60 protein-coding genes, 1 tRNA gene and 2 riboswitches (1 of these 63 only partly in view) are annotated in these 56,150 nt (G+C 56.5%); of the genes, 12 read left to right on the top strand and 49 right to left on the bottom strand.

Annotated elements, in window-relative coordinates; genetic code table 11:
* Nucleotides 1-140 precede the first annotated feature (140 nt).
* The 12 genes from trsS to ML541_RS10260 all read right to left on the bottom strand — a co-directional run bounded on the left by trsS (nt 141) and on the right by ML541_RS10260 (nt 9,980).
* Nucleotides 141-1,535 carry a radical SAM (seleno)protein TrsS gene (gene trsS / locus ML541_RS10205; protein ID WP_347710799.1) on the bottom strand — a complete coding sequence of 465 codons (1,395 nt, stop codon included), beginning with the start codon at nt 1,533-1,535 and terminating at the stop codon, nt 141-143.
* Nucleotides 1,536-1,540: 5 nt separating this feature from the next.
* Nucleotides 1,541-1,984, bottom strand: coding sequence for a DVU_1555 family C-GCAxxG-C-C protein (locus ML541_RS10210; RefSeq protein WP_243372717.1), 444 nt, complete (start codon nt 1,982-1,984; stop codon nt 1,541-1,543).
* Nucleotides 1,965-2,663 carry a DVU_1556 family methyltransferase gene (trsM, locus tag ML541_RS10215; protein WP_243372718.1) on the bottom strand — a complete coding sequence of 233 codons (699 nt, stop codon included), beginning with the start codon at nt 2,661-2,663 and terminating at the stop codon, nt 1,965-1,967. The genes ML541_RS10210 and trsM overlap by 20 nt, the downstream gene beginning before the upstream one ends.
* Nucleotides 2,664-2,676: 13 nt before the next feature.
* On the bottom strand, nt 2,677-3,162 hold the full coding sequence (locus ML541_RS10220; RefSeq protein WP_243372719.1) for a DVU_1557 family redox protein: 486 nt from the start codon (nt 3,160-3,162) through the stop codon (nt 2,677-2,679).
* 1 nt (nt 3,163) lies between these two features.
* On the bottom strand, nt 3,164-3,703 hold the full coding sequence (locus ML541_RS10225; protein ID WP_243372720.1) for a (4Fe-4S)-binding protein: 540 nt from the start codon (nt 3,701-3,703) through the stop codon (nt 3,164-3,166).
* A complete protein-coding gene (locus ML541_RS10230; protein ID WP_243372721.1) occupies nt 3,690-5,660 on the bottom strand; it encodes an aldehyde ferredoxin oxidoreductase C-terminal domain-containing protein in 1,971 nt (656 codons plus the stop codon). Before ML541_RS10230 ends, ML541_RS10225 begins: the two co-directional genes overlap by 14 nt.
* A gap of 32 nt (nt 5,661-5,692) precedes the next feature.
* Entirely contained in the window at nt 5,693-5,875 is a 183-nt protein-coding gene (locus tag ML541_RS10235; protein ID WP_243372722.1) for a ferredoxin, read from the bottom strand.
* A 137-nt stretch (nt 5,876-6,012) separates the two neighbouring features.
* Nucleotides 6,013-6,131, bottom strand: a riboswitch (molybdenum cofactor riboswitch).
* A 99-nt stretch (nt 6,132-6,230) separates the two neighbouring features.
* Nucleotides 6,231-6,350, bottom strand: a riboswitch (molybdenum cofactor riboswitch).
* A 331-nt stretch (nt 6,351-6,681) separates the two neighbouring features.
* Nucleotides 6,682-7,224, bottom strand: coding sequence for an NADH peroxidase (locus tag ML541_RS10240; protein ID WP_243372724.1), 543 nt, complete (start codon nt 7,222-7,224; stop codon nt 6,682-6,684).
* A gap of 59 nt (nt 7,225-7,283) precedes the next feature.
* On the bottom strand, nt 7,284-7,736 hold the full coding sequence (locus ML541_RS10245) for a ferritin family protein (protein ID WP_243372726.1): 453 nt from the start codon (nt 7,734-7,736) through the stop codon (nt 7,284-7,286).
* A gap of 70 nt (nt 7,737-7,806) precedes the next feature.
* Nucleotides 7,807-8,280 carry a transcriptional repressor gene (locus ML541_RS10250; protein WP_243372727.1) on the bottom strand — a complete coding sequence of 158 codons (474 nt, stop codon included), beginning with the start codon at nt 8,278-8,280 and terminating at the stop codon, nt 7,807-7,809.
* A gap of 239 nt (nt 8,281-8,519) precedes the next feature.
* Nucleotides 8,520-9,452 carry a sterol desaturase family protein gene (locus ML541_RS10255; RefSeq protein ID WP_243372729.1) on the bottom strand — a complete coding sequence of 311 codons (933 nt, stop codon included), beginning with the start codon at nt 9,450-9,452 and terminating at the stop codon, nt 8,520-8,522.
* A gap of 21 nt (nt 9,453-9,473) precedes the next feature.
* The gene (locus ML541_RS10260; protein WP_243372730.1) at nt 9,474-9,980 is read right to left on the bottom strand and encodes a DUF1440 domain-containing protein; all 507 of its coding nucleotides are present in this window, start codon (nt 9,978-9,980) and stop codon (nt 9,474-9,476) included.
* A gap of 230 nt (nt 9,981-10,210) precedes the next feature.
* Between ML541_RS10260 and ML541_RS10265 the strand changes: the two genes are divergently transcribed.
* The 3 genes from ML541_RS10265 (at nt 10,211) to ML541_RS10275 (ending at nt 12,546) form a co-directional block, all read left to right on the top strand.
* Entirely contained in the window at nt 10,211-10,771 is a 561-nt protein-coding gene (locus ML541_RS10265) for a TlpA disulfide reductase family protein (protein ID WP_243372731.1), read from the top strand.
* A gap of 90 nt (nt 10,772-10,861) precedes the next feature.
* Nucleotides 10,862-11,038 carry a hypothetical protein gene (locus tag ML541_RS10270; protein ID WP_243372732.1) on the top strand — a complete coding sequence of 59 codons (177 nt, stop codon included), beginning with the start codon at nt 10,862-10,864 and terminating at the stop codon, nt 11,036-11,038.
* Nucleotides 11,039-11,277: 239 nt separating this feature from the next.
* A complete protein-coding gene (locus ML541_RS10275) occupies nt 11,278-12,546 on the top strand; it encodes a site-specific integrase (protein ID WP_243372733.1) in 1,269 nt (422 codons plus the stop codon).
* 192 nt (nt 12,547-12,738) lie between these two features.
* On the opposite strand, the gene ML541_RS10280 is transcribed toward ML541_RS10275, so the two are convergent.
* A complete protein-coding gene (locus tag ML541_RS10280) occupies nt 12,739-13,266 on the bottom strand; it encodes a helix-turn-helix transcriptional regulator (RefSeq protein ID WP_243372734.1) in 528 nt (175 codons plus the stop codon).
* A gap of 136 nt (nt 13,267-13,402) precedes the next feature.
* Here ML541_RS10280 and ML541_RS18975 point away from each other — a divergent pair, with 136 nt between their 5' ends.
* Nucleotides 13,403-13,585: an AlpA family phage regulatory protein gene (locus tag ML541_RS18975; protein ID WP_347710801.1), complete on the top strand. Its 183-nt coding sequence runs from the start codon at nt 13,403-13,405 to the stop codon at nt 13,583-13,585.
* A gap of 72 nt (nt 13,586-13,657) precedes the next feature.
* Nucleotides 13,658-14,095, top strand: a complete 438-nt coding sequence (locus tag ML541_RS10285; protein ID WP_243372735.1) for a hypothetical protein — start codon at nt 13,658-13,660, stop codon at nt 14,093-14,095.
* Nucleotides 14,096-14,599: 504 nt separating this feature from the next.
* Here the strand turns inward: ML541_RS10285 and ML541_RS10290 are convergent.
* The gene (locus tag ML541_RS10290) at nt 14,600-15,556 is read right to left on the bottom strand and encodes a hypothetical protein (RefSeq protein WP_243372736.1); all 957 of its coding nucleotides are present in this window, start codon (nt 15,554-15,556) and stop codon (nt 14,600-14,602) included.
* Between the two features lie 194 nt (nt 15,557-15,750).
* Here ML541_RS10290 and ML541_RS10295 point away from each other — a divergent pair, with 194 nt between their 5' ends.
* Nucleotides 15,751-16,635 (top strand): DNA adenine methylase, encoded by an 885-nt coding sequence (locus tag ML541_RS10295; protein WP_243372737.1) that lies wholly within the window; start codon nt 15,751-15,753, stop codon nt 16,633-16,635.
* Between the two features lie 55 nt (nt 16,636-16,690).
* On the opposite strand, the gene ML541_RS10300 is transcribed toward ML541_RS10295, so the two are convergent.
* The 13 genes from ML541_RS10300 to ML541_RS10360 form a co-directional block, all read right to left on the bottom strand.
* Nucleotides 16,691-17,152 carry a hypothetical protein gene (locus ML541_RS10300; protein WP_243372739.1) on the bottom strand — a complete coding sequence of 154 codons (462 nt, stop codon included), beginning with the start codon at nt 17,150-17,152 and terminating at the stop codon, nt 16,691-16,693.
* Between the two features lie 161 nt (nt 17,153-17,313).
* Nucleotides 17,314-17,877, bottom strand: coding sequence for a hypothetical protein (locus tag ML541_RS10305; protein ID WP_243372741.1), 564 nt, complete (start codon nt 17,875-17,877; stop codon nt 17,314-17,316).
* A gap of 430 nt (nt 17,878-18,307) precedes the next feature.
* Nucleotides 18,308-18,395 (bottom strand) — tRNA-Ser (locus ML541_RS10310).
* Nucleotides 18,396-18,417: 22 nt separating this feature from the next.
* Nucleotides 18,418-18,891 (bottom strand): tRNA adenosine(34) deaminase TadA, encoded by a 474-nt coding sequence (gene tadA / locus ML541_RS10315; RefSeq protein WP_243372743.1) that lies wholly within the window; start codon nt 18,889-18,891, stop codon nt 18,418-18,420.
* Between the two features lie 92 nt (nt 18,892-18,983).
* The gene (locus ML541_RS10320; RefSeq protein ID WP_243372744.1) at nt 18,984-20,324 is read right to left on the bottom strand and encodes a diguanylate cyclase; all 1,341 of its coding nucleotides are present in this window, start codon (nt 20,322-20,324) and stop codon (nt 18,984-18,986) included.
* A gap of 23 nt (nt 20,325-20,347) precedes the next feature.
* Nucleotides 20,348-21,667, bottom strand: coding sequence for an ATP-binding protein (locus tag ML541_RS10325; RefSeq protein WP_243372746.1), 1,320 nt, complete (start codon nt 21,665-21,667; stop codon nt 20,348-20,350).
* 11 nt (nt 21,668-21,678) lie between these two features.
* A complete protein-coding gene (locus ML541_RS10330) occupies nt 21,679-22,503 on the bottom strand; it encodes a substrate-binding domain-containing protein (RefSeq protein ID WP_243372747.1) in 825 nt (274 codons plus the stop codon).
* Nucleotides 22,500-23,810: a diguanylate cyclase gene (locus ML541_RS10335; RefSeq protein WP_243372748.1), complete on the bottom strand. Its 1,311-nt coding sequence runs from the start codon at nt 23,808-23,810 to the stop codon at nt 22,500-22,502. The genes ML541_RS10330 and ML541_RS10335 overlap by 4 nt, the downstream gene beginning before the upstream one ends.
* A gap of 39 nt (nt 23,811-23,849) precedes the next feature.
* On the bottom strand, nt 23,850-24,293 hold the full coding sequence (locus ML541_RS10340) for a response regulator (protein ID WP_243372749.1): 444 nt from the start codon (nt 24,291-24,293) through the stop codon (nt 23,850-23,852).
* Between the two features lie 157 nt (nt 24,294-24,450).
* Nucleotides 24,451-25,272, bottom strand: coding sequence for a metal ABC transporter permease (locus tag ML541_RS10345; RefSeq protein ID WP_243372750.1), 822 nt, complete (start codon nt 25,270-25,272; stop codon nt 24,451-24,453).
* A gap of 19 nt (nt 25,273-25,291) precedes the next feature.
* Complete coding sequence (locus ML541_RS10350; RefSeq protein WP_243372751.1) at nt 25,292-26,044, bottom strand: metal ABC transporter ATP-binding protein; 753 nt, start codon at nt 26,042-26,044, stop codon at nt 25,292-25,294.
* Nucleotides 26,035-26,970, bottom strand: a complete 936-nt coding sequence (locus ML541_RS10355; RefSeq protein WP_243372752.1) for a metal ABC transporter substrate-binding protein — start codon at nt 26,968-26,970, stop codon at nt 26,035-26,037. The genes ML541_RS10350 and ML541_RS10355 overlap by 10 nt, the downstream gene beginning before the upstream one ends.
* A complete protein-coding gene (locus ML541_RS10360) occupies nt 26,967-27,392 on the bottom strand; it encodes a transcriptional repressor (RefSeq protein WP_243372753.1) in 426 nt (141 codons plus the stop codon). Before ML541_RS10360 ends, ML541_RS10355 begins: the two co-directional genes overlap by 4 nt.
* Nucleotides 27,393-27,718: 326 nt before the next feature.
* Between ML541_RS10360 and ML541_RS10365 the strand changes: the two genes are divergently transcribed.
* The gene (locus tag ML541_RS10365; protein ID WP_243372754.1) at nt 27,719-28,519 is read left to right on the top strand and encodes a PilZ-like domain-containing protein; all 801 of its coding nucleotides are present in this window, start codon (nt 27,719-27,721) and stop codon (nt 28,517-28,519) included.
* Between the two features lie 5 nt (nt 28,520-28,524).
* On the opposite strand, the gene cobD is transcribed toward ML541_RS10365, so the two are convergent.
* The 14 genes from cobD to ML541_RS10435 form a co-directional block, all read right to left on the bottom strand.
* Nucleotides 28,525-29,607, bottom strand: a complete 1,083-nt coding sequence (gene cobD / locus ML541_RS10370; protein ID WP_243372755.1) for a threonine-phosphate decarboxylase CobD — start codon at nt 29,605-29,607, stop codon at nt 28,525-28,527.
* Nucleotides 29,608-29,616: 9 nt separating this feature from the next.
* On the bottom strand, nt 29,617-30,567 hold the full coding sequence (gene cbiB, locus ML541_RS10375) for an adenosylcobinamide-phosphate synthase CbiB (RefSeq protein ID WP_243372898.1): 951 nt from the start codon (nt 30,565-30,567) through the stop codon (nt 29,617-29,619).
* A 17-nt stretch (nt 30,568-30,584) separates the two neighbouring features.
* Nucleotides 30,585-32,945 carry a cobyric acid synthase gene (locus ML541_RS10380; RefSeq protein ID WP_243372756.1) on the bottom strand — a complete coding sequence of 787 codons (2,361 nt, stop codon included), beginning with the start codon at nt 32,943-32,945 and terminating at the stop codon, nt 30,585-30,587.
* 6 nt (nt 32,946-32,951) lie between these two features.
* Nucleotides 32,952-33,479 carry a hypothetical protein gene (locus ML541_RS10385; protein ID WP_243372757.1) on the bottom strand — a complete coding sequence of 176 codons (528 nt, stop codon included), beginning with the start codon at nt 33,477-33,479 and terminating at the stop codon, nt 32,952-32,954.
* A gap of 15 nt (nt 33,480-33,494) precedes the next feature.
* Nucleotides 33,495-34,556 carry a cobalt-precorrin 5A hydrolase gene (locus ML541_RS10390; RefSeq protein WP_243372758.1) on the bottom strand — a complete coding sequence of 354 codons (1,062 nt, stop codon included), beginning with the start codon at nt 34,554-34,556 and terminating at the stop codon, nt 33,495-33,497.
* 31 nt (nt 34,557-34,587) lie between these two features.
* Entirely contained in the window at nt 34,588-35,385 is a 798-nt protein-coding gene (gene cobM / locus ML541_RS10395; RefSeq protein ID WP_243372759.1) for a precorrin-4 C(11)-methyltransferase, read from the bottom strand.
* Between the two features lie 10 nt (nt 35,386-35,395).
* Complete coding sequence (cobI, locus tag ML541_RS10400) at nt 35,396-36,121, bottom strand: precorrin-2 C(20)-methyltransferase (RefSeq protein ID WP_243372760.1); 726 nt, start codon at nt 36,119-36,121, stop codon at nt 35,396-35,398.
* A 222-nt stretch (nt 36,122-36,343) separates the two neighbouring features.
* Nucleotides 36,344-37,561, bottom strand: coding sequence for a precorrin-6y C5,15-methyltransferase (decarboxylating) subunit CbiE (cbiE, locus tag ML541_RS10405; RefSeq protein ID WP_243372761.1), 1,218 nt, complete (start codon nt 37,559-37,561; stop codon nt 36,344-36,346).
* A gap of 35 nt (nt 37,562-37,596) precedes the next feature.
* Entirely contained in the window at nt 37,597-38,685 is a 1,089-nt protein-coding gene (locus ML541_RS10410; RefSeq protein ID WP_243372900.1) for a cobalt-precorrin-5B (C(1))-methyltransferase, read from the bottom strand.
* Between the two features lie 10 nt (nt 38,686-38,695).
* On the bottom strand, nt 38,696-39,337 hold the full coding sequence (locus tag ML541_RS10415; protein ID WP_243372762.1) for a precorrin-8X methylmutase: 642 nt from the start codon (nt 39,335-39,337) through the stop codon (nt 38,696-38,698).
* Entirely contained in the window at nt 39,337-39,720 is a 384-nt protein-coding gene (locus tag ML541_RS10420) for a CbiX/SirB N-terminal domain-containing protein (RefSeq protein WP_243372764.1), read from the bottom strand. The genes ML541_RS10415 and ML541_RS10420 overlap by 1 nt, the downstream gene beginning before the upstream one ends.
* A 113-nt stretch (nt 39,721-39,833) precedes the next feature.
* The gene (locus ML541_RS10425) at nt 39,834-41,129 is read right to left on the bottom strand and encodes a pitrilysin family protein (protein ID WP_243372766.1); all 1,296 of its coding nucleotides are present in this window, start codon (nt 41,127-41,129) and stop codon (nt 39,834-39,836) included.
* A 33-nt stretch (nt 41,130-41,162) separates the two neighbouring features.
* The gene (locus ML541_RS10430; protein ID WP_243372768.1) at nt 41,163-41,618 is read right to left on the bottom strand and encodes a YqaA family protein; all 456 of its coding nucleotides are present in this window, start codon (nt 41,616-41,618) and stop codon (nt 41,163-41,165) included.
* A gap of 166 nt (nt 41,619-41,784) precedes the next feature.
* The gene (locus ML541_RS10435; RefSeq protein ID WP_243372770.1) at nt 41,785-42,564 is read right to left on the bottom strand and encodes a DNA-binding protein; all 780 of its coding nucleotides are present in this window, start codon (nt 42,562-42,564) and stop codon (nt 41,785-41,787) included.
* 411 nt (nt 42,565-42,975) lie between these two features.
* On the opposite strand from ML541_RS10435, the gene aroF reads away from it, so the two are divergent.
* On the top strand, nt 42,976-43,995 hold the full coding sequence (aroF, locus tag ML541_RS10440) for a 3-deoxy-7-phosphoheptulonate synthase (RefSeq protein WP_243372772.1): 1,020 nt from the start codon (nt 42,976-42,978) through the stop codon (nt 43,993-43,995).
* Nucleotides 43,996-44,128: 133 nt separating this feature from the next.
* Nucleotides 44,129-44,608, top strand: coding sequence for a hypothetical protein (locus tag ML541_RS10445; RefSeq protein ID WP_243372773.1), 480 nt, complete (start codon nt 44,129-44,131; stop codon nt 44,606-44,608).
* Between the two features lie 6 nt (nt 44,609-44,614).
* Here the strand turns inward: ML541_RS10445 and ML541_RS10450 are convergent, their stop codons facing one another.
* Complete coding sequence (locus ML541_RS10450) at nt 44,615-46,051, bottom strand: hybrid sensor histidine kinase/response regulator (protein WP_243372774.1); 1,437 nt, start codon at nt 46,049-46,051, stop codon at nt 44,615-44,617.
* Nucleotides 46,052-46,188: 137 nt separating this feature from the next.
* Here ML541_RS10450 and ML541_RS10455 point away from each other — a divergent pair, with 137 nt between their 5' ends.
* From ML541_RS10455 to hslO, 3 genes are read left to right on the top strand one after another with little or no spacing between them, the layout of a single operon-like run.
* Nucleotides 46,189-48,561: a U32 family peptidase gene (locus tag ML541_RS10455; protein WP_243372775.1), complete on the top strand. Its 2,373-nt coding sequence runs from the start codon at nt 46,189-46,191 to the stop codon at nt 48,559-48,561.
* 33 nt (nt 48,562-48,594) lie between these two features.
* A complete protein-coding gene (locus ML541_RS10460; RefSeq protein WP_243372776.1) occupies nt 48,595-49,128 on the top strand; it encodes a hypothetical protein in 534 nt (177 codons plus the stop codon).
* Nucleotides 49,125-50,000, top strand: coding sequence for an Hsp33 family molecular chaperone HslO (gene hslO, locus ML541_RS10465; protein ID WP_243372778.1), 876 nt, complete (start codon nt 49,125-49,127; stop codon nt 49,998-50,000). The genes ML541_RS10460 and hslO overlap by 4 nt, the downstream gene beginning before the upstream one ends.
* A 53-nt stretch (nt 50,001-50,053) precedes the next feature.
* Here the strand turns inward: hslO and ML541_RS10470 are convergent, their stop codons facing one another.
* The 7 genes from ML541_RS10470 to ML541_RS10500 form a co-directional block, all read right to left on the bottom strand.
* Nucleotides 50,054-50,275, bottom strand: a complete 222-nt coding sequence (locus ML541_RS10470) for a hypothetical protein (protein ID WP_243372779.1) — start codon at nt 50,273-50,275, stop codon at nt 50,054-50,056.
* Nucleotides 50,276-50,347: 72 nt separating this feature from the next.
* Nucleotides 50,348-52,681, bottom strand: coding sequence for a nitric-oxide reductase large subunit (locus ML541_RS10475; protein ID WP_243372780.1), 2,334 nt, complete (start codon nt 52,679-52,681; stop codon nt 50,348-50,350).
* 56 nt (nt 52,682-52,737) lie between these two features.
* Nucleotides 52,738-53,238 carry a DUF2127 domain-containing protein gene (locus tag ML541_RS10480; RefSeq protein ID WP_243372782.1) on the bottom strand — a complete coding sequence of 167 codons (501 nt, stop codon included), beginning with the start codon at nt 53,236-53,238 and terminating at the stop codon, nt 52,738-52,740.
* 89 nt (nt 53,239-53,327) lie between these two features.
* A complete protein-coding gene (locus ML541_RS10485; protein ID WP_243372785.1) occupies nt 53,328-53,564 on the bottom strand; it encodes a hypothetical protein in 237 nt (78 codons plus the stop codon).
* A gap of 52 nt (nt 53,565-53,616) precedes the next feature.
* Nucleotides 53,617-54,636: a uroporphyrinogen decarboxylase gene (gene hemE / locus ML541_RS10490; RefSeq protein WP_243372787.1), complete on the bottom strand. Its 1,020-nt coding sequence runs from the start codon at nt 54,634-54,636 to the stop codon at nt 53,617-53,619.
* A 166-nt stretch (nt 54,637-54,802) separates the two neighbouring features.
* On the bottom strand, nt 54,803-55,870 hold the full coding sequence (locus tag ML541_RS10495; protein ID WP_243372789.1) for a radical SAM protein: 1,068 nt from the start codon (nt 55,868-55,870) through the stop codon (nt 54,803-54,805).
* Between the two features lie 99 nt (nt 55,871-55,969).
* Nucleotides 55,970-56,150, bottom strand: the end of a protein-coding gene (locus ML541_RS10500) for an ABC transporter permease (RefSeq protein WP_243372791.1). The gene runs 575 nt beyond the window's last position; 181 of the gene's 756 nt are visible here — the last part of the coding sequence; the start codon falls outside the window, past its right edge; the stop codon is at nt 55,970-55,972.

Below are 56,150 nucleotides of genomic sequence, written 5' to 3' on the forward strand. Positions count from 1 at the left end.
AAATTCGCTAATTATGTATATTGGTACCATAATACCTTTTATTGTGCAAGCAAAAAATCAAACGTTGTTAGAGATATTTTTTGGGACTCTGTTTTGTGAGAGAGGAAGGGGGGTTCAGACGCAGAGTGACGGGGTGGAGCTTATTCGCGGGGACGGTACAAGCTTTTTCCTTCCCTGCTGGTGAGGTTGTAGGCGCAAAATGGCACCAGTTTCCCATCTGTGGATATCACGGAGATACAGCATCCCCGGAGCCGCTCCAGGTCCAGGTTCTCCCCATCCTGAAAGGCCATGGCCGAAATGGTGAAGGTCCCGCTCTTGACCGCACTGAGAAAGGCATCCAGATCGAGAGAGCCTTCGGCCCGGGTCGCCTCGACACCATTCCCGCAACAGCAGGAAGCGGATTGGCCCGAAGCAGCGGGTGATCCCTTCGGCAATCGCCAGCGGCGGGAGACGGTATCCACGGTCTTGCGTATGCCGCCACTGCCGCAATCGGGGGTGCAGCAGCTCTCCGCGGACGTCGACCCCAGCGGGCGCAGAGAGCCGTCGCCGGCATAGAGGTAAGTGCCGTGGAAGGAACAGTGGGCATGCTCGCCGCCAGGGGGGGAGAAGTCGGCTACCTTTAACAGGCCGTCGGTCTGTTCCTCCAGGGAGCGCATCAGTTCGGGGAGAGTAAAACGTCCGTCGTCGCCACCTTTGCCCGGGAACCGGCCGAAATAGCTGACCGGCTGAAAATGGATACCTCGTACCACCGGGGCCAGCTTCAGGGCCTGGCGCACGATGGCGCCGGTGGCATCGGTGTTGACCCCTTTGACGATCGTCGGCACCAGGACCACGCCAATCCCCGCTTCGCCGGCATTCCTGATCGCCTGGAGCTTCTGTTCCAGCAGGTCTGCTCCTCGCAATGAGCGGTAAATCCGGTCATCAACCCCGTCGAACTGGAGAAAAACCGCCGAAAGCCCGGCGTCGGCCAGTTGCCGCACATAGGCCGGATCGGCAGCGAGGCGGATGCCGTTGGAATTGAGCTGGATAAAGGTATAGCCGGTCCGGCGTGCCGTCGCGACAATCTGCGGCAGGTCATCCCGAAGGGTCGGCTCCCCCCCCGACAGCTGCAGGTTACAGGGACCGGCCGCCGCCATGGCGCGGTTGAGCAGCCAGCCGATGTGATCCAGCGATGGATCCTCGCTGCCGCAGTGGCCGGCATCGGCGAAACAGACGGCGCAGGAAAGATTGCAGCGCTGGGTAACCTCCATCAGCACCGAGCAGGGCATCTGCCGGTGGTCGGCGCAGAGGCCGCAATCAAAGGGACAGCCCTTTTCGACGGAGCCGTAGCAGAGTTCCGGATGAACCGGTTCCTTGGGCCGTCGCCACTGGGACATTGCAGGAGCCCCCCGCCAGATCACTGTCCTAAAGCAACCGTGTTCCGGGCATTCCTTGATGAGGTAGACCTCGTCCCCCTCTCTTTGCCGCGTCGCCGAGATTCTTTTCAAACAGACGGGACAGACGCTTTCCGTTTTCATGCCATCACCTATTTCCATGCTGCTCACCCTTTCCTGCCGAGGGCAGGATCGAAGCCGCTGCGCATGAGGATTTCCCGGCATTTTCCGTAGATGTCGACAACAATCCTGGCGCACATGCTGTGGTCGGGGCTTTTTTCGAGTATTTCGCTGCAGCGCCTGCCGCCGTATGCCATATCGGCTGTTTCCCCGAACCAGTCAACGAGCTCCGTCATCATCAGCGGGTAATCGGAATCAGGGACCTCTTCGTCCCGCCCCTTTCCCCCGTAAAGGCCCAGAATGGCCGCACCCCCCAAGAGAGCGCCGCACGTCTCACCACTCCAATTGATGCCAAAACAGAGCCCCCCCATTGATCGCACCAGATCGGGATTGCTTTTCCCCTGTGCCTCCAAGGCCAGCACCACCATGATCTGGGAGCAGCAGTATCCCCTTGTCTTGAGGCGCAACAGATCAAGAAAAATTTCGTTCATGCCGTCCCCCCCTTTCCCTCTCCTTGCGAGCAACCAACAGAAAATAACCCATGGCCGGAAGGTCCCCCTTGCTGCAGCCATATCCCCATGGCGCGGGCAGGCACCGGCCGGAGAAGATCATCCGTACGACGAATTCTTTGAGGAGTCGATCATGGTTTTCCCACAAAAGCAGGGAAAACCCATGGGTTGCCAATAGCTGCAGGAGGTCCTCCCGGCCGGGCACGGTGCTTGGGCTTGCGGCCATTTCCAGGCTCGATTTCCTGAACAGGTCGCTGATAACAAGGTATCCCCCTTCCTTTACCACCCGGGCAAATTCGGCGAGCGACGCTCCCTTGTTTTCGACGATGGAGAGGACGCATTCGCAGAGGAGGAGATCGGCGGATTCAGTGGAGAGCGGGATTTTTTCCGCATCCCCCGGCATGAGCCGAGCCGTGTGCAGGTGTTTCGCCGCTTCGGCGAGGAGCGCATCGGACCGGTCCACTCCAACGAGGCGGTACCGGCCGCTCTGTTCCAGGTGGTGCAAAGTTCCCCCGGCACCGCAGCCGATATCGACGATACGGGCGCCGACAGGGAGGGTGCAGAGCTGCAGCGCCCTGTCGATCAGCTCGATCCCACCCGGCCGCAGGCACGGCCCCACCTGGTGGCACATCTCCAGCCAGTTGTATGTCACTCCGTTCACGATATCTCCGTGACTACTTATCTTCCAGCGCCTGTTCCGCTTCTGCCACCTTGGTGATCGCCAGTTCCTCGTCGATAAGGATGAAACCACATCCGGAACAGGCGGGGAGCTTGATGGGAAAGATCGACTGCATGTACTGCAGCCGCACCGTCTGCTCTTCCACAGGAATCCGGCACTGGTTGCAGAGCCAGTTGCCGGCGACTTTGCCGGTCTTCTCCCATTCGGCGGTGCTGCCGCTGGACTTCATGACCATGCGGTGGGAATAGGCGCTATGCACCCGATACCCTTCCCTCTCCTGGCTGTATTCCACCCAAAAGGTGACCGCCTTCGGCCGCAGGCTTGCCAGATACCTGCCGGTAACCTGGCCGATCAGCTTTCGACCGCTCATCTCCGCCTGGCGGATGACCCTCTCCACATCTTCCGGAAGGATCATCCGCTCCTGCAAGCGTCGCCGGACATCATCGGCCATCTCCAGCTGCAGCTGTTCCGCTTCGTCCATGTCATCCCTTCAGCGAAAGGCGCGCCACCGTGTCCATCACCTTGTCGAAACCATGTTTCTTCACCAGCGATTCAAGACCGATTTCCATTTCGCTCGTGTTCTGCTTGACCTCGTTTTCTTCCACTTCCTCCTCCCGCTCTTCGTAGACCAATGCATCCACCAGGCACCATTTGACGCAGACCGGCACGTCTTCTCCGTCGCACATGTCGCACTTGAGCGGCAGGCCGGAGTCGGGCTCCTTGAACAGGTCCCTTGCCGGGCAGGAGGCACGGCAGGAATCGCACTCGCTGTACTCCTTGCCGTCGATGATGTACTTGTTCCTTCCCATGCATTCCGACTCGGTGTACTCCCCGGCGAAAACCGGCATCCAGATGTCTTCGAGGCGGTTGGTGATGATCTGGATGCGGGAGCGGGCCGGGTTGTTGCTGCTGTACGGCGGCACGGCATGGAAGGCGGAGCACATGATCTCGCAGGTCCGGCAACCATTGCACTTGTCCGCATTGACGGTAATGGTCCTGACTTTCTTTTTAATTTTTGCCATCGTTCAATATCCCCCTCTTTTCCAAGTCGTCTGCCACGTAGCCCAGATCCAGTTCTTCCAGCCTCTCCCGCGTCGGAATGCCATCCTGGTTCCACCCTTTATAGGTGTAATAGGTGGAGAGGAGTTCATCCTCCAGTTCGGGAAAGCGCCGCTTCCAGTGGTCGGCGGGGGTTTTTTCGTCCTTCCTGGTGATTCCCTTGCGGTTGTTGTAGGCCCGGTGCAGGTTTCGGCTCCGGTTGGCGATCTGCTTCAGCCCCGTCTCGTCCAGATCCATGCCCGTTGCCGCCGAGATGAGCCTCGGGTAGTTATGGATGTGATAGGGGGGCTTGAGGCAGAAGGAGGACATCCCGCAGCACATGCCGACGGCATCGTCGATGTTGTGCATCATCTCCATCCAGTCGACGATCTCGCAGCACATGGGTGGGGTCGGATAGTAGGGGATCGCCTTTTCTCCCCGCAGCTCCCAGTCCAGCACGTACTGCTTGAACTTTTCATCGGGGATCTGGGGCCAGTCGCGGACGAATTCCTCCCGCTGCTCCATGGTGGGGAAGGCCGACTGGGGCCACTGTCCCTCCATCTGGGTGATGCTGATCTTCTCGTTGGTGGCATACATGAGGAAGTAGAGCGGATCCAGGGTCCCCAGCTTGACGGGGAGCTGCTCGTGCTTCTTGATGGTGTTGTGGTCGAATTCCTCGGCACCGTTGCCGATCTTGCGGGCGGCGAAGTAGACCCCGTCGGCGAGGATGTCGCCGATCCCCTCCCGGTGCGCCACCCGGTCGAGGAGCCAGAAGAACCGCCCCTCCTTGTCCTTGGGACACCCCTCGAAATCCTTGTCGGTGAGAATGCCCGCATCGTAGAGTTCCACGGCAAAGGCCAGGATCTGCGGCGTCGAGAAGGAATCGACCCCGTACTCGGTGGCGCGCTGGAGGATCTTCCAGGAAAAATCCAGGTCGTCCACGTAGGCCGCCATGGCATAGGTGAGCTTGCCGAAGCATTTGGCCATGTAGCGAGGGGTGTCCTTGTGGGAGATCAGGGCGCCGCAATGGGTCGGGCAGTTGTAGCAACTGATGAGCCGTTTCACAGCCGCATTTTGGGACTTGGACCAGGAGGCATCGATCTCTTCCGTCCAGAAATCCCGGCGTCGGGTGCGGGCGTTGCCCCAGGCAAAGTTTTCCGTATGCCATTTTTCGTCCGTATGGAGCATCTCCTGGGGTGATCCGATGCCGGAAAGTATTGTCATGACATCCTTGATCGGGTTATCCCAGCGGTACTTGATGTAATCGGTAACCCCCTGCAGTTCTTTCATAAACTCCTCGGGGCGGGCGAGGAAGACATCCTTGGTGCCGCGGATGGCGACTGCCTTGATCTTCTTATCCCCCATGACCGCGCCCCCCCCGAGCCGGCTTGCGCTGGAACGGGCCTGCTCGATGGAAGCGGTGAAAACGCGATTTTCCCCCGCCGGGCCGATGGCCGCCACCTGTGCCTTGGGCTGGCGCAGCTCCTTGCGGATCAGTTCCTGGGTCTCCACCGCCCCTTTGCCTTTCAGGTGGGAGGCGTCGCGGAGCTCCACCTTGTCGTTGTTCACGTAGAGGTAGACCCAGTCGGGCGACTTGTTCTTGAAAACGATCTTGTCGTAGCCCGCATACTTCATCTCGGCGGCGAAAAATCCACCCATCATGGGATAGGCCAGGGTGTCCGACTGGGGCGAGATGAACGAAACGACGGTGCGGTTGGCGCTGAAGACCGGCGTGCCGTTTAACAGGCCTGTACTGAAGACGAGCAGATTCTCCCGGTCGAAGGCCTTCGTTTCCGGCGGCACCCGGTCCCAGTGCAGCTTGACACTGGTACCCAACCCCCCAAGATGGAGCTCCATCAGTTTGGGATCGGTGGCCACCCGCTCGACATTGCCGGTGGCCAGATCCACTTCCAGATAATATCCTGCTTCTGCGTATCTCATGTTTCCCCCTCTTTAAAGATTACGGTTGATTCCTATTTTTCTATGCGGAGACACGTCTGCATCGAATGCTGACAGAACCCGCCGCATGCTTCCCTGATGCCGATATCGGAACGTCCGAGATGCTCCCTCATTACCTCAGGATCCAGGGCCACGCGCTCGATATTCCCCGTCGCCACATTGATTTCCAGATAACAGCCGACCTCTTCGTATTTCATTCCTGCCCCCTTTCTGTTACATGAGTTGCTCAGCGTCATTCTTCAGCTTTTTGTTTTGAGCCATCCGGCGCACTTTTCAGCCTTGACGAAAAAAGGGGCTCTCTGGATAGAAAGGCCCCTTGACGTAGCGGATACACCTCCGCGCCGTTGGGTCCCCTTTGCATAAGGAAGGCAAGGCCGTTTCCAGCGATACCCATAGGCCGGACCGCCATGGGGATTTCCCTTTAGGCGCCGCGGCTCGGAGACTGTTTCAAATTTTCATGCTGCACTTCCCACGTTCTCGGCTTGAGAGCGTAGCGGCAAAACAAAAGGGGCATCTCTGGATAGAAAGGCCCCTTGACGACGTGGACATAGCTCCACGCCGCTCAGGTCCCCTTTGCATAAGGAAGGCACCGCCGTTTCCCGCGATACCCGTAGGCCGGACCGCCGTGGGGAATTTCCCTTTAGGCGCCGCGGCTCGGAGACTGTTTTAAATTTTCATGCAGCTTCGGTACATGCTTCTGCCGCATTTGGTAAAGTAGTACTATATTACCATAATATCGTCAAGCTAATTTTCTGTTTTTTATAAAAGTGTTTTACAACACCTAGCCCTTGACCTCAGTCGAGGAGTAACGCTAAATTGCAAAGGTGCCGCAGTTCTTCGAGCGCTTGCTGATCCTGCCGGAGAACGCCAGGAGAAGGTGCTCTTCTGAGAAAACAAAAAGCCCTCGGGGTTGCCGAGGGCCTTTAATTTTGTGCTGGATTGGATACGGAAACGCAATGCTGCAGGCCGTACCTAAATTCTATTTGCAGTATACCGGTCCCGCCTAGAAGTACCGCTTCAACAGCCCGGCAAAGACCTGCCCATGGCGGGCTTCATCCTTGCACATCTCGTGGACCGTGTCATGGACGGCATCGTAGTTCAGCTGCTTCGCCTTGGTCGCCAGATCTTTCTTACCTTGGCAGGCGCCGTGCTCCGCATCGACCCGCATGGTCAGGTTGGTTTTCGTATCGGACTTGACCACTTCGCCCAATAGTTCGGCGAATTTTGCGGCATGTTCCGCCTCCTCGAAGGCAATCCGCTTGTAGGCCTCAGCCACTTCGGGATAGCCTTCCCGGTCTGCCTGGCGGCTCATGGCGAGATACATGCCGACCTCGGTGCATTCCCCGACGAAGTTTCTTTTGAGCCCTTCCACGATCTCTGCATCGATGCCCTGGGCAACGCCGATTTTATGCTCATCGGCCCAGGTCAGGACCCCTTCCTCCTTGACGACGAACTTCTCCGCCGGTGCCTTGCAGACCGGGCATTCGGCGGGCGGTGCATCCCCCTCATGGATATAACCACAAACACTGCAGACATATTTCTTCATGTTTTCCTCCCTCTTAAGTTTACAGGCCGCTTTTAGCAAGGCCTTTGGTGGTCTGACTTTTAGTTCTCGGTCAAGACATGGGCTTCGTAAATATCCTCGATTCTCTTTTTGTGCCCCAGTTCTACGTCGGCAAAGACCAGCAGCGTCTTCTTCAGCTGGGGGTCATCAGTTGCATCGGCAGCGATCTTGTACAGGTGATAGGCATTTTCTTCCGTCTTGACAGCATATTGCAAAATTTCCGTATAGGTCATGTTCGGGCGCAGGGGGATCGACACAAGATATTTGCTGATCCCCATGTCCGGCATTTTCTGGGCGCGCAACTGTTCCGCCTGGGCAAAATCGATGTTGCTGAATACCGTTTTGTGCCCCTTCTCCTCGGCAACGAATGACTCAAACATCTTCCGCGAGGCGATGTCCGTGGAGAGCCTTGCCGCTTCCGAATAAAGCTGCACCGCCTCCTCTTCACGCTGCACGGCGAATTTGACTATGTCCTCCAGCGATACGAATTCCATGGGTACCTCCTCCTGGTTCAGTTTGCCGTTTTCGCAAACGGATCTGTGGCTATTGCTGCAACAAAAGAGATTAAGCGGATTCTTCCGGGGGGTCCTGCCCAGCGAATCGGCACCGGGCACAGACCCCCCTGAAATGAATGGCGTAGTCCAATACCTGGTGCCGGTTCCCCTCAGATGAGGGTAAGGGTATGTCATAAGCCTCGCAATGGGGGATGTCGCTGATCGCCCCGCAACGGATGCACTCCAGGTGGTGATGCCTGGCGACATCGGCGTCGAAGTGGGCCTTGGCTGCGCTGCTGCCAATCTTCTGTACCAGGCCGTGGGCGACGAAGGCTTCCAGCACCCGGTACACCGTCGTCCTGGAAACCCCGGTCAACAGCGGTTTTACTTCCTCATAGATCTCATCGGCAGTGGGATGATCGGTTCTGGCAGCCAGAGCGTCCATGATGACCGTGCGCTGCACCGTCAAGGGAAGCCCCTTGGCCCGGCAAAGGGCGTGCAACTGGTCTAGTTTGGTTTTTTTGAATTCATTGGCGTCGCGCATGCTTGGTACATTATTGCATTTGGTAACTTATGTCAACAAAAAATTTACATTGGCATTGCCTCTGTCATCAGCCGAGCATTTGCGCCGGAAAAAGAAACGGACCTGCAGCTTGCAAGCCGTAGGTCCTTGGTTAATGGAGGGTACGAATTGGGAAAGTCGGAAGAGTCGGGCTCTCACCCGCTCCCAGGTCAGGGATAATGCGCGACCAGGCTAATTCACGCTCTGGCTATCGTTGGCCGTCATTGGCCCCGCTTGGTGGACGGCATCATTTCCGCCTGCACCCCATCGGGGGCCAGTGACGTTGCCGGGGCAGGAACATCCTGCCGCTGCAATTCTTCCCCCTGGGGCGTGCGCCAGCTTGGCCGGTCAACCTTGAATGGCAGCTTCAGTATCTTGCCGACCGTCAACTCTTTGGGATTCTGATAACTGGTGACCCCGATGGTTATCTTGTCCTGGGGCACGTTCAGCAGGATTGTGCCGTGAACGTAATCGGGCCAGCTGAAGATCGTCGACCAATTGGAATCGGTTTCCGCCCGAACTATGGAGTGGTGGATGCCGTGCATGCGCGGCGTGACGATCAGGCGACAGAGCCGCTTTTCCAGGTCGAATGGAAGACGAACGTTGGAGTGATGGAACATGATCTCCATCAGGGTCAGGGTCTGCCAGAGCGCCAGGGAAAATGGGGAAATGCCCAAGACAACCACCTGCGTCGCCCGCCACGGCACCGACAGCAGCATTTCGCCGGCATGGAACCGCAGGGCGGTTGAGGCATCCAGATCCAGGTCCACGTGGTGGGCCAGGTGGAACCGCCAGAGGAACGGCACCTTGTGGGTGAGGTAGTGCCATATGTAGAGAGTGTAGTCCAGGAGCACCACCGACAGCAGCACGTCGGCCCAGACCGGCAGGCGACGGTGCTTGAGGAGCCCGAAACCGTACTTTTCCACCGCCCGGGAGAGGGGTGCGGTAACCGGCTTTTCCGTCAGGGAAATGGTTGCGGCTGTCGTCAGGGACATGAAGACATTGCGCCCATTGCGGATTAACTTGTCCTGGCGCATCTTGCGCAGCGGACGCTTGATCTCGAAATAGACGACCGTGGCCAATGTGCCGAAAACGAGGACAGTATTGAGCCAGGGTGGTAATTCCCGGTACAGGAACTCTCTTGACCGTGCCATGCTGTTGCTCCTTTCCGGCCCTTACCTGCCCACAGCCCGGTGGACCATCTCGGCTCCGGCCGTCCATGCAATGTGATTCGCCATCTCTTTTGCATTTGGCTGCCACGGCACCTTGTTCAATTTTGGCGAAACGCCGAGAAGGGGCGCCATCAGTCCATCACAGGCAAAGAAGAACGGAATGGCAAAGGGGAGCCCGGCCGCACGGGAAAGTCCCGGATATTTCCTCCTCAACGCGGCATAGATGGTTCCCCAAACCAGCGAGTAGGTGAGACCGAAAGCCCTCCTTGCCCTCTTCTTACCCTTCTCGCCCAACTCTTTCTTAAGTATCTTCTCGGCGAAGTACGGACCCGCCACTTCATGGGCAGTCCCTTTCCGCACCATTTTGTCGCGCTTTTTCTGTTCGTCGCTTACCAGCTTCTCAAGCAGCCTGTCCGCAACTCCCGTGACGGCCATGCCGGCAAGGCCGGCAGCGACTGCCGCCACAAAATCCTTTCCACCGTACTGATGTGTTGGTGCTTTCGTAGCCATGGGCACACCTCCCTTAAAATGGCGTTGGATTAGTTTCTTTTCCCATAATTGTAACACCACTTACAGGAGGGACACATTGCAACAGTCGGTGAGGTCAAAGGCTACAGGGTTGACACCTGCAACGGAAATATATATTAAATTTATTGAATATTGCATTCCTTGAAGCCACGGCCATTATCGACGGGGCACTGGGTAGACACTGGAAATTTTCGTTGCGGAAGGAGATTGTAGTGAAAAAATTTTCGAGTATTCCTCGCTTGAAGCTCCTGATATTGATCTGGGCTTGGGGCAGCCTTCTCTTTTCCTCCGGCTGTGAACAGCAGCATCAAGGGGTGAAAATTGGTGAAGTCGCGCCGCAATTTTCAGGAAAAGACATCTACGGCAAGGCCATCAGCCTTGGCGACTTAAAGGGGAAGATTGTCGTCATCTATTTTTGGGCAAACACATGCTGCGGCAACAATCTGAAACACCTAGAACCCTTTTATGACAACAACAGAGACAAAGGGCTCGCGATTCTGGCCATCAACGAAAGAGACTCAGGAAAGGAGGTCGAGTCCTACGCAAAAAACAATGGAGTGACCTTTACGATGCTGTCCGATGATAATTCTGCCATCTTCAAGCGGTATCACGGCTTGGGGTTCCCCACCATCTTCATCCTGGATCGGAACGGGATCATTCGGGAGAAGATCCTCGGCAGCATCCAGGTGCCCAAACTGGAAAAGCTGATCCAGCGCCAGTTACAAGCCCAGAAAGAGGCGGAGGCATCCTATGAAAAGCTTCATCGTCATTAGTATCTTTATTCGGGCCTACAGGCCTACAGCCCCTTGATTGGGGTCGAGCCGCGCTAGCTCGTTAGATTAATGGGGCACGGCAGCAAACAAATGGTTTTCGAGGTATACGGGAATTACCTTGAAGGGATCGAAGAGGACTATCTGGACATTCTGGAGTATTTTGGAAGGGATTTTGTCGAGGTAAAGAGAACCCCCCTGTCCTCCTACAAAAACCTTCATTGTGAAAGTCTTGTGAAAGCCAGGGGGGCAAAAAGTGTAACCGCCTGATTACACTGGGTTTTAATGGCGGAGAGGTAGGGATTCGAACCCTAGGTACGTTGCCGTACACCTGATTTCGAGTCATTTATTCTTATGTTTCTGTTTGTTTCATACATGATCTTAGCAATCCTTAAAAGCCTTGACTGACCTTGTTTTCGATCCTATTATTGTTTCATGTGGTTCATGTTTTTTCACCTCTTGCAGACCACACGGAAACCACACCATAAACCACATAATAGGGGTTATCCATGGGCAAGGACAAGTTCACCAATAAATACATCATGAATCTCAAGCCTACTGGCAAAATACAGGATATCCGAGAAGGAGATGGTTTTGGTGTCCGTGTTCTTCCATCAGGCATCAAGACCTTTTTCTACCTCTATACCTTCGACGGCAAGCGTCGGTTTCTTAACCTTGGCCATTATGACACGGGGACTAATGGCGGCATTTCCCTTGCCGAAGCAAGAAGGCGGTACACGATTGCTAAAAAACAGTACGGCGAAGGGAAGGACCCATTGGGAGAAAGAGAACGCGCCGTTACTGAACGGAGGCATACCCCTTTTGTTGCTGATTTTATCGATGAATATATCAACCAGCACGCCAAGGAACATAACCGCGGGTGGAAGGAAATCGAGCGAGCCCTAAAGGCAGAGATCGCTCCTAGGTGGGGAAAGCGAAAGATCACCGACATACGTCGCCGTGATTTAGTGCTCGTATTGGACGAGATCAAACGGCGGGCACCAGTCATGGCCAACCGCGTCTTGGCTTATACCCGCAAACTTTTTTCCTATGCTGTTGATCGCGCCATCTTCGAGGCGAACCCTTTCATGGGAATGGACCGCCCTTCAAAGGAAAAACCCCGCGAACGTGCCTTAACAGCCGACGAAATCAAAACCCTTTGGCCAAATCTCGATAAGGCGAAGATGAGTGACAGCGTCCGCCGCGCCCTGAAGCTGCTTCTTATCACAGGACAACGGCCCGGTGAAGTCATCAGTATGCATTCTTCTCAGATCAATGGCCGGTGGTGGACAATTCCTCCTGATGTATCTAAAAATGGACAGGCACACCGGGTATATCTGACTGACATGGCACTGGACGTTATTGGCTGTAAAACTGGTTACATCTTCGAATCACCTGCCACCCCTCGGAAGGGAAAGACGCGGAATACAGAGCCTAGCCCCTATAAAACCCGCACCATGAATAAGGCCATAAAAGACAATCTGCCACATAAGCCTGAAAGCAAGGTTGTGGACCGGCTACAGATCGCCTACTTCACTCCGCACGATCTTCGGCGGACAGCGTCAACTTTTATGGCAGAGATAGGGGTTACGGGTGACATCATCGATCGGGTTCAGAACCATACCACTAAGCAAAAGCAGGGGATGGGGCATATATACAACCGCTATGATTATGCCAAGGAGAAACAGTCAGCACTTGAGGCTTTGGCGCACAAGCTTACCAGCGTTATATCTGGCAAAGAAGCAAAGGTGATTTCCCTGCATACAAGGAAAAAATAGCTGATTAATGCATGATTCACTCCCCGTAGAGAAAAAAAGGCCCTACAGTTCAGTGCAGGGCCTTTTTTTATAATAAATGTGGGTTTCCTCTTGTCACAGATGATTTTTGAACCTTCCTCCCTCGCCACAAGTGATTTTGATGGCAGGCTTCGCCCCTCAAATAAGCAAAAGAGCAAATGACAATTGAAGTCCCTAGTTCTGGGCGTTTCTCCTCTTGAGTTCGGCGACAAAGGCCCACCTTTCAGATTCGGGCAACTTTTTTAGCTCTTTTATTGCCTCTATGATAGCCACATCAAGTTTTTCCAATCCGGCACCTTCAATTGCATTAGCTGGTAAAGGGCTGGCTACCTGTAAAGACGCATCATCATCCCCACGCATCCATCCTTCGTTAATGCTATAGGCGCTGCATACTGCCATGATAAACCGATCATTCAGAGGCACCTTTCCAGCCAATAAATCACTTACCCTACTTGCCGAATAGCCTGTCTTCTCGGCAACATCCTTAACCCTGCCCCTTTTTTTAACGTCTAACTGCTCAAGGGCATCATGAAGGCGGGCAAGCTTCCGCGCCTGAAAAAATGACTCCACTATCTTGTCATGGCGATCATGCCAAGCATGCCAAGCAGCTTCATCTTCAGGGTGCGGCATAGGATCATCTGGCATATTAGCCTGTAATGACTCAGCTATTGTCCCCGGAAAAATCTCAAATTTTTTGGCCATAAAAAAACCCTTGACAAATTCTGTAACAGATAATAAAACTCTGAAACAGAATTTATATATTTGAAAAAGAATGATTGATACCGAAACTGATCTTACGGCAACTTTGCCATTTTTTCAACCCAGAAAAGGAGGGAATATGACTGTAGAATCCTTTGTTCGTCCCAAAGACCTGAAAGCGTTAACGGGCCTTTCACGCACCACTGTTTGGCGACTGGAAAAAAAGGGGGAATTTCCACAGCGACGACAGCTTTCGGAGGGTGCTGTTGGCTATCTATTGTCGGAAGTTCGGGCATGGATGAGCAGCAGATGTCCGGCCTGAACTGTTGTCAAAGGAGAAAACCGATGACATCTCTCCAAAATACTGAGGTATCAGTCATTACTGGAGGCGTACATGTTTGACCTGAAATCTGTGAAGAAAAAGCAGGGCAGGCGGAAAATGGAGGATGCCGTCATCGACATCTACACCTTCGACCCCCTTGATGAACGTCGGCTACCGTACTATAGCACCATCCCGGAAAATCGGTTGCGGGACGCGCGTTTTCAGGCTCTCTCACGACAGGACAAGGGTGACTTCCTCCAATTGGTTGACTGGCTGTGGATATTCTCCTGCGGTCTCCGGGAGAGCGATTGTGGCATTGTGGCTGAAAGAATGGGACTGAGCAGCATCGAAATGCGGGTTTTTCTCCGCAGACTCTGTCAAGCAGAGCTTTTAGTGGAATGTGAAGGGCGGTTTGTGCAACCCGAGCTTAGAAGACAGTTTCTGGAAACACTCCGTTCAAACCAAAATATGAATAGGAAACAGGAACAGAGAAACTCACCCCCCTTCTAAAGGCAATACCTATCGTCAAAGATAGACCTAGACTTAGACCTAACATTGCAGGGCGCAATTGCAGGGCGCAATTGCAATCGAGTCTTACGAGGTGATGTCGGAAACCGGGGGCACCCCGGACCATTCCTCTATGGGTGCTGGATGAAATTAAAGAAAAATAAAGGGAGGCAAGCATTGACTAAAAGAGAAGAAATTCTACGGAATGTAAAAAGGTGGGCAAGGAAACCCGGTAAGGCTGATCTCTTACGCCATCTGCGAGGGGAACGTCTAACGCGCGCTGAAGCAATTAAGGCTAAGTGTTATGAGTGTATTGAAGGGGAGGATATCCGCCCCTGTCTTGTTTCTGGGTGCAGTTTAACCCAATATTGCCAGTGGAACCTATCAGAGCAGCAAGATACAGAGGAGGAATAGGAAGGTATGGGGGCCATGCAGTAAGTTGCTGTAATAGCCTGTGCGGCCCCTCCGAGGACATTAACATACGCTCCATTGCGTGTTCTCCAAGAATCACTTGGCTGTTACACCTTTAATAGCCTCTTCATCTTTTAAAGAGACTATAACTGCGGCAGGAACTTCAGTAGCAGCTACGGGCTTTACAGTCTTGGGTATGGAACTAGCCTTTACCCACCCCGCGACAATCCCGGGAAGTTTTTCTACTACTTCATATCCAACTAAAAGCTCATCAATGTAGCCCATATGGAGCATGTCAAACAACCTACACAAGTATGATTTGCCTTTTACCCACCATGTGTAATGGGCATCGATCATCAGATAATGCAGAACTTCAATGTTTTCGTCTTTCGTAAGCTGTTCAAGTTCCATCCCATCTAGAAGAGTTTCATACACACCATCTGCAACTCGACTACCAAACGTTGTCGTGTGGTAATATTCCTTCACTTCCCAGACAGCCAAAGGATTTTCGGTACACGGAAACGCGCCATCAAGCCTTCTTGATAATGTCCTTAGTGGTCTTCCATCCTTGGTAACGGTTGTCAGTCGGGTAGGATTAAAATCACATGCGCAGCCAGCTCCATGCTTTTCTATAAGCATGTTGATAATAGCTGTAAAATAAGCGACCGTTCTCTTTTCGCCTTTCTGTTTATTCATAGGCAAGGGGCAGGTAGGTTTGAAAGTAGTTTTTAACTGCTCATAAACAGCCTTTGCCCTTTCTACCTTCATGAGCCGTGGCTCCACAAAATTGTTCAGAACCTGTGCTCTATAGGAGAAATACTCGACAAGCTTTCTTCCAAGATCGGTAGGCTTTCCATCGGCTAAAACATGGTCCGATTTCAAATTTAACTTTTTAAGAGCAGTGGCGATTTGCTCAATAGTGGGTTCCAATACTCGATTATTTTCTTTTTCTTTTCCTCTTTTCTTGCTGCTATAGCCATGGAATTCGCTTATTGACCTTACATATGCCCAGAAAGACGGGTCCTGCTGCCTGAACCTTTTGTCAGCTTGCACTGTAACCTCCTGAAGTCATAGCAAAAATGCATACAATAAATGTTGTTACCGATGCGGCAATATTGCGGTGTCCTAATTCTGTCCCAAAAAAAGAATGAAGTTGTGGTTTATGAGGTTTTCAGCTATTTTCATGTCTGGTCTATATCACATATAAAGCCCCAACCCCAATCATTTTTTTAATAAATGAGGTTTTAATGCAGTTACCTGTAGTTGATGTTGCTCCAGACCCACTGTTCAATGTTGAGCCAATGAAAGGCCAGCTACTTAAGTGGATTGGGAACAAGCAACGTTTCGCCCATGAGATCATTTCCTGCTTTCCATCAAAATTTGGCAGGTACTTCGAGCCTTTTCTCGGAAGTGGTGCTGTCTTGGGCACTCTTGCCCCTCTGGATGGAGTAGGGTCTGACTGTTTCTCGCCGCTCATGGAAATATGGCATGTCTTGAAGGAAGACCCAGAAAAGCTTATACGGTGGTATTCAGAAAGATGGGATTACATGATGACTTGTGGGAAAAAGGAGGGGTACGAAGCCGTTAAAGCACGCTATAACGCTGCTCCAAATGCGGCAGACCTTCTTTTCCTCAGCCGATCCTGTTATGGTGGAGTCATGAGGTTCAGAAAGACTGATGGGTACATGTCTACACCTTGTGGGGTTCATAGCCCCATGCCACCCGACAACTTTTCCAAAAGAGTGTATGACTGGCATAAGCGAACGCAAGGGACAAGCTTTAAATGCATTGATTTTTCTGATGCGATGGAGATGGCAAAACCGGGTGACCTTATATACTGTGACCCGCCCTACAGCCACAGTCAGACAATCCTTTATGGTGCGCAGTCTTTTACTCTATCTGATTTGTTTTCAGCTATAGATAGATGTAAAAAACGTGGTGTCTATGTTGCATTGAGCATCGATGGGCACAAAAAATCAGGAAAGCATCAGTGTTCTCTGCCGATCCCAGAGCGTCTCTTTGAGAGGGAAGTCTATGTTAACTGTGGACGATCCATGCTTAAGCGATTTCAGATGGAAGGCCAATCTCTTGAAGGAGAAGTCGTAGCTGATCGTCTTTTGTTAACATACTGAATATGACATAGAATAAGCCTAAAAGGTATTTCTGCCTAGAGCTAAGAAGGCGGTATTATTCCTGTCTCAGTTGTATAAGCCGCCTTTGCAGCTTGGCCATCATCTCTTCTGGGTTTTTCCTGATCTCTTCAAGGAGCTCTATTTTCTCTTCATACGTCACTGTTACCTTTTCTACCTGCATTTCTGGCTTAAACAGGTTCTTTAGGCGGCACAGCATCTCCACCCCACGCAATTGAACTCCGTAGTCAGGGGGAGTACCCGGCTCGTCGGCCTTTACCGCTTCACAGAACTGCCGAACCTTCCCCGCAATATAGGCATCATCAAGCCCCTGTTCTTCCAGTACCTCAGTCATTGCCCTTTTAACAGCCGAAGACTTCATCAATCGACACCCCGCGATGGCAGGGTGATGATACCCAGCGTTCTCTGCTGCTGTCTTTTGGTCAAATCCATCAGCGATACCTGATACAAATCTCTTCTGCCTTACGCTAAGGTCTTTGACCTGTCTTGAAGTGGACAATTCACTCACCCCATCAATTAAGGATTAACATAAATTAGCATAACTACTCAAGTGCATGCCAAACATTCGATAGGATTTTATTTTTGTAAAACATTATCTGGATTAATTGCCTTGGTCTTTGACCTAACAGTTGATTATGTACTCAGGACAGACTGTTGCCATTAATACCAACGTGATAACTCTGTAATTTTTGGTTCAAAGTATATTCTTTCTATAGCCTCTTCTGTGGTAAAAGCAATGTCAACCATTAAATCACAATGCAAATGATTGTCATTACATATCGCAGAACTTAATGACCGTGCAAATACACCTATAACAGTACTTGTATTATCATAATCTTTAGCTGAACCGTGATTATTGCAGTGAACAAACGAATTTTCAATAGTATAAAATGAATCATAAAAAAACTTGGTACTGATATTATCTTCGGTCAGCTTGTTAAACTCTAACAGTACTGTCGGAAAAAGAGCACGTTGAGCAGTGGAAAGTTTCTGACTGCCATATCTCGAAAAGAACTCGCGGTTGAAATAATGCATGAAGTACAGGGTGAATAGCATAGCAGATGCTTTAAGCTTAACGACCCGTTGTTCCTCCGGGAAATACTCACTATGTCGTAGAAGCATCCCTGCAGAGATTACCGCCTCCTTTGTTAATGGCTTTGCGATGTCAAAGCAAGCCATCATTCCAGCAGTTTTTGTCCCAAGTAATGACCGAAGAAATCCCATTTTGGTTCCTTTTTTTGATGGATGCTTGGTGAACGAGAGGCCGTGTTTTGGGTTAGATAATTTTAATTTTTGTTAATGTTTTGTCAATATCACAGCAAAAAAAATTGGAGATGTTGTATGTGACTCCTTTTCAATTTTTTTTAATATATACACATGATAAATGGGGTATGGGGGTAGGGTATGCCCTCTCTCCCGGTAGAGGGGGGGGGAGGGGGGAGGGGTAGAGGAATGTGTGGGATGCAAGATGGAACACTGCAGGCGGAAGAGGGAAAGGAGGGGGAAGACGCAGCAGTGGGGATCGAAATATTAACGACAAAAGTTCAATCTGTTTCATCCCAGCACAGGCAAAAGAGACCACACCAGAGACCACATCAAGGCTTCAAACGAACAAATGGGTTACAGCGTTTATGCTGTAACCCATTGTTTTAAATGGCGGAGAGGTAGGGATTCGAACCCTAGGTACGTTGCCGTACACCTGATTTCGAGTCAGGCACCATCGACCACTCGGACACCTCTCCGTGTATTGCTATTCTGTTGTTTTTACTGCTTTTTTTTCCTGCGCAGGTCAGCGAAAAAGTTACTGAGCAGGGCGGCGCATTCACCTTCCCTGACCCGCGGCACCAGCGTCACCCGGTGGTTGAGCCGCCTGTCATCGGACAGGTCGTACAACGATCCGGCCGCTCCACCTTTCGGGTCGTAACAGCCGAAGACCACCTTTTCCACCCGCGCCAGCAAAATGGCCCCCATGCACATCAGGCACGGTTCCAGCGTTACATAAAGGGTCGCGCCGAGCAGCCGCCAGTTGGTCGTTTTTTTCGCCGCCCGACGGATGGCAATCAATTCGGCATGGGCTGCGGGGTCCTGCTTTCCTTCCCGCAGATTGTGCCCCCTGGCAATTATTTTACCATCCCTGACGATAACGGCACCGATGGGAACTTCACCCCGGGCGGCGGCTTTTTCGGCTTGGGCAATCGCTTTGCCCATCCAGAAGGCGTCATCCCTTTCTTGGGCCATTTTTATCGCTCTTTCTGATTGACCGGCCCGGGCGGGCATGGGAAGGATTTGGCGAAAAACGTCAGAAAGCTACCATGCCTGAAAAATAAAAGTCAAGTTAAATTACCCTCTCCAGACTGGTAAAATCTGAATCCGCCGCCGCTTTGCTTGGCCTGGTACATGGCCGTATCGGCCTTTTTGAGCAGGATCTCCATGTCGGCACCATCTTCGGGGAAAATGCTGATACCGATACTGACGCCTATAGACCCCTGGCATCTCCTGAGATCGAAAGGTTTTGTCAGTTCATTGATGATTCGTTCCGCCACTACTGAGGCATCGCCCGGGACCTTGATGCGGGAGAGAATAACGGCAAATTCATCCCCTCCCAGACGTGCCACGGTATCGGCCTTGCGCACGCAGTCGTTCAACCGCTGCGCCACCTTCTGCAGCAGCAGATCTCCCACGTCATGCCCCTGCCTGTCGTTTATCTCCTTGAAACGATCCAGATCCATGTACAGGAGCGCGAAGCTCAGCCCGTAACGGCTGCCCTGCTCCAGCACGGTGCTGAACCGGTCGAAAAACAAGGCCCGGTTCGGCAAGGAGGTCAGGACATCGTAATGGGCCAGCTGTTCCAGCCGACGCTTGGCCAGGGTTCGTTCGGTGATGTCGCGAAAGATGATCTGCACGGCCGGTTCGCCGTTGAACGTGAAGGGGACGCCAGATACCTCCACGTCGATATCGGCCATGTCGAACCTGACGAACCGCTCCTCGATCCAGGGAACGTTGTAGCCGGACTCTTCCATGTTCCGCAGCTGGGCAATGAAGATCTGCTTGAAGTCGGGATGGACGAAATCGATCATCGGCATGCCGAGCAGGTGCTCCTCCCCAGGCGCACCCAAAAGTGCGATTCCGGCCGGATTTATGAAGGAGAATTTTCCCTTGCTGCAGACGACGATCCCGTCGGGAGAGAGCTCGACCAGCTTCCTGTAGCGCCATTCACTCTCGTGCATGGCGGCTATCATCTGCTGTCGTTCGGCTACAAGTTGCTGTTTCTGCATGACCTGGTCGATGACCAGGGGAAGCAGCTCCAGATAGCCCATTTCCACATCTTTGACGATATAGTCGCTGGCTCCGAGCTTGAGCGCCTCCACGGCGATCTTTTCGTTGCCATTGCCTGTTACCATGATGACCGCCGGATGTTTCTCACGGTCGTTGAGGAGCTTTAACACTTCCATACCGCTGCACACGGGCATGTTATAGTCCACCAGCACCACATCATAGTTGCCGGTGGCCACGATGGCCAGCCCCTGCTCGCCGTCTCCCGCCAAGTCGACCGAGTGGCCCAGCCGTTGCAATGTCTTTTGGAGAATCCTGGCCAGGCCGGCATCATCTTCCATGTACAGAATGCGCGCTCGCCTGTCTTCGCCCGCCACTGTTCCTTTATCGTCCACCATGTCCTCTCCTGCGTTTTTGCCCGTTACCACCCATCTTCCGTAGATGGCAGGCTGAAGCTGAAGGTGCTGCCGACTCCGCATTCGGAGACGCACCATATCTGCCCGCCAAGCCTGCGTATCAGGGCTTTTACGTAGGCAAGTCCCATCCCTTCTCCCGGAACATCCTCTTTTCCCGCCCGGCGGAAAATTTCAAACACCTTGACTTGATCGTCAGGGGATATACCTCTGCCGTTGTCACGGATATTAAATATATGTTCCTCATGTCGTTCTTCAAACCAGATTTCGAGCCTGCCCGGTCGTTCGGAATCAAGATACTTTACCGCATTGTCCAGCAGATTACCGAAGATCTGCTCCAGAGCAGCCCGGTCCTGAACCAGTTGCGGCAGTTTCGCCACCGATACCTGGGCGCATTTTTGCTCCAGCTGATGGGCCATCGATTTCAGGATGCCCTCTACCAGGTCGTTCAGATCCACCGGCTCCGGCTTCAGCTCACGATGGCCCAGGCGGGACAGCTTCAGGATCAATCCGATCAGGTTGTCCATACGGCTGACCGATGAATTGATAAACCCAATGGCTTCCGGCACATCGGCTTCAAGTATCTCATCTATCCGTTTGCCGTCATCCCCCCGGGACCGTTCCGGCTCCTTTTCCAGAATGGTTTCCAACTCCTGCAGGCACATCTGCAGCTCGCCGGCGAACCCCTTGATGTTGACCAGGGGGGCTTTCAGATCGTGGGAAATGATATAGGCAAAGCTTTTCAGTTCCTCGTTGGTTTCCTGCAGATTCTGGGCAAAGCGCTGCAGTCGCTCGTCCGCCTCTTTTAGCTCGTAGAGCGCCCTTCTAGGAAGCATGATCAGGGAAATAAAGACCGCGGCTCCCAGGACCATCCCTACCGATGTCACCAGGACAACGCGCCGTAAAAGGGGTGCCAGGGAGCGGCTGATCTCTATTTTGCCCACCGCCACATCGGTATCCTTCAATGGATAGCTTTTTGAGATGATGGGTCGATGGAGCTGGTCCGCGCTTTCCACCAACAGTTCACCATTTTTGTCATAAATCCGCCTGATCTCGGCATTCCCCCCCCGGGGGCGCCTTTTCAGGAGCTCTTCGAGCCGCAGCGTTTCATGACGCCACAAATCTGGATTGCTGCGGATAATGGCCGCCACATTGCGGGCGTTTATTTCCGCTTCCGTTTCCAGAGCTCCCTGCATATAGCGGTAGGAAGTCATGTAGTAGACCACGGGCAGCGCCACCACAATGGCAAGGGCAACCGTTGCGGCAATGCTGGTGGTTATCTTGATCAACCTCTTCTGTTCTGGGCTCATGGCCGGGTCACCCTTCAAGGGAGCCTCCGTTAAAGGGGAGTGTTGCCGTAAGTGGCAAGAATCTTCTTCGCCTGGGGAGAGGAAAAGAACGCGGCGAAATCCTTTGCCGCCGCCGAAGCGGTCTGGGAGTTAACAACGAAGAATTCCTTCCAGATAGGGTACCTTTTCCTGACTCCTCCATTGGCCGATGGCTTCACCCCGTCCAGCGCCAGGACATTCACCGGCAGCTTTTCCGCCAGCACCTGGGTCAGGGTCGCGCCACCGAAGCTTCCCGGAATCTTGATCACCATGTCGATGCTGTCCTGGTCGGTAACGGCGAAATTTGAGCCCGCTCTGGCGATTGCCGCCTTGACCGCCTGATCCATGGCTGGAGAGAGGCTGCGCAAGAGCTTGGTATCGCTCTCACTCTCAGGTCGAACCACCAACCGGACCAGGCTGCCGTCCGGCCATTTCCGTACCTTGCCGCTGTAATAGGCCTCCACCTCCCGCATGGTCACCGCTTTTTTCGCCACCTTCTTGTTGGTGACGAAGACATAGGGGGATCTGGCATAGGATTTTTCCACCGCGCCTTTTGCCTTCTCCTCCGACTTCAACGGTCGTCCGGTCACGGCCACATCAAGATCTCCGCCGAGGACCGCTTTTATCCCCCCCGAACTTCCCAGGCTCGGAAGCACTTTAATGGTAACCCCCTTGTGGGTCTTCATGTACGCCTTGGCCAGATGCCGGGCCGCTCCCAAAGGTCCCCCCGAGCCACCCACCTTCAATACTGTTTCCGCCGCTGCGTTCTGCGCCGTGACCATTCCGGCCAACAGCAGTACCACCACCGATCCCTTCACTATTCCGATCCTCTTCATTCCTGACCCCCTTGTTCATGGAAAAATTGATAGGTATTGCGCCCCTTTTCCTTGGCACGGTACATAGCAGTATCCGCCTGTTTCAGCAGATTTTCCGGATCGGCGCCATCTTCGGGAAAAATACTGATGCCGATACTTGCCCCGACCCTGCATAAATACCCGCGGAGCTCGATCGGCTCAGCAAGGGCGGCTATGATCTTTGCGGCAGCGTTTTCCGCATCCCGCCTCCTAATCGTATTCAAGAGAATGCAAAATTCGTCTCCTCCCATGCGTGCCACCGTGTCGGCATCTGCCACGCAACGGCTCAGTCTGCGGGCAACCTCCTTAAGCAGCATATCTCCCACATCATGGCCATACTGGTCGTTCATGAGCTTAAAACCGTCCAGATCCAGGAAGAGCAGGGCAAACGCCTGTTGGTAGCGCTTGGCATTTGAAACGGCCCCCATGAGCCGGTCGAAAAAGAGGACCCGGTTGGGAAGAGCGGTAAGTGGATCACAGGTCGCCAGAAATTCCAGCCGCTCCCTTGCCTCCTTCCGCTCGGTGATGTCGCGGAAAATGAGCTGAAAGGCAGGTACATCGTTGTAGGAGAAGGGAAGCGTCACCACTTCCACGTCCACCTCGGTGCCATCAGTGCGGATAAATTTCTCTTCCGACAGGGGCACGAATTCGTGACCAGCCAGCATTCCCAACCGCTCCAGGTGCCGCTCCATGCAGGATGAATGGATTATGGCAGCCAGATCCCTGCCTAAAATCTCCTTTTCCTCCCTCGCCCCCAGGATACCAAGGCCGCTCTGATTGATGAACACCAGCTTTCCCTGCTGATGTATGGCGATTCCATCCGGAGAAAGCTCGATCAGTTTCCGGTATCTCTCCTCGCGCTCTTTCACGGCCAGGAACATCCGTTCCCGCTCCCTGAGCAGATGCTCCTTCTCCAACACCTGCTCAATGACCATGGGCAGCAACTCCATGTAGTTCGTCTCGGCATCTTTCACCACGTAGTCGGCCGCTCCCAGTTTGAGCGCCTCCACAGCCACCTTCTCGCTGCCGTTGCCGGTCACCATAATCGCCGGAGGTGCGTCCTTCCTGAGTTTCATTATCCTGAGAAAGTCCATACCGCCGAAGACCGGCATGTTGTAATCGAGGAGAATCAGGTTGTAGCCTCCGGCGTCGAGCATGGACAGGCCCGCTTCGCCATTGTCGGCAATATCCACAACATAGTTACACCGTTGCAGTTTTCGCTGGAGCAACCGAGCGAGCCCTGCATCATCTTCCACGTAGAGAATATGCGCCATCTTTTCTGTCGTCACCTAAACTATCCCTTTCGGAACCGGGTGCCGCTTATGCGGTCACACCTCCTCGGGTACCTTGACGATGGAAAGAAACAGCCCCAGGTTGAGTATCGCCCTGGAGAAGCTCTCGTATTCCACCGGCTTTGTGACGTAAATATTGCACCCAAGGCTGTAGCACCGGCTGATCTCCTGGGGATTCTCGGTGGTGGTCAGCATCACTACCGGAATCCGCTTCGTGCGCTCGTCCCCCCTGATTCTCGCCAGCACCTGGTACCCATCCAGCACAGGCATGTTCAGGTCGAGGAGGATAAGCAGCGGCACCCTGGTCCCATTGCCGGCATACTCTCCTTCGTTGAAAAGAAAGTCGATCGCCTTCTGGCCATTGTCCAGGTGCAAAATCTCGTTGGAGAGACCAGCCCGGCGCAGGTTCTTCTCAATCAGCCGGGCGTGACCCGGATCGTCTTCAACCAGTAGAATAGTGACCGCTTGATGCATTGACATTATCGTCTCCATTGGCAATTTTCCTTATAGTCGGCGCACTTTTCCCCTATGGTTGCGAGGAAAAAGCAGCCTACGTGCTACTTATCGGCGGTTCGTGTCGAAGCTAAAGTGGGATCGGGAATATTAATGAGAGGAACTCCGACAGACGGAGGTGGCATCAACGGCGGCAAATGAGGCGGAAACAGAAGGAGACGGCAAAAACGGCGAAGTTGAAAAGGACAATGGTGGCACCGGCAGGGAGGTTCAGGACCAGGGAGAGGCAGATACTGACCATGACCGTTCCCATGCCGATCAGGGCCGAAAAGAAAATGGCCCCACGGAAGCTCCGTGCCAGCTGCAGTGCGGAGACGGCGGGAAGGATGAGGAGCGCGGAAATGAGCATGATACCCACCACCTTCATGGCCAGGACCACGGTAAGCGCCGTGAGCAGCACGAGAATAGTATTGACGCGGCTGGTGCGGAGGCCGGCACTGCGGGCCAGGTCCTCGTCGAAGGTAGTGGCGAAGAGCTCGTTGTAAAAGAGGAAAATGGAGATGACCACCAGCAGAAACAGCACTGCCGCCAACAGCAGTTCGGTCATGCTGATGGAAAGGATATTGCCGAAGAGATAGCTGAAGAGATCCACGTTGAAGCCACCGGCCTTGCTGGCAAGCATCACCCCGACGGCGATGCCTAAAGAGCTGACGATGCCGATGGCGGTATCGCCATAGATCTTCGCCTTGTCGGTCAGCTTGAGGATGCCCACTGAGGCAAGGAGCACCACCGGAATGGCAACCATGGTCATGAGTACCGACTGGAAGCCGAGGAAGAGGGCAAAGGCAACGCTGCCGAAGGTGACATGGGCCAGGCCGTCACCGATAAGTGAAAAGCGGCGCAGGACAAGGAAAACCCCTAAAATCGAGCAAAGCACGGCAATAAGCGAGCCGCCGACGAGGGCGCGTTGGAGAAAGCCGTAACTGAGTATTTCCGCCAGATCCATAATTAACCTATCGATAGAATCAGTGTCGGTGACAGACCACGTGCTGGGCCTTCTCCCCGAAAAACCCCGTCATCTCCGTGGATTTGCAGAACTGGTCGAAATCGCCGTAGAAGACGACCCGCTTGTCCAGGTAGAGCAGTTTTGTTGCATAGCGGCCGATGGTACCGGTATCGTGGGTGACGAGAATGACGGTGGTCTTGTGCTCACGGTTCATGTCGCGGAGCAGCTCGTAAAAATGCTCCCGCGTTTCCGGATCCAGTGCAGTGGTCGGTTCGTCCAGGACGAGCAGGTCGGGCTCGCTGACCAGCGCCCGGGCCAGGAGAACCCGTTGCCGGAGCCCACCCGACAGTTCACCGATCATTTTGCCGCTGATGTGGGCAATGTCCATCCACTGCAGTGTCTTTTCCACTGCAGCTGCGTCTTCCTTATCGAAGCGCCGGGGAAAGCCCTTGCCGGCAAGACGGCCAAGACGGACCACTTCGAAGACGCTGGCGGGGAAATTGGGATTGAAGAACTGCAGCCCCTGGGGAAGATAGCCGATACGCCGCCAGTCACGAAACCGCGGAAAGGGGGTACCGAAGAGGGAGACGACTCCCTTCTCGGCTTTGACCAGGCCGAGAAGGGACTTGACGAGGGTACTTTTCCCCGAGCCGTTCGGGCCCACGACTCCGACGTAATCACCCGCCTGGACGGCGAACGACACATCCTGCAGGACATCGGCCCCCTGATAACCCGCACAAAGCCCCATCACCGAGAGAGCGTCTACTGACATTGCAGCCCCGTTCTCAGGTTCCTGAGGTTCTCTTCCATGAGGGAAATGAAGGTCACTCCCCGGTCGAAATCGGCTTTGCTGACGTTATGGGCGCCGTGGAGTCTGAGAAGCCCGGCGCCTGTCTCTCGGGCAATCATCTCGGCGACGCGGGGATTGAGTAGCTCTTCCGTGTAGATATACTTAAGGCCGGTCTGCCGCATCTGCCTGATCAGCCCGGTAAGCTGGCCGGCGGTCGGCTCCGCATCAGCATTGAGGGCATATGCCGACTGATAATGGAGATTATAGCGTCTGGCCAGATAGCCGAAGGCGTAATGGCCACCATGGAGGAAATCGCGGGTAGCGCACCTGGCCAGCCCCTCTTTGAAGCGCTGGTCCAGTTCGGCAAGCTTCGCCTTGTAGGCCGCGGCATTAGCGGTGTAGTAATCGCGGTGGGAGGGGTCCTTCGCCACGAAGGCAGCGAGGATATTATCGACGATGATCCGGTCATTGTCGAAATCGAGCCAGATATGTGGATCGAAACCACCGGCACGGTGATCGTGGCCATCCCCACTATCAGCATGCTCCGCCCCTGCCCGGTATAGCGTCACGCCGCGGCTGGCATCCACCGTCAGGGCCTTTTTGCCCGCTGCATCCATTATCTTCGCCGCCCACGGCTCCATGTAGCGATTGGTAAAGACGAAGACGTCGGCCCGGCTGACCCGGATAATGTCATCGGGCCTCGGTTCGAAGCTATGGGGCTCCACCCCCGGAGGGAGCAGCAGGCGCACCTCCGCCTTGTCGCCGCCGATCTGCCTGGCAAAGTCATAGAGGGGAAAAAGGGTCGTCACCACCTGCAGCTTGCCAGGATGGTGCTGCTCTCTCTCTGCACAGGAAGCAAGCAGAACCGATATCAGCAAAAGCATGCACAGGACAAGCGCCGTTCTCATGGAGTTCCTCCGTGGCTTTCCGCGCAGTCGCGGCAAAGGCCGTTTACCTGAACGATATGGGAGAGCACGGTCCCGTCGACCTTCTTCTCGATCTCTTCCATGCCGCAGAAATTGATGTCCTCCACCTTGCGGCAGGAAAGGCAGATGAAGTGATGATGGTGGTGACTGTTGGGGCAGAAATAATAGTAGAGCTGCCGGTTGGGATGAATAACCTTGGTGATGAGCCCGCCGTTGGCCAGATCTTCCAGGTTGCGGTAGACGGTGGGCAGGCCGATGCTGGCGAAATTTCTGCGCAGCTTGCGCCAGACCTCTTCCGGGCTGGCATAGGAAAGTTCCTCCGCCAGCAGGGAAAGGATGGCGAGCCGTTTCGGCGTTGCCTTCAGTTTGAGATCTTTAAGGTTGTGGGCAAAATTCTCGGGCATGTCTCGCACCGGCTCATTGTAAATAGAAATGATTTCTTTTTAGAATACCCGTATTTTTGCTGCTGTCAAGGATCTTATCGGTCTGGAAGCCCATGTGGAGGGAAAGTAAATATGGTAACTGGTTATTTTTGCGGGCATTTGACCATCTGCTGTCGGGGGTTTGGCGGCAATCGGAATGGTTGCAGTACCTGCCGCCGAAGGGCGGAAAAATTTCCCTCCAGCAGTGGGACCCTCCCCCAAAGAGTTTCATCCCATCTTGTCGGCGCATCTGGCAGATTTTTTGCTTAGTACAGGTATTACTTCATGCCACAGCGGATTTTTAACCGATGATCGAGCAAAAAGTTTCCTACCGGGATTATTTCTACGTCAACCAGCGGGCGCGGGTCGATCTGCCCCTGAGCAACAGCCGTTTCTTTCATGAATGGGCGGTAATCGATACGGCTCTGGAAAACCTCATCACCCTGCGGCTGTCCCGTGACGTATTGCCGCACAATCTTCTCCTGGAAAAGGGTGAACCGGTCTCGATCAGGGCGGGGAGCGGCGGCCAAGGTTACCGGTGCCACGGAATCATTGAAGCCATTGAACGGGAAGACCTCGCCTTGCGCCTGAGCGGCGCCATCATCCCCGACGAACTGCGCTCCTATTTCCGTCTGGACATGTCCCCCCTGGCATTTGACTATGCCGCCGCGGGGAGGGAAGAGACCTGGGAATTCACCGGCAACCGCGGCATCGTCGGCACGGGAATTGGGGGCAATTCGTCATCAGTGCAGGGAGCCCCCCAGGAGCTGCCGAAGATGGAATTTAACGGTGTCCAGCCGGTCATCGTCAACATCAGCGGCGGTGGCTTGCGGGCACAAACGCCGGAAGAGATTCCGGCAGGATCGATTCTCAGTCTGGCATTTAACCTGCCCCATCCCCTGCCCCAGCCAGTTCAGCTCCTGGCAGAGGTGGTCTACAGCCAGCCGCTCCCCTCCATCTGGCGCACCGGCACCTGCTTCACCACCGGCATGAAATACCTGAAGATCAACGAGCGCAGCCGGGACAGTATCATCCAATTCGTCTGCAGCGAAGAGATCAAGAAAATCAGGAGCTGCAACAAGCGGTTCCATTCCCTGACCTCCGGCTGATCCTCCTACCTCCCCGCCTTAAGCGCCGTCTCCAGCTCTGCCACAAGCAGGCGATTCTCTTTCCCGCCACGCACCGCAACCCTGAAAAAGCGGTTATCGAGCCCACGGAAGTTCGCGCAATCCCTGATGAGAACGGCGCGGGCCAGAAGCCTTTCCCGCAATTCCGTCGCTGTAGGGCCTTCATTCACCCTGATCAGCAGATAATTGGCTGCCGATGGATAGACGGTCAGCCCTCGCAGCGCGGCCAGCTGCGCGGCAAGCAGCGCCCGTTCCGCAGTGATGGCCTGCAGGGTCCGCGCCTGGTATTCCCTGTCGGCAACGGCGGCCAGGCCGGCAACCTGGGCAGGCGTGTTGACGCTCCATGGCTGTCGCTCGGCTGCCAGCCCGGCAATAACCTCCGGCGAACCCAGCGCGTAGCCCAGGCGCAGCCCGGGAATGGCGAAAAATTTGGTCATGGATCTGAGGATTACCCCTCCCCCCTCCACCAGGAGCTCCTTGGCCGATTCACCTTGACAAAAGTCCATGAAGGCCTCGTCCAGCACGAAAAAAGTCCCCGCAGCACGGCAGAGCTGATGGACAACGGTAATCGTCCCCAGTGGCAGCAGCTTTCCCGTGGGATTGCCGGGATTGCAGAGGAAGAGGGCGTCGTAGCCCTCGGACAAGCGCTCTTCCAGCAGCGGGACCGACAGGGAAAAGCCGTTCCGGTGATCCAGCTCCAGCCAGCCGATCTCCCACCCCTCCCGGTCAAGTGCCTTGGCATATTCGGAAAATGTCGGGGCAATGACTAGCGCCTTTTTCCCCTTGAGAACACGGGGCAGCAGGTAGATCAGTTCGGTCGAACCGTTGGCGGCACAGACCGAACCCGGGCCAAGGCCGTGGAAGGCGGCCAGCGCAGCGGCAAGCTCGACGGCATCCGTATCGGGATAGTGGGTGCAGCGGTCGAAGGAGGAACAGAGTGCCTCCTTTACCGACGGCGCTATGCCGAGGGGATTGATGCTGGCGGAAAAATCGGCGACCGCTTCCGGCTTCAGCCCAAGACTGCGGGCCACGCTGAAGACATTACCGCCATGATCGAAATTGTTTGTCATCACAGGTTCCTATCGGTGACTGATTGCTGAAAAAAGGATGAAGCCGGCCATGAGCAAGGCCTCTGAGCCGTACATGAGGCGCACGGCCCCCCGGTATGCCACCGGCGCCAGGGGACGATCGGGATCGCCAATGGTCGGTTTGGCTACCGGCATGCCGAAGTAGTAATTCAGCCCTCCCAGTCGCACACCGAGGGCACCGGCCGCTGCCGCTTCGGGAATGCCACTGTTGGGGGAGGAGTGGTTGTGCCCGTCGCGGCGCATAATGCGCCAGGAATTTCCTGCCGAAAGCCCGACAAAGGGGGCGGCAACGATCATGAGCAGGCCGGTCAGCCTGGCCGGCAGGTAGTTGGCCAGATCGTCACACCGGGCCGAGGCCCAGCCGAACTGTAGATAGCGGTCATTTTTATAGCCGACCATGGAATCAAGGGTATTGATCGCCTTGTAGGCCAGCCCCAGCACGGGGCCGCCGAGCATCAGGCAGAGGAGCGGTGCGATGACGCCGTCGGAGGTATTCTCCGCAACCGTTTCCACCACGCCGCGGATGATGTCCCCCTCGTCCAGTTCCCGGGTATCGCGACCGACAATGCGTGACAGCCAGTGCCGCGCCCCCGGCAGATCCCCCTGCTGCAGGGCATCCACAACGGTTGCCGATTCCCGATGTAGTGAGCGGGCCGCCAGGCAGCCCCAGGAGAGGTAGATCGCCGTTGCTGCGGCAAGGCCGGGGTGAATCAGCGCCGCTCCTTTCAGGAGCAATGCGCCCGACAGGCAGGTAATACCGACGGTAAGACACAGCAGGGCGATGCCCCCCTGCCGCTCGTCGCTGAAGAGCCGCCGCAGGGGCGTCTCAAGAAAGGCAATCAGCCTGCCGATGCCAACCACCGGATGGGGCAGGCCGCGGGGGTCCCCCAGCAGCAGATCCAGGAGGATGGCAACGACAACGACAAAAACATGATCGGTCACCAGATCGGGCATGGTGATTAATTATCGTCCGGCCTTGGCCCCGGTAACCCGCAGATGGCGAGCAGCCGGTCCATGTCCAGATGGCGCTCCAGATGATCGGCCAAAAGCTCATAAGGGTCCCTGAGAGGAACGAGCTTGTGCCGCTCACGCAACCCTTTGCCGCGCCTGATGCCGTTGAGGAAGGCGGTTCTGAACCCGGCATTATCGAAGATACCGTGGAGATAGGTGCCATAGATCCGCCCGTTCTTGGAGACGGCACCATCCTCCACTGCCACTTGCTCGCCCGAGCGGAGCGTTATCCTGGCAAAGGGAAGGGCATTGCTGCCACGGGCCGTCTCTCCCATATGGATCTCATAACCGGTCAGCGCACCTCCCCCATCACCAGAATCCATCTGCGCCAGCAGTTCGGCAGCCACCTGATGGGTCTCCTTCCGGGCGAGCATCACCGTCTCCACATCCAGCAGGTCCAGCCCATCCGCCTCTTTGATATCCGATTCGATGTTGAAGGGGTCGAGGACCCGCCGTCCCAGCATCTGAAAACCGCCGCAAATGCCGAAAATCGTCCCCTCGAACTCGCGGGTCGCCTTGTACAACCCCCGTTCCATGAGGAAATAAAGATCGGTGAGGGTCGATTTGCTGCCGGGAAGAATGAGCAGATCCAGCCCCGCCATTTGCCTGGGACTGTCGATATAGCGGAGCACCACGTCCGGCTCGCGCTCCAGCACGTCGAAATCGGTGTAATTGGACATGCGCGACATCCTGATCACGCCGATTTGCAGTTTATCCGCACTTCCCTCTGCCGGAGAAGGGCCGGCCACGCGCCTGGAAAGTGGCACGCTGTCCTCGTCGGCAATGCGAAAACCCTCGAAATAAGGGATAACCCCCAGTACCGGCAGGCCGGTCCGGGCCTCGACGAAATCGATCCCCGGCGCAAGGAGCGAAGAATCCCCCCTGAACTTGTTGATGATGATCCCTTTGAGCATCGCCCGCTCGGCCGGCTCCAGCAATTCCACGGTGCCGACGATCTGGGCGAAGACACCACCCCGGTCGATATCCGCCACCAGGAGCACCGGGCACCCCGCCATCTCGGCCACCTTCAGGTTGGCAATGTCGTGCTGTTTGAGGTTGATCTCGGCTATGCTCCCGGCCCCTTCGATAACGATGAAGTCGTGTCCCGCTCTCAGGCGGTTGAAACTCTCCCGCACCTTAAGGAACGCCTCCGGTTTGTAGGCGTTGTACTCGGCCACCTTCATGTTGCCGACCACCTTCCCCTGGACGATGACCTGGCTCCCCACGTCGGAGTTGGGCTTGAGCAGTACCGGATTCATATCCACATGGGGAGGAATCCCGCAGGCCTCCGCCTGCACCGCCTGCGCCCTGCCGATCTCCCCCCCCTCGGGGGTGACCGCCGAATTTAGGGCCATGTTCTGGGACTTGAAGGGGGCGACCGACAGCCCCTTTTTCTTCAGGATCCGGCAGAGCCCGGCGGTAAGAACCGATTTTCCCACGTCGGACCCGGTGCCGCATACCATCAAAGCACGGCCTGCGGCCGGCGCCGAAGTTCGAGGTTCGACGTTCGAAGTTCGAAGTTCCAAATTCCCTGCCGTTAACCTCGAACCTCGCACCTCGCACCTCGAACCGGTTTTGTAACCGCGCGGCGTCACCATCCGCCCTTTCTGATCGACGAAGGTGGCGGAATTGCCGACGATAACGATGGAAAACATATCGATGTCGTGGTCGAGCATCTCCCCCAGGGTAGTGACGACCATCTGCTCACCTTCGCGGCAGGCGTTACGTACAATCCCCACCGGGGTAGCGGCAGCACGCACTCCGGCGACAATAGCCCGTGCCGCTTCGATCTGCATGGTGCGCCCCTTGCTTTTCGGGTTGTAGAGGGCAATGACGAAGTCTGCCGCAGCTGCCGCAGCCAACCGCTCCTGGATGACCGGCCAGGGGGTGAGTAGATCGGAGAGGGAAATGACGGCGAAATCATGCATCAATGGAGCACCGAGCACCGCCGCTGCCGCCTGAACCGCCGAAACACCGGGGATAATGATGATTTCAGGAGGGACCGGCAGATTTTCCGCCAGTTCCAGGGCAAGGCCCGCCATGCCGTAAACGCCGGCGTCACCGCTGGAAACGAGCGCCACCCCTTTACCCGAACAGGCGATGGCAAGGGCCTCGTTGCACCGCTCCACCTCCTTGAGCATGCCCGAGGAAACCACTTCCTTCCCTTCGAGGAGGGGTTCAATCAATTCCAGATAGGTTTTGTAGCCGACGATGACATCGGCCGTCGCCAATGCCTCCCTTGCCTCGAAAGTCATGTGGTTCAGGCCGCCGGGGCCGATGCCTACTATGTACAGTGCAGATTGCGCCATTGCTCGTTAAAATCCCTCCGGCTCTTCCATCTGGTCCTTGATCTTCTCCGAATCCATGGAAAAGACCCCCTTCTGGGAAAGTACGATGCTGGTACTCTTCCCCTGCCATTCGACCCGGTCCGCCTCGGTCAGGGTCGGCTCGCCGAACTTCTTGTAGCAGGCGGAAAGAAGCTTTTCATAGTTGTCCCTGCCGGTGAAGTAGGCGGTCGCCCCGTAAAAGAGGTCGTCGTAAAAATAGTAGTAGATCCGGGTCAGGGTCCCTTCGCCGATCTTTAGACGGTCTCCCGGACGGGAATAAACGCTGACCTGTGCAGCCGCCTGCTTCCTGGTCCGCTTGTAAAGCTCCCGCAGGGCGGCGGTCCCATCCGCACTGAATTTCAAACCCTCCACCTGGGAAACCGGGGTCCCCCAAGTAATATCCCTGAAGCCTTCCGGTTCCTGCTCTTCAAAAGGGAGATTGCCGGCTGCCGCAGCGCCGGCAGCACAAGCCAAAAGCAGTCCCAACAGGACGATCATCTTGACCGATAAACGCATGGTACTCTCCTTTGCTTAAGCATCAGGACATTCCGCTATAGCCATGGTCACATTGCCGCTCTTTACCTTTTTCAGCAAGAGGGTACCTCCTACCGAAGCTAGCAGGGCGGCTGGCTCCGCCACGCCAACGGCGCCGATGGCCGCCAGGGCATGGGTGGAGGGGGGAGAGGGGGAAGTGATCCGGTTCAGCTCTTCGCTTTCGTAACAGACGAGCGGGAGCCCATAACGCTCGGCAAACTCCAACAAGCCCGGTTCGGTTGCCTTGGCAGCAGCGGATGCAACGCATTTCAGGCTTTTCATGGAGAGGAAGAGCCGCTTCATGTTGGCCACAACCAAAGCCTCGATCTCACTTGCCGGGGTCCCGCTGTTGCAGCCGATTCCCAGCACCAGATTCTGGGGACGAAGAATGAGCAGTTTTTCCGACTGCACCTGCAGCGGCAGCTGGCGATTGGTAACGAAGAGGTAGCCCCTTGCCCGACTCTGCAGCGCCTCTATGTACGTATCGAAAAAGGAAAGGGGGCAGCGGCCGTGGAACCTGCTGCGCACCCGTCCCGTTCCATCGACGACGGCTATTTCGGCACCCTCCAAAAGGAGGCTGTTCAGCACCTTGACCCGGGACAGCTCGTCTATCACCCAGCCCTCCTCCTTGGCGAGCATATCGAAAGAGGGGAGGTTGTTGGCATCGGTGGCGGTGGTGATGACCTCCCGGGCCCCGGTGAGAAAGGCGCAGCGCCCTGCAAGTTCGTTGGCCCCGCCCAGATGACCTGACAGAAGGGAGATGGCGAATCTTCCCCCATCGTCCATGACCACCACCGCCGGGTCCTTGTCCTTCGCCTCCAGAAGCGGAGCAATCATGCGTACGACGATGCCGGTGGCCATAATGAAAACGAAGCCTTCGGTCTCGGGCCAGAGCCGGCGCACCAGTTCCTTCAACTCGCCGATGAAGGGAAGGGTCTTTTTCCCCGCCGCACCGGCAAATTTCTGCAGGACATAGAAGTCCGCTTTGGAGAACCCCTCGCTGATCTGCGCCCCCAGCCTGGCACCGTTGCGGGTTATGGCGATAATGGCGATGCGCATAGGTTCACCATGGAAAAAAGCTGCCTACAGGTTATCCCACAATTCCTTCCCGGAATTCGTGGCTGAAACCCTTGTCGTAAAGGAGGGATTTTGCCTTCAGCCCGTTTCGGCGGGCACCGAGGACGTCGCCGACAACAATCAGCGCCTGTTTGCCAATGCCCGCGTCCTTGACCCTGGCGGCAATATCGGCAAGAGTTCCCTCCACTACCTGCTCGTCGGGCCAGGTCGCCTTGGCCACCACCGCAACGGGGGTCTGCTCCCTATAGGCGCCACCCTGTAGCAGTTCCCGTACCACCTGTTCGATCATGGCCACGGAGAGGTAGATGACCATTGTAGCGCCGATAGCCGCCGTCCGCACCAGTGCCTCCCGCTCCGGCACCGGCGTTTTTCCCGCCAGCCGGGTAATGACCACCGTCTGGGTCACTTCCGGCAGGGTCAGCTCCTGTTTCAGGGTCGCCGCCGCGGCAAAGGCGCTCGTCACCCCCGGCACCACCTGATAGCCGATGCCGAGCTGGTCCAGCTCAGCCATCTGCTCCTGAATTGCGCCAAAGATGGATGGATCGCCGGTATGAAGCCGCACCGTCTTTTTTCCGGCAATAACCGCCTCGGCCAGCACCTGGGTCGTCTCCTCAAGGGTCATCCCCGCCGAGTCGTAGACAGCGGCATTGGGCGCGTAGGTCCGCACCAGTTCCCGGTCAACGAGGCTTCCCGCGAAAACGACCACCTCTGCCTCGCGCAAAAGCCGCGCCCCTTTGACAGTAATCAGCTCCGCATCACCGGGACCGGCACCGACAAAAAAGACCTTGTTTTCCGTTACAGCCGTTACCATGCCCCCCCCATTACCAGCCGTTTTTCCTGACGATGAGCAGCGACAGGTAGTCGAGCTTCTGTCCCAGCAGGCTAGCAATGCCGGTGACGACCTCTTCCTCGGCCGAGCCGACGCGGCGGATGAAGACCGCTTTTTTCTCAAGCCCCAGCTCCTGCAGCACCCCATAGATGCGGTCGAAAACCCGGCTCACCTTCATGAGGACGATGGTGTCGAAATTTTCGAAGGTGCGGCGCAATTCCTCGTCCTCATAGGTGGTGGGGAGGATAGCGATGCGGTCGGCACTCATGCCCAACGGCAGACCTGCAGCAATGGAAGCAGCGTTGATGCTGGAGATGCCCGGTATCACTTCAATGGCGATGGCCGGGTAGCGCTCCCGGAAGATACGGTAGAGGTAGAGAAAGGTGGAATAGAGAAAGGGATCGCCGATGGTGATGAAGGCCACATCCCTGCCGTCGGCAACACGTTCGGCGACCTCGGCGGCCGCCTTTTCCCAGAAACCATTCAGCCCCTGCTGGTCCTTCTTCATGGGAAAGACCTGGACCAGCACCTCCTGGCGGGAGCGGTCGATGAACTCCTCGACGATGGACAGGGCGTAGCTGGATGCATCGGCAGTCCCCGTCGGCGTACAGATGACCGGCACGGAGCGGAGAATGCGCTCCGCCTTGCGGGTCAGGAGCTCCGGATCACCGGGCCCCACCCCGACGGCATAGATTTTTCCTGGCTTCAGCTTTTGCATTTATATATTTTTCCGCTTCGCGAATTCGATTTCAGGAATGGAGAGCAAGGCAGCAATGAGAACCGACGCAGGTCCTTGGTAGCTAATCGCCTCCTCTACGGCACAGCAAAAAGCTCCAGCTCCTAGGCGCGAGCTCCCTGAGGAATGAGGCGTACCGGAAGGTACGCTGCAATGACGAAGGGTGCGAGCAACAACGGAGATGGACTTTTGGCGAAGCCGTATTCAGTCTTCTTTGGCGGCTGCGATTATGTATACCGGATTATGCGCCTCGAACATCTTGTACTCCGTCAGCCCCTTAGTCCTGGAAATGTTGACGCAGGTGATCTCCACGCCGTAGCCGTGGTCTTCGAGGAATTCCACCGCTTTTGTCAGGGTGTCGAGGGTGACGGCGTTGAGAACGATCTGTCCCTCGGGCTTGAGCCGCCGGTCCACCGCCTCGATGATGTCCTCCAGCATGCCGCCGGAGCCGCCGATGAAGACCCTGTCCGGGTCCGGCAGTTCCTCCAGCCCTTCCGGAGCATAGGCTTCGATGAGCGTCACGTTGCGGGCAACGAATTTCTTCAGGTTGTCGCGGATGAAGGAGAGATACTGCGCGTTCTTCTCCAGGGCGAAGATCTTGCCGTTGGGCATGAGGTTAGAGGCCTCGATGGAGACGGAGCCGCTGCCGGCGCCGATATCCCACATGACCAGATCATCCTGCAGGCGCAGCTTGGCCAGGGTCACTGCCCGCACCTCTTCTTTGGTGATCAGTTTTTTTGCGGTGGCGAATTCCTCATCCCTGATGCCAATCAGGGGATAGTGCTCCAGGGTCGGTTCCCAAGCCTTGATTAGGATGAGGATGTTAAGGGGAGAGCAGCTGATGGTCGCCAGGTTCCGCACGTCGGTCCTGGTGAATTTTTCTCCCGGCAGCCCCATCTCCTCGCAGAGCCACGCCTCGTACCCCTCGGCCCCGCGGGCGATCAGCTCCCGGGCAATGGCCGCCGGGGAGTTGACGGCATCGGTGAGGACCGCTACCTTTTCCGCCGCAATGATGCGGTCGATGGCGCTCTTCAGACCCCTGCCGTGGACGGAGACGAACACCGCATCGTCCCAAGGCTCCTTGATGCGGGCAAAGGCATACTGGACGCTGGTCACATTGGGGAATATCTCGATCCGCTCCTTGGGCAAGTTTCGCAGGATAAAACGGGCCACGCCGAAGAAGTTGGGATCGCCGGAACCGAGTACCACCGTCCGCTTTTCGGTGGTCTTCAGGTATTCGAGCATGATGGAGAGATCGTCCAGGGCCCGCTTTTCCCCCTCGAAATCGGGGAAGATGTCCAGCAGCCGCTGGTGGCCGATGAGAACCTCCGCCTTGTTGATCGTTTCCAGCGCTGTGGCGCCGAAACCTTCCCAGCCCTCGATGCCGGCACCGATCAGGTAGATTTTCTCCCTTTGAGGCATGTGCCCCCCTTTGTCAGGCTGTTGCAATGATAAAATCAGCTGAAATATAGCACTTCCTGGCCATACCCTGCCAGTAAAACCTTTATGGTCGAGCCGGGCGCCAGCCGTGCGGCAAATGCGCCAACCCGCTCACAGACGGCTGCAATGAGCGCGGCATCGTTTCCAGATTCTTCCAGTACCTGCCGTGCTGTATTGGCCCGCCTGGCGGGTTGGGCAAGGAACGCGGTCCTTTGGTTCCCCTCCAGCCAGGACGCAAGCTGCTGCAGGTCCAGTTCGGATGAAGAGACATGGGTCTGTTCGTGACCGCAGGCCAGTTTGAGGAGCTTGGCGAATTGCCCGGCAATGACGATCTCCCTGATCTCCTTTGCGGCGCAGCTCTTGAGGGCATAGCCGGCATGGTCCCCCATCATGACAAAAGCTTCCTCCTGCAGCCGTTTCCCCAGCTGCAGGTGCTGTTCCGCCACCAGCTCGCTGGTGCGCCCGGTGGAAAGGACCACGGTTTCGCTGCCGCAGGCCAAGGCCACGCCGATAGCGGCATCGATGGTATCTGTCCAGGCCTTGGCCGATATGGGCTTGACAATGCCGGTGGTACCCAGGATGGAGAGGCCGCCGACAATGCCCAGGCGGGCGTTGAGGGTTTTTTTCGCCAGCTCTTCGCCGTTGGGTATGCTCACCGTCACTCGCAATAGGGAAGGAACGCAGCGGATGGCGAAGATCTCGTTGATGACGAGGCGGATCATCCGGCGCGGCACCGGGTTGATCGCCCATTCCCCGACCGGCACCGCCAGCCCGGGCTTGGTCACCTTGCCGACGCCGGCACCCCCGCAGATGACGACCTCCCCCTTGCTTCCCGCCGGTGCCGGCTCCATGGCGATGGAGACGTTGATTTCGGCACCGTTGGTGATGTCCGGATCGTCACCGGCGTCCTTGATCACCGAGCAGGAGGCGAATTTGTCCCCAAGCCGCTGGTTCCGCAGGGTGAACGGCACCAGCTCCCCGCCGGGCAGTATGATCTCCACCCGGTCGATGACCTGTCCGTCGCGAAGCATTTCTGCCGCACCCTTAGCAGCTGCGGTCGCACAAGCGCCGGTCGTATAGCCGGATCTCAGGGAGGCGCGCACGATGTTCAGAGGTTCAGCCCTCCCCGGCCATGATCAGCAAGGCGTTAATGACCGCAGCGGCCACATTGGACCCCCCCTTGCGCCCACGATTGGTAATGAACGGTATCTCCGGATGGTCGTCCTCCAATGTAAGGAGGCTCTCCTTGCTTTCAGCGGCACCGACAAAACCTACCGGCAGCCCGACGATCAGCGCCGGTTTTACCCCTTCCTCGCGCACCAGGCGCAGCAGCTCGAAAAGGGAGGTGGGGGCATTGCCGATGACGAAAATACCGTTGGCAGAATCTGCTGCGCCCCTGCGCATGGCGAGAATGGAGCGGGTCACCCCTTCCGCCTGGGCCTTCCGCGCTACCTGGGGTTCGGCGACAAAACAGGAGATGCTGTTGCCGAATCGCTCCCGCTTGCCCCGGTTGATGCCGGCCAAGGCCATATTGGTGTCGGTGACGATGCCGAGCCCGCGACGCAGAGCCTCAATGCCACGCGCGACTGCTGCTGCCGAAAAAAACATGTTCCGTGAATACTCGAAGTCGGCGCTGGTATGGATGGCTCGACGCACCACCTGCCACTCTTCGGGGGACCAGGAGTGGGGACCGACTTCGGCCTCGATAAGGCGGAAGGACTCGGCTTCGATCTCCTCCGGACGCAGATGAACGGACATCAGTACCACCTCTGCTCGGTAAGGGATTCGGCAATGCGCTCGACGACAATCTCGGCCAGCTTGTGGTGCACCCCCAAATGCCTGCCCATGGCCATCTCCACCTGGGGATGGCGCTGCCGCGCCTCCTCCAGCTCCGCCGGCAAATCCTCCAGAACATGGGCGCCCATGTAGAGGAAATAGGGAAGGAGCAGAATCCGTTCGGCGCCCCTGGAGACGCAGGCGTCGATCCCTTTCTGGATGTTGGGGACATGCTGCTCACGGAACGAGACCTCGACAATGTCGTAGCCGGTCATTTTTTTCACCATCGCCGCAATCTCATGAACCGCCCGGTTTGCTTCGGGAATGCGGCTTCCATGGGCCATGATCAGAATCGCTGTTTCCATATGTTACTCCTGTGCTTCCTGCGAGTTTTCTTTTTTTATGCGCTGCCGCGGCTGCGGAAGAGGGTGACAGCGCCACAGAAGCTAACGACGTCGCGGCAGCCTGCCGACCCAGATTATTTCAGCCACTCCCGTTCGTAATCGGTCAGCATGCCTTCCACCTGGCGCTTGAGCGTCGCTTTCCACGGGCCAACGACCACCAGGTTGAGATTATACGGCGCAAAAAGGGCCGCAGCGGTTTCCTTCAGCTGGTTCGCATCGATTGCCGCGGCCTCGGCTCGATCCTCTTCCAGCTCCCGGACGATATCCATCAATTCACCCCAGCCATAGCGGACCTGCATCTCATAGGTGGAGTCACGGCTGTACTCCAGGTCGAAGAAATAACCCTCCTTGACCCGCTTGAGCTCGTCCTCCCTAATGGCCTCAACTGCAAGCCTTTTCACCTGGCCGAGGATTTCCCGCACCGCCAGCGGCAGATTTTCCGGAGCTGTGGCAAGCTCGATGCCGAAGAAGCCAGTTTCGTCGTAGGCGGAAATGGATGCATCCACCGAGTAGACGATCCCCAGTTTCTCCCGCAAAAGGAGGTGCAGCCGTGAACTCCCCCCCCCGCAGAGGATCCGGCGGATGAGCCTGGTGGCCATGATTCGCCCATCGGGGCGGGCAAAGCCGCGGAAGGCGATCTGCAGGTTGACCTGACTGTCCGCATCCTTGACGAAGAGAGACTGCGGGCATTGTTGTTCCGCTGTCACCGGCACAGGTGGAGGGGGGCACGGGCCGGACCAGCCGGCAAAGGCACGTTCGCAGGCCGCAAAGACACGGGCTGCCTCGATATCCCCGGCAATGACGACGACGCTGTTGGCCGGCACGTAAAAAGCAGCCAGATGGCGGTGCAGGTCCTCTTCGGTGATGGCCGCAATTGTCTCCAGATAACCGATGGTCGGCATCCCCAGAGGGTGCCCCGGCCACATCATCTTGCTCGACAGGTTGCTGGGATTGGTCTCTTCCCCCCGGTCGTTGATATCCTCCAACGCCTCCTCGGTAATGATCCGTTTCTCCACCTCGATTCCCGGCAAGGTGGGACGGAGCAGCATGGAAGCAAACAGGCCGAGCCCCTGTTCCACGTGGCGGGGATGGACACGGGAGAAATAGCAGGTGCTCTCCTCGTCCGTGGCCGCATTGACGGAACCGCCTATGGCATCGAAGGCCACCTCCAGGTCTATGCCCGCAGGGTAATCCGCGTTGCCACGAAAGAGCATGTGTTCGACAAAGTGGGCTAGCCCCGCCTGCCGGGGGGGATCGTTGCGACCACCGACACGCACATAAACGGCTATTTCAACGCTGTGCAGGTGCGACATCTCCACAGCCACCACCCGCAAGCCGTTGGCCAGAACCTTTTTATGACGGGTTATCATGTAACCTCCGGTGAATTCAGGCCTTTAACCCGTTTATGTCAACAGGTGGGTGCTCCCCAGCGTCAGCCATGCTACTGCTGCATAACGACACAGCTTGCCGAAGAGGACCAGAAGGGAAAATCTGGCAAAACCGACCCGCAACAGGCCCCCTGCCAGACAGAGGGGATCGCCGACGACCGGCAGCCAGGAAAAAAGCAGCGACCAGGATCCGTAGCGCCGGTACAATTCCTTTGCCCGCTCCTCGGCGGAATCATCAATCCGCAACACCCGGCGGATCAGCCATGGACCTCCGTAGATGCCCAGCCAATAGGTGGTGCAGGCACCCAGCAGATTGCCGATGGTAGCGACTGCCACCGTGGCAACCGGATCCCGATGACTGATGAGCATAAGCGCCAATAGCCATTCGGAGCCCAGCGGGATAAGGGTCGAAGCGAGGAAACTGAGCAGGAAAAGGGCCGGATAACCATGGCTTAGGAGCATCTCGTGCACCCGGGAAAGGTAGCGGAAAGGGGGCCGATTGTCAAAGGGTTTGGACGGTTTTCTCCAGGCGCAGCACCAGTGTCACCGGCCGTCCCTATAAATATACCGCTCCTTCCCCATCGGGACGAAAAAAGCCCCCTGCAGTGAGGGGGCTTTTCGTCTTGAATAGGCACAGTTACTGGATTTCCAGCTCCGCTTTCTCCATGATCACATCGTATCGGTAGCCGCCACCGAAGTCCTTGTTCTTGTAGAGGACCCCTTTGGCAGTGACCACCTCGCCGATGACCGGCAGCGCCTTGGAGGTGACCACCAGGTTGTGGGTTCCCTTCTTCTGTTCGCCGCTGCCGTCCTGGAGATGAATCCAGTTCTTGCCCATGATGTTGGCGGAAACCCGTACCACCTTGCCTCTGACGACGACGTTTTTCTTGTCCAGCTTGTCCTTCAGCCTGTAGAGGTCAGCTACCGTATAGGCATTGGCCCCCGTCGCCTTTTTCACTTTGATCTTCCCTTCGGCAGCAGCTACCGCCCCCTTGCTGCCGGGGGATTTCTTCGCTCCCTTTTTCCCCCCTTTCCCTTCAGCTACTAGCCCTTGGGAGAAAATGATCTTGTCGAAGGTCCGGTTCAGTGCCTTGCTAGACAGGTTCGTCATCTCCATGCCCGGTTGGAAGGTCAGGTGCGCTCCCAGCTCGATTTCGGTCTGGGGGATTGCCAGCCAGACCTTCTTGCCGTCAGCCTGCTTCAACAGCACATAGGTGTACCCCCCCCCGTTCATGGTCTGCATTACCTTGCCCGACAGGGGAACTTCCTTCGGCTTCGCGGCATCCTTGGGCTTTTCAGCCGAGGTACGGGCCGATGACATGGCCGGATGCACCGGCTTCTGCCCCTCTTCTGCCTGCCCGAAAGCCGGCATGAGCGAAATGAGGACTGCAGCGGCAACGATCAACTGCTGTTTCATGGAATTCTCCTTGGTGGTGGGATATCCTCGCGGATGCGTCACTATACCATGATCGTCATGGAAAGACGCAGGAAAAAGAAGCGATTTTACCGGAGCGGCTCGGTCATCAGCTCTTTTTCCCATTTGCAAATAAAAATGGTTGACAGGACCGAAAGGTTTAGCAATTATAGCAGCATGTTCAAAACCAGCTACTTTACCTTCTTCAACTTTTATTTTTGGTGCGGCTTTTTCTTTAGGCCGTCTGCCCGGGGTAGAGGTTCGAATTAGGCGAGAGCTGTAAACGCTGCTAATAAAAACCGAAAGCCGAGGGTGGACAGGAGACCACCCCCGGCTTTTTTCGTTGCAGTACCAATTGTCAAAGGCCGGGGTGATCCTCCGGCCTTTTTGTTTTCGGGGAAAAGGAGAGGGAAAATGATTATCGTCATGAAATCGGGAGCCGTAAAAAAGGACAAGGAGGAAGTATTGCAGCGGGTCAGGGAGTTGGGTTATCAGCCCCATGTCATCCACGGATCGACCCGCGATGTGATCGGGGCGGTCGGTGACGAAAGGGGGAAAGCAGTGCTTCAGTCAATCGAATCCATGCATGGGGTGGAGAGCGTCGTCCCCATCCTGCAGCCGTACAAACTTGCTTCGAAGGAGGTAAAGAGAGAGACCAGCATCATTCCCATCACCGACACCCTCAGCATCGGCGGCAAGGAAATGGTGGTCATGGCCGGACCATGTTCGGTGGAAACCGAGGAGCAGATCATCGCCTCAGCCATGGCAGTCAAGGAAGCGGGAGCCCAGGTGCTGCGCGGCGGCGCCTTCAAGCCCCGCACCTCGCCTTACTCTTTCCAAGGGCTGGAAGAGGAAGGGCTGAAACTGCTGGCAAAGGCCAGGGAACTGACCGGCCTGCCGGTGGTCACCGAGGTGGTGAACCCGGAAACCGCCGACCTGGTCGCGGAATATGCCGACATCCTGCAGATCGGCGCCCGCAACGCTCAGAATTTTGCCCTGCTTAAAAAGGTCGGGCAGCTCACCAAGCCGGTGCTCCTCAAACGAGGCATGTCCATGACCATCCAGGAATTCCTCATGAGCGCCGAGTACATCCTCAGCGAGGGAAATCAGAAGGTCATCCTCTGCGAGCGGGGCATCCGCACCTTCGAAACGGCAACCCGCAACACCCTCGACCTCTCGGCCATTCCGGTCCTTAAGGAGAAGACCCATCTGCCGGTCATTGCCGATCCATCCCACGGCACTGGACACTACCAGTATGTGGCCCCCATGGCCTTCGCCGCCGTTGCCGCCGGTGCAGATGGTCTGATCGTCGAGGTGCATCCCGACCCGGAGCATGCCTCCTCCGACGGACCACAGTCGCTCAAGCCGAAGAAGTTCGCCGGCATGATGACCCGGCTGAAGCGGTTCGCTGAAGCCTCAGACCGGCTGCTTTAAAAAATGTCGGTAGTCGGCAGGCGGCGGAGCTATTTCTCGCCTGACCGCCGTCTTCCGTCCGCCGACCTTTTTCTCCTTGCCCTGAGCTCCCCATTCTTCTATTATTGGCAAAACTTCACCGAGGAGGGTGCCCATGCGTCCATTGGTCCTTCTGTCTGCAGTGCTGTTTGTCCTTATCAGCCTCACTCCCGCTCCGGCAAAGACCCCTTATCTCTCTGCCGATGAACTGCAGGGGGAGGCGCAACGGGGATTCGGAGAGATTCTCGATCTCTGGCGCGATGGTCGCTATGACCTCCTTTACGACAGGACCATCGCCGGCGGCAAGGGGAGTAAGGAACAGTTCGCCCGAAAGCTTGCCGCAGCAGGGAAAAAACCGGCCTGCTGCTGGGAAAAGATGCAGGAAGTGAAGGTTTCGGTAAAGAACGACTACACCGTGACGCTTAAGGCAAAGGTGGGCATGGAAGGGGAGGGGGCCGGTACCGATTATGTGACCCGGTCGTTTCGGCTGCAAAAGGAGGATGGCGTCTGGTGCATATCCCAGTCCGACATCTTCTCCCTGGCGGGTGAACGGAAGAAAAAACACAGCAAGAGCAAAAAACGTACTGACCAATAAGTGTGATCAGCCTGCCTTCGGTAAGCTGATATAGAAGGTGCTCCCCTTTCCCATTTCGCTCTTCACCCAGACCCGCCCCCCATGGGCGGTAACGATCTCCCGCACCAGCGCCAGGCCGAGGCCGGTGCCACCCAGGTGGCGCCGGTCCGAGTTGTCGATGCGGTAAAACTTCTCGAAGATCTTCTCCTGCAGTTCGACGGGAATGCCGCAGCCCTCGTCCTTCACCCGCATGACCACCTGGTCACCCGCCGTTTCAGCGCCGACCGTTACCCGTGTCTCTACCGGAGAATACTTGAGCCCGTTGGAGATGACATTGGTCAGGGCTTGATGAAGGCGCGCCTCATCCCCCTGGACCGGCGGCAGATCCGGAGGGCACTCCATGACCAGCCGACTGCCGCCGGCATCCAGGGCAAAGAGTCCGGCCGCATCCCTGATGAGCATGCAGACATCCACCGGCCGCATGCGATAGGTGGTCATGCGGGCATTGATCTGCTGCAGGTCGAGAAAGTTGCCGATCAGGTCCTTGAGGCGTTCCGTTTCCTTGTGGATGGTATTCAGGTAATTCCTCAACTGGAGCGGATCCACCTCGTTTTCCAGCAGGTATTCGGTGAAACCGAGCATGGCGGTCAGGGGGGTGCGCATCTCGTGGCTCACAGCAGAGATCATCTCATCCTTCATCTGCTCGATCTCTTTGCGCTCGCTGATATCCACCCCTATCTGCAGCCTCACCAGTTTGCCGTCGGGCCAGTAAACAGCCTTGTCGATACATTGATACCACCTGCCGGAAACCGGGTTCTGATACTCCCAGACGTGCGGGGACCGTGGCTCGCCGTTCCGGACCAGGGTCTCACTGCTGCACTGGGACTGGTTGTAGTTCAATACCTCATAGCTTTTTTTCCCCTGCCACTCTTCCCCCACCAGCAGCGCTCCGAAGCGGTTCATGAACAGAAGCTCGTGACTAACCATATCGGCCACGGAAACGACGGCGTTCATGGAATCGAAAATGGTGGTGATCTGCCGGAACTGGTTGTTCAAGGCTTCTTCCGCCTCCCGTCGCCGTCTCCTTTCGTCCGCTTCACGTAATTCCCGCTGGATAGCAGGCACCAGCCGTGACAGATTGCCTTTCATGACGTAATCCCCGGCCCCCGCCTTCATGGCGGCAACGGCCAAGTCCTCGCCGATCTTGCCTGAGACGATGATAAAGGGGAGGTCCGCGCCGCTCTCCTTCAGTATTGCCAGGGCTTCAAGGGCGTTGAATCCCGGCATGCGGTAATCGGACAGGATGAAATGCCACTCCCCCTGCGCCAAAGCCTTACGGAAGGCCTCCGCCGTATCGACCCGTTCATGATAGGCAACCAAGCCGTTTCGTTTCAGCTCATGGAGCAGCAGTGCGGCATCGTCTTCCGAATCCTCCAGTATCAGCATGCGGAGCTGCTCCGACATACCTCTCCCTCCTCCACATTCCAACGAAAAGATAACCATCAGGGCCCTTTACAGGGTATCAAATTTCCCCTTCATTACAATCCCGGCCACGGTTCATTGAACTTGACGCATGTTCCCCCTTCGGGTAGTCTAACCCGATGCCTTACGGATACAAGACAAGGAAAACACCGGAGCTGCTTTCTCCCGCCGGTTCCCTGGAGGCCTTTTTCGCCGCCATGGAACGGGGAGCCGATGCCGTCTATGCAGGCCTGCAGGATTTTTCCGCCCGGGCCAAGGCGAAGAACTTCTCCCTTTCCCAGATGGAACGTATGCTCGCCTATGCCCACGGCATGGGGCGCAGGATTTACGTCACCATCAACACTTTGATCAAGGAAGAGGAACTGCCCCGGTTAATCGAAGTGCTTGCCGCCCTGGAGGCAATGCGGGTCGACGGGGTCATCCTCCAGGACATGGCCACGGCCCGGCTGATCCGGAACTTTTTCCCCGGCATCCCGCTCCACGCCTCGACGCAGATGACCATTCACAACTCGTTGGGAGTGAAACAGCTGGAAAAGCTCGGGTTTCAGCGAGTGGTGCTGGCCCGGGAGCTGCACCTGGACGAGATTAAGGCCATTGCCGCTGCCACTACCGCCGAAATCGAATGCTTCATCCATGGAGCCCTCTGTTTTTCCTTTTCCGGCCAATGCTATTTTTCCTCCTTCCTCGGCGGCCACAGCGGCAACCGCGGCCGTTGCGCCCAGCCTTGCCGGCGCCAGTACACCTACCGCGGCAAAGAGGGCTACTACTTCTCCACCAATGATTTCTCCAGCATCGACCTTTTGCCGCAACTGATCGAGGCAGGGGTATCGTCCCTGAAGATCGAGGGGAGGATGAAGTCGGCCGAATATGTGGCCAGTGTCGTCGGCGCTTACCGTCAAGTGCTCGACGCACCGGAACGGAAGCGGTCCGAGGCGGTGGCGGCGGCCAAGGAGCTGCTGAAACTCTCCTTTGGCCGGGTCCCCACCAAGGGCTTCCTCGCCTCCCATCAGCCGACCGATATTGCCACCCCTTCTCTGAAGGGGGCGACCGGACGCTTCCTTGGCGCCATCAAGGCCATCCAGGGCAACCGCATCGTCTTTGACACCAGGGACCGGCTGCACGTTGGGGACCGGATTCGCGTCCAGCCAAAAAGCGACATGGCCGGTCGCGCCTTCACCATCAAGGAACTGTACCTGGGAAAGCAACAGGTGAAGCAGGCCCGGGAGAAAACCGTTGTGGCAACGCCATCCCCCTTTCCCTTCAAGATGGGGGATTCGGTCTTCAAGGTCTCCTCGGAAACCGCCTTTACCATGAGCGAAAGCGCCTGTCTGAAGAAGCTCGACACTGCCAGGGGGGACAAGCTGCCGTGCCGGCTGCACCTTGAACTGGTGGCGGACACCCTGCGGATCGAAGCGGCGGTCGGCGGGAGAACGGAACGTTTTGAGTTTATCCTGGGCACGCTGGAATCGGGACGGACCACCGACATGGAAGGGGTGCTGGCAGCCCAGTTCGGCAGAACCGGCGATACCCCTTTCACCCTCACTTCGCTCGCCGCGCCCGGGTTCCCCGCCGTACTCATCCCCCCGGCCAGACTGAAAGAGATCCGGCGAGAATTCTACCGGCGGCTGGAAGAAAAGATTGCCGGCGACCTGAAGGAGAAGGTGCGCAGCCATCGACAGGCGGCACTGCAGACCCTTGTGGGAAAAAAACCGATAAAAGCTGCCGGCCGGGAGGAGCTTTCCCTCCACCTTGACCACATCCGCGACTACCACCTACTTCACCAGAGTGGCATCGACGGCATCATCCTCCCCATATCCCGGGTAAACCTGCATCAGGCCCCCCTTTTCATCCGCAAGTTAAGGGGCCGGGAAGAGCAGGTCATCTGGCAGCTTCCCTTTATCATCTTCGAAGGAGAGATCCCCTTTTTCCGGGAAGCGATCGGCACCCTGACCAGCCTGGGGTTCCGCCGGTTTGAGGCGACCAATCTCTCCCATTTCGAGCTGCTAGCTGGGCTCGACGTGGAGCTGTCTACCGATTACCGGCTGTTCTCCCTCAACAGCCAGGCGCTCCTGGCGTGGCAGGAACTGGGTGCCACCGCCGCCACCCTCTATATCGAGGACGACGCCGAGAACATGGCGGCGCTCCTGGCTGCAGACCTCCCGATCAAGCGGCGCATCATCGCCTATGGCAGCGTTCCGGTCATTACCTCGAAAATCCGCATCAAGGATGTGCGCAACGACGTTCCGGTTCTTTCCGACCGCCACGACGGCTACCGGGTGACGGCCCGGGACGGGCTGACCGTCGTCACACCCACCGTGATGTTTTCCCTGACCCCATATAAGGGTAAACTGAAAGAAATTGGCTGCAGCTCGTTCATTCTCGATCTTTCCCAGACGGCCCCTGCAGAATTCGGGACGATCATCACTGCTTTCGGCAGGGGAGGGACTTTGGAGGGGACCTCCGATTTCAACTTCAGCCGTGGACTGGTATGATCTTCCAGTACGGCATCTTATCTAGAGGTGAACATGAGCATCTTGGACCTGTTGAAAAATCCGGTATTGCTGGAACTGATCAAGGATCAGCATCTCAAGGAAGTCGTCACCCGCCGGGAAGTGCGGGTCAGCCAGGACTACTTTCACCGGGAACTGATCGCCCGGGCCATTGACGAGGAGATTCACGAGCTGTCCATGAAGTTCGGCGACGGCTACGGCGAGATCAGCGGCAAGGTGAAGAAAAAGCTCATTCCCTTCAGCATCCCTTTTTCTGCCCGGTTTGCCATCGAGCGAGTCCATTTCACGCCGCAGGAAAAGATGATTTTTCTTAAGGTCGAGGAGGTCAAGCCGGTGGATATGGATTTCGTCACCCGTAGGGTGGTTGAAAAGATACCCTTCCTCTCCTACAGTGACGGCATCATCGCCTGCGACCTGACCCAGGTTCCCGAGCTGCAGAAGTTCTTTGCCTATAACATCAACGGCATCAAGGTCTGTGATTTTCTCACCGTTAAGGAGCTGCTCTTCAGGGAAGGGGAGCTGATCGGCCGCCTGGGGTTGTGCCTGTGAACGATTATCTGATACGAATCATCAGCAAGAACGGCAAGATTCGTGGCCTTGCCTGCGTCACCACCGGCCTGGTCAACGAACTTTGCCGGCGCCACGATACCTGGCCGACAGCCTCGGCAGCGCTGGGACGTGCCCTGACCGGGGGAGCGCTGCTCGGCGCCCTCCTGAAAACGGGGCAACGGGTGGCATTGAAATTTGAGGGCAACGGATCGCTGCAGAAGATCCTCGTGGAGGGGGACAGCAACGGTACGGTGCGCGGCTGTGTCGGCAATCCCCACGTGCATCTGCCGGAAAAAAACGGCAAGCTCGATGTGGCCGGCGCCCTGGGTCGTGCGGGGTTTCTCACCGTCACTAAGGACCTGGGGCTCAAGGAACCCTATCGGGGAACCGTCCAGCTTTTGTCCAGCGAGATTGCCGAGGATATCGCCCTCTACCTGACCGAATCGGAACAAATACCCTCCGCCGTAGGCCTCGGCGTCTATGTGGAAACGGATAACACGGTCGCTGCTGCCGGAGGGTTTCTTATCCAGGCCCTCCCACCGGCAGATGATGCCGCGATTGACTCCCTTATGGAGACTATCGCCGCAATGCCCCCCATCAGCCAGTTGCTGCGGAACGGCAGCTCCCCGGAAGACCTGCTGGCCCTGCTCTTCAAGGATATTCCCCATGACGTTCTGGAAAGGCGCCCCCTTGCCTTCGCCTGCTCCTGCAACCGGGAAAAGATCGAGCGGGTGCTTCTCTCTCTGGGGCGACAGGAACTCTCAGCTCTGATGGAGCAGCAAGAGCAGGTGACGGTCAACTGCGAATTCTGCCGCGAGCACTACCTCTTCGACCGCCAGGCACTGGAGGCGCTGCTGCAGGAACTCCCATGACAGCAAAGGCCTGCCGATTGCTCGACAGGCCTTGACCAGTCCGTGTCCGGTTACTACTTCGCTGCAGCGATCAGCTGTCGTGCCCGGTCACCCTGATTGGGGAACAGGTCGGGAGGAACGTTTTCCCGGCCCAATGCCTTGCATACCAAGTATCGCGCGCAGCCGCTGCTGTCTTCCTTGCAATACCTGAGCTTGATGACACCGGCGGTCGATGGCATGCTGCCCATCTTGTCGTTGAAGAAGACACATTTTTCCAGCAGTTCACAGTCTTTCATGGAATATCCCCTCTTTCTCCGTGACTTTTTTACTGCAGTTATTGGAGCATTGTTACATGACAAGGGGGCATTTTATTCCTTTAATTTTAAGTTTTCAACCTGCTTTTCCGCCAGCCTGGTAAACTCCTCCTCTTCCAGCCATTCGCGCACTCCCGGTCTTTTCCGATTGCCAAACATCCGCACCGCCAGATAGACGACCGGCAGGATGCCACCGACTATGAAGAGGGCATCGCCGGGAAAACGGAGCCACTCGAAGACCCGGACCAGCGGCTGCCGGAAAAATTCCGGGTCCCTGGCATGCCAGTAGGAGTAGGTGAGGGCATCATTGAGCTGGAGGACCCCGACGGGAAAGAGGTTGATGAAGAGCATCCAGGCCAGGCCTATGTTCATGCTCCAGAAAGCCGATGCCATGGCCAGTTCGCTGGCCCGGTCCCGGGGAATGAAGTAGCGGGCGACGAACATGAAAAAACCCATGGCCAACATGCCGTATACCCCCATGAGCGCACCATGGCCATGATTGGCCGTCCATTGGGTGCCGATTTCATAGTAGCTGACAATGGGCAGGTTGATGAGGAAGCCGAAGACCCCGGCGCCTAGGAAGTTCCAGAAGCCGACGGCAATGAGGAACATGACCGCCCATTTGTGGGGGAAGCGGCTGCTGGGAGTGGCGAACATGGAAGCCCCACCCCCTGCGGACCCGAGCTGCATGAAGCGCCACGCCTCGTAGGTAAGAAGGACCAGGGGAATGACCTCCATGGCCGAGAAAAAAGCCCCCAACGCCATGTGCACAGCGGGAGCGCCGCTGAAATAGAGGTGATGCATGGTGCCGATGACGCCGCCGATGGAATAGAGGATGATGTCCACATAGATGATGATATTGGCCGTTCTGGCCCGCACCACTCCCAAAAGGACGAAGATATAGGCAACCATGATGGTGGTGAAGAGTTCTAGAAAATCCTCCACCCACAGATGCACCACCCAAAAGCGCCAGAAATCGATGACCGCAAAATTGGCATTCTTGCCGAAGGCCATGCCAACGGCATAGAAAAGCGGAATGGAGAGGGCGCTGTAGAGAAAGAGCCAGGGCATGTTGCCGGGATGCTCCTCGGGCAATCTCTCCTTGAGTCCCCGCACCAGGATTACCAGCCAGAGGACCATTCCCACCGTCAGGAGCAGCTGCCACAACCGCCCCAGATCTAGGTATTCCCACCCTTGCGAGCCGATCCAGAACCAGGGCCCGCTAAGGCCGATGTAATTCTTGATGCTGGCCGCCTCGCCCACCAGGCTGCCTATCACCACCAGCACCAGCGCCCCGAAGAGGAGTAGGGCCAGCTTCTCCTGATGCCTCGGCTCGCGGCGGACGATCATCGGTGCGAGAAAAATTCCCATGGCGAGAAAACTGGAGGCGACGAAAAAGAGGGCAAGTTGCACGTGCCACATGCGCGACAGGTTGTAGGGAAGCCACTGGTCGAGTTTAAGGCCGAAAAATCCCTCCGGCTCCACGTGGTAATGGGCATTGACCCCGCCGAGCAGTCCCTGGCATAAGAACAGGCCCGCCACCACCAGGAAATACCAGGCCGTTGCCCGCTGGGCCGGTGTCAGCCTGACCTCCTCCGGCAGAATGAACCGGCGCTTGGGCAATTGCTCTTCACCATGCCAGCCGAGCCACTTGTAGCGGCCAAAGAGAAAGAGAACGACCCCTGTTCCCCCCAAAAGCGCCGCCAGGCTGAGAACGCTCCAGAGCAGGGCCTGGGCGGTCGGCTCGTTGCCGGCCAGCGGCTCGGCCGGCCAGTTGTTGGTATAGGAATAGGGGGCATCGGGGCGCAAAGCAGCACTGGTCCACGTCGCCCAGGAAAAGAAGGCAACCAGCCTCCTGATTTCGCCCTCATTGGTTATGGCCGGCCGGCGCAGACCGTTGCCGCTCCCCGCCGTACCGAACCATTGGCGGTAATGATCCGCCATGATCCTGAAGGCATGCTCCTGCCCCGGGGTATACTTCAAGGTTCCCGAACCGGCATCGTAGAGGTTGGACTTCAGTTCCCGGCGCACCCGCTCGGTAGCTTCGGCCTGGGTAAGCCCTTGCCCCTGGTAGAAGGCCGCCATCTCCGTCCCTTCCCGGTGCAGGTATTGGGCGGTGAAATCCGGCCCCAGATAGGCGCCATGGCCATAGATGGTCCCGTACTGCATGAGCCCGTATTTCTGGAATACCTGTTGACCGCCGATGATGTCGTCACCGGTAAAGAGGATGCTGCCGTCGGCAGCCACCACCTGGTGGGGGAGGGGAGGGTGATCGGTACTGATGCGCAAGGCCAGGTACCCAAGGACGGCGAACCCGAGAAGAAAAGTAACGATGGCAACCTGCAGCCATAGGGGAGAAAGGAGCATCTTCTTGCCTGACGTTTCCATGGCACCCCCGTCGGATAGCAATACATGAATCAATACTAATCAAGTAGCTGGGGTTGTCAACGCTCGCCGCTCTGCATCCCTTGCCGGCGCACCACCACCAGCCAGAGGACGATAAAGATGTTCAGGGCTAACATGAGAAATTTCAGGAGAGATCGAGAGAGGGTGAGTTCATAGATTTCTATCGGCAGATAAATACAGCCGGTAAGGATACCGAACCACACGGCCCACAGCTGCTGGTGCCACAGGCCGTAGGCTTCGATGAATCTGATGACGGCATAGGCCATGGCCGAAGCAGCCAACAACCACAGCTTGGTATCGTTGACCGACGCCACTGCATCTAGGAATACTCGGGGGAGATGGCTGGCGGGATTCAGGTGCACGGCGCGGACCATCTCTTCGGCAACCGCCTGCACGTCGCGATGGATCAGGGCGAGCAGGCCGAAACCGGCAAGAATGACCAGAAGCCCCTTGGCTGCCTCAAGGACGGCCACGGCCCTGGCACCAGCCCTGCCGCCGTGAATGCGGCCTCCTGTTTTTTCATGCTTTCTTTCGCTCAACCGCGCACCGCCTGACCCTTGTGTAGAAAGGAAAAGGCGGGATGTAACCCCGCCTTTCCTGAAGCATGACCTCTAAAGCAAGAAACGAGTTAATCCTTGCCTTTGTGTTTCCTCTTGTGGTCGTTATCCTTGAAGTGCCCCTTATGCTTGCCATGGTCCTTCTTATCCTTGATGATGACCGTTTCCTTCTCAACCACCCGCACATGGGGCGCCGGAATGCGGGGAGCGGGCACTCCCACGTTAACGCTGACATCAACATTTCCGGCAAATGCAATTCCGGTCACCAGTAAAATCCCGGCAGCAACCATACCTGTTCTTTTCAGCATAGCTTTCTCCTTTTGTTTGTCTATGCCCTGCAGCAGGCAGGACCCTTGCGTCCTATTTTTGCGAGAGCCGGTGCACGCACTCAACCATGTGGATGGCGTTTTCCGGCGGCACTGTCGGCAGAATGCCATGTCCCAGGTTGAAGATGTGGCCGGGGCGATCAGCATTCTCATCCAGCACCCGCTTTACCTCTTTTTCTATGACCTCCTTCGGTGCAAAGAGGACGGTGGGATCAAGGTTGCCCTGGACGGCCATGGTCCCGAGGATATCGCGGGCCTTGCCCAGGTTTATGTGCCAGTCGAGCCCCATGACATCGCCACCCGCCTGCTTGACGATATCGAGCATGGTACCGGCCCCCTTGACGAAATGAATGACCGGCACATTCTGACGATTCAGGCCGTTGATCAGCTTTGTTGTATAGGGGAGGACGAATTTTTCGTAGTCTGCGGGGGAAAGAACGCCCCCCCAGGTGTCGAAGATCTGGATCGCCTGGGCGCCCGCCTTGATCTGGGCGTTGAGGTACTCCATGTCCATCATGGTCACCTTTTCCATGAGGGCGGCATAGACCTCGGGGGCGGCATACATCATCCGCTTCATCATTGCCCAATCCTTGGAGCCCTTCCCTTCCACCATGTAGCAGGCGAGGGTGAATGGAGCGCCGCCGAAACCTATCAGTGGCACCTTGTTGGCCAGTTCCCGCCGGAGAATCTTGATGGTCTCCAGGACATATGGTACGTCCTGCTCCATTTGGGGAATACGCAGTTTCTCCACGTCGGCCATGGTGCGGATCGGATGTTCGAATACCGGGCCGGGAACAAAGTCCAGGGCCATGCCCATGGGCTCCACCGGGGTGAGGATATCGGAAAAGAGAATGGCGGCATCGACCCCGAGAACATCCACCGGTTGAATACTCACTTCGGCGGCCAGCTCCGGAGTCTTGCACAATTCCAGGAAAGTGCACTTGCTGCGCACCCTCATGTAATCGGGCAGGTAACGCCCGGCCTGACGCATGAGCCACACCGGTGTCCGATCAACGGGCTTGCCCCAGCAGGCATCGAGAAAACGTGTATTCATGTAAGTCCCTCCTCAGGAATGGGTATTGAATTTAGTCTTTAAACTTACCGGCAGTGGATTTTGCGGCAAGCTCGGTGGCGCCAAGGAAGAGCGCGGAGGCGTGGCAGCGCCACGTCGCACAAGCGATGACGCAGGCAACGCCGAGATTGCCCAAAAGCCGCAGCCGTTACTTCTGCTGAAGGCGTATGGGCACGTAGTTGCAGAACGGTTCCTCTTCCATGTAATCCCCATGCACCGCATCCGCCCTCGCCCGGCACCCCCCGCAGACGTTGAGATACTCGCACTGGCCGCACTTCCCCTTGTACTCCTTGAAATTGCGCAGGTCCTTGAAGATCGGGGAGTTTTCCCATATCTCCCGGAAAGGTGTCTCCTTGACGTTGCCGGCAGTGCGGTGGAAATAGGAGCAGGGCTTGACGTTGCCGAAGCAGTCGATGAGGCAGATGGTCTGGGCGGCGATGCACCCCTTGCCGCCGCCGGTGGAAAAGGTCAGGCTGCGGCGCTCGAACTTCGCCCCCTCCGCCTTGGCCTTCTGGGGGACAATGCGATAGTAGTGGGGAGCACAGGTGGGCCGCATGAGGATGTCGTCTTCCATCTTCTCCTGCCGGTAATGCCAGTCCAGGATTTCCTCGTAGTCCTCCTTGGAGATGAGCTCGTTCATGATCTCCTCGCCGCGGCCGGTGGGGACGATCATGAACATATACCAGGCAGTGGCGCCGAGGGATTTGGCCACCTTGAAGGTATTGGCGATATCATGCTGGTTGCGCTTGGTAAAGGATGAATTGATGAGGAACTTCTGGCCATGCTTGCGGAACAGTTCCGCTGCCCTGACGACACCGTCGAAGGCGCCGGGGCACTGGCGGAAATTATCATGGACGGCCGCGGTTGAACCGTCCAGGGAGAGGGAGACCATCTTGATCTCCGCCTCTTTCATCTTTTCGCAGATTTCGTCGGTCACCAGGGCGCCGTTAGTCGCCATGCACATGCGCAGACCGAGCGACGTGCCGTAGCCGGCCAACTCAAAGATATCCTTGCGCATGAGGGGCTCGCCGCCGGAAAGGACCACAACCGGCTTGGAAAAGTCGGCGATTTCCTTTAACAGCGTCTTTCCTTCCTCGGTGGTAAAGTCCCCCTCGGACGAGGTCAGGTCCGACGAGCAGCGGCAGTGGACACATTTCAGGTTGCATTTCTGGGTGGTTTCCCAGGCAATCCATTTGGGGATAAATTCTTCGGCCATACATTCTCCTGAAGAGGGTCAAGATCGTCGAGCCCTCTGCTTATAAGCACACCGTGTGAATTTACTATGAACGATGGTTAAAACTCAAGAAGATTCGCCTTATTCGGACATCTTGCGGGTAAAGGTAACGGCGGCCACGGCGAAGGTAACGGCGGCGCTTGCCAGCAGAACGACGAGGAAACGCCAGTTAAGGGTGCCGTGCAGCAGGGCCTGCCGCGCCCCCTCGAAGATGGCGGTGGTGGGAAGCATGCCGATCAGTGGTTGGATGGCTGCGGGATAG

It is taken from the genome of Geotalea sp. SG265, assembly GCF_022808985.1.
In the GTDB taxonomy this organism is placed as follows: Bacteria; Desulfobacterota; Desulfuromonadia; order Geobacterales; family Geobacteraceae; genus Geotalea.

Excerpts from the sequence above, each read along its gene's own strand:
- ML541_RS10385 (WP_243372757.1), bottom strand. The coding sequence starts at position 33,479 with ATGCGTTTATCGGTCAAGATGATCGTCCTGTTGGGACTGCTTTTGGCT.
- cbiE (WP_243372761.1), bottom strand. The coding sequence starts at position 37,561 with ATGCCTCAAAGGGAGAAAATCTACCTGATCGGTGCCGGCATCGAGGGC.
- ML541_RS10230 (WP_243372721.1), bottom strand. The coding sequence starts at position 5,660 with ATGAGATACGCAGAAGCAGGATATTATCTGGAAGTGGATCTGGCCACC.
- ML541_RS10420 (WP_243372764.1), bottom strand. The coding sequence starts at position 39,720 with ATGGAAACAGCGATTCTGATCATGGCCCATGGAAGCCGCATTCCCGAA.
- ML541_RS10435 (WP_243372770.1), bottom strand. The coding sequence starts at position 42,564 with ATGAAACAGCAGTTGATCGTTGCCGCTGCAGTCCTCATTTCGCTCATG.
- ML541_RS10285 (WP_243372735.1), top strand. The coding sequence starts at position 13,658 with ATGTTTGACCTGAAATCTGTGAAGAAAAAGCAGGGCAGGCGGAAAATG.
- ML541_RS10460 (WP_243372776.1), top strand. The coding sequence starts at position 48,595 with ATGAGCATCTTGGACCTGTTGAAAAATCCGGTATTGCTGGAACTGATC.
- ML541_RS10330 (WP_243372747.1), bottom strand. The coding sequence starts at position 22,503 with ATGAAGAGGATCGGAATAGTGAAGGGATCGGTGGTGGTACTGCTGTTG.
- ML541_RS18975 (WP_347710801.1), top strand. The coding sequence starts at position 13,403 with ATGACTGTAGAATCCTTTGTTCGTCCCAAAGACCTGAAAGCGTTAACG.
- ML541_RS10340 (WP_243372749.1), bottom strand. The coding sequence starts at position 24,293 with ATGTCAATGCATCAAGCGGTCACTATTCTACTGGTTGAAGACGATCCG.
- ML541_RS10445 (WP_243372773.1), top strand. The coding sequence starts at position 44,129 with ATGCGTCCATTGGTCCTTCTGTCTGCAGTGCTGTTTGTCCTTATCAGC.
- ML541_RS10455 (WP_243372775.1), top strand. The coding sequence starts at position 46,189 with ATGCCTTACGGATACAAGACAAGGAAAACACCGGAGCTGCTTTCTCCC.
- ML541_RS10470 (WP_243372779.1), bottom strand. The coding sequence starts at position 50,275 with ATGAAAGACTGTGAACTGCTGGAAAAATGTGTCTTCTTCAACGACAAG.
- ML541_RS10355 (WP_243372752.1), bottom strand. The coding sequence starts at position 26,970 with ATGAGAACGGCGCTTGTCCTGTGCATGCTTTTGCTGATATCGGTTCTG.
- ML541_RS10305 (WP_243372741.1), bottom strand. The coding sequence starts at position 17,877 with ATGGGATTTCTTCGGTCATTACTTGGGACAAAAACTGCTGGAATGATG.
- ML541_RS10485 (WP_243372785.1), bottom strand. The coding sequence starts at position 53,564 with ATGCTGAAAAGAACAGGTATGGTTGCTGCCGGGATTTTACTGGTGACC.
- ML541_RS10295 (WP_243372737.1), top strand. The coding sequence starts at position 15,751 with ATGCAGTTACCTGTAGTTGATGTTGCTCCAGACCCACTGTTCAATGTT.
- ML541_RS10210 (WP_243372717.1), bottom strand. The coding sequence starts at position 1,984 with ATGAACGAAATTTTTCTTGATCTGTTGCGCCTCAAGACAAGGGGATAC.
- ML541_RS10235 (WP_243372722.1), bottom strand. The coding sequence starts at position 5,875 with ATGAAATACGAAGAGGTCGGCTGTTATCTGGAAATCAATGTGGCGACG.
- ML541_RS10345 (WP_243372750.1), bottom strand. The coding sequence starts at position 25,272 with ATGGATCTGGCGGAAATACTCAGTTACGGCTTTCTCCAACGCGCCCTC.
- ML541_RS10240 (WP_243372724.1), bottom strand. The coding sequence starts at position 7,224 with ATGAAGAAATATGTCTGCAGTGTTTGTGGTTATATCCATGAGGGGGAT.
- cobI (WP_243372760.1), bottom strand. The coding sequence starts at position 36,121 with ATGCAAAAGCTGAAGCCAGGAAAAATCTATGCCGTCGGGGTGGGGCCC.
- ML541_RS10260 (WP_243372730.1), bottom strand. The coding sequence starts at position 9,980 with ATGGCTACGAAAGCACCAACACATCAGTACGGTGGAAAGGATTTTGTG.
- cobD (WP_243372755.1), bottom strand. The coding sequence starts at position 29,607 with ATGACAAACAATTTCGATCATGGCGGTAATGTCTTCAGCGTGGCCCGC.
- ML541_RS10380 (WP_243372756.1), bottom strand. The coding sequence starts at position 32,945 with ATGGCGCAATCTGCACTGTACATAGTAGGCATCGGCCCCGGCGGCCTG.
- ML541_RS10225 (WP_243372720.1), bottom strand. The coding sequence starts at position 3,703 with ATGGCAAAAATTAAAAAGAAAGTCAGGACCATTACCGTCAATGCGGAC.
- ML541_RS10270 (WP_243372732.1), top strand. The coding sequence starts at position 10,862 with ATGGTTTTCGAGGTATACGGGAATTACCTTGAAGGGATCGAAGAGGAC.
- ML541_RS10255 (WP_243372729.1), bottom strand. The coding sequence starts at position 9,452 with ATGGCACGGTCAAGAGAGTTCCTGTACCGGGAATTACCACCCTGGCTC.
- ML541_RS10250 (WP_243372727.1), bottom strand. The coding sequence starts at position 8,280 with ATGCGCGACGCCAATGAATTCAAAAAAACCAAACTAGACCAGTTGCAC.
- ML541_RS10350 (WP_243372751.1), bottom strand. The coding sequence starts at position 26,044 with ATGTCAGTAGACGCTCTCTCGGTGATGGGGCTTTGTGCGGGTTATCAG.
- ML541_RS10390 (WP_243372758.1), bottom strand. The coding sequence starts at position 34,556 with ATGCGCATCGCCATTATCGCCATAACCCGCAACGGTGCCAGGCTGGGG.
- tadA (WP_243372743.1), bottom strand. The coding sequence starts at position 18,891 with ATGGCCCAAGAAAGGGATGACGCCTTCTGGATGGGCAAAGCGATTGCC.
- ML541_RS10475 (WP_243372780.1), bottom strand. The coding sequence starts at position 52,681 with ATGGAAACGTCAGGCAAGAAGATGCTCCTTTCTCCCCTATGGCTGCAG.
- ML541_RS10320 (WP_243372744.1), bottom strand. The coding sequence starts at position 20,324 with ATGGTGGACGATAAAGGAACAGTGGCGGGCGAAGACAGGCGAGCGCGC.
- cobM (WP_243372759.1), bottom strand. The coding sequence starts at position 35,385 with ATGGTAACGGCTGTAACGGAAAACAAGGTCTTTTTTGTCGGTGCCGGT.
- trsS (WP_347710799.1), bottom strand. The coding sequence starts at position 1,535 with ATGGAAATAGGTGATGGCATGAAAACGGAAAGCGTCTGTCCCGTCTGT.
- ML541_RS10275 (WP_243372733.1), top strand. The coding sequence starts at position 11,278 with ATGGGCAAGGACAAGTTCACCAATAAATACATCATGAATCTCAAGCCT.
- ML541_RS10280 (WP_243372734.1), bottom strand. The coding sequence starts at position 13,266 with ATGGCCAAAAAATTTGAGATTTTTCCGGGGACAATAGCTGAGTCATTA.
- ML541_RS10425 (WP_243372766.1), bottom strand. The coding sequence starts at position 41,129 with ATGATAACCCGTCATAAAAAGGTTCTGGCCAACGGCTTGCGGGTGGTG.
- ML541_RS10360 (WP_243372753.1), bottom strand. The coding sequence starts at position 27,392 with ATGCCCGAGAATTTTGCCCACAACCTTAAAGATCTCAAACTGAAGGCA.
- hemE (WP_243372787.1), bottom strand. The coding sequence starts at position 54,636 with ATGAATACACGTTTTCTCGATGCCTGCTGGGGCAAGCCCGTTGATCGG.
- ML541_RS10245 (WP_243372726.1), bottom strand. The coding sequence starts at position 7,736 with ATGGAATTCGTATCGCTGGAGGACATAGTCAAATTCGCCGTGCAGCGT.
- ML541_RS10415 (WP_243372762.1), bottom strand. The coding sequence starts at position 39,337 with ATGTCCGTTCATCTGCGTCCGGAGGAGATCGAAGCCGAGTCCTTCCGC.
- ML541_RS10365 (WP_243372754.1), top strand. The coding sequence starts at position 27,719 with ATGATCGAGCAAAAAGTTTCCTACCGGGATTATTTCTACGTCAACCAG.
- ML541_RS10495 (WP_243372789.1), bottom strand. The coding sequence starts at position 55,870 with ATGGCCGAAGAATTTATCCCCAAATGGATTGCCTGGGAAACCACCCAG.
- aroF (WP_243372772.1), top strand. The coding sequence starts at position 42,976 with ATGATTATCGTCATGAAATCGGGAGCCGTAAAAAAGGACAAGGAGGAA.
- ML541_RS10220 (WP_243372719.1), bottom strand. The coding sequence starts at position 3,162 with ATGGACGAAGCGGAACAGCTGCAGCTGGAGATGGCCGATGATGTCCGG.
- ML541_RS10450 (WP_243372774.1), bottom strand. The coding sequence starts at position 46,051 with ATGTCGGAGCAGCTCCGCATGCTGATACTGGAGGATTCGGAAGACGAT.